The 57671-nt window shown below is 63.5% G+C and carries 59 protein-coding genes and 1 tRNA gene (1 of these 60 only partly in view); 8 read left to right on the top strand and 52 right to left on the bottom strand.

Annotated elements, in window-relative coordinates:
• Positions 1-199 precede the first annotated feature (199 nt).
• The 5 genes from ACT3UE_RS05320 (at position 200) to mscL (ending at position 5900) form a co-directional block, all read left to right on the top strand.
• The gene (locus ACT3UE_RS05320) at positions 200-901 is read left to right on the top strand and encodes a CDP-alcohol phosphatidyltransferase family protein (RefSeq protein WP_444566323.1); all 702 of its coding nucleotides are present in this window, start codon (positions 200-202) and stop codon (positions 899-901) included.
• A complete protein-coding gene (locus ACT3UE_RS05315; protein WP_444566322.1) occupies positions 898-1998 on the top strand; it encodes a glycosyltransferase in 1101 nt (366 codons plus the stop codon). The genes ACT3UE_RS05320 and ACT3UE_RS05315 overlap by 4 nt, the downstream gene beginning before the upstream one ends.
• 711 nt (positions 1999-2709) lie before the next feature.
• The gene (locus ACT3UE_RS05310; RefSeq protein ID WP_444566321.1) at positions 2710-3885 is read left to right on the top strand and encodes a hypothetical protein; all 1176 of its coding nucleotides are present in this window, start codon (positions 2710-2712) and stop codon (positions 3883-3885) included.
• A 55-nt stretch (positions 3886-3940) separates the two neighbouring features.
• Positions 3941-5437: a hypothetical protein gene (locus ACT3UE_RS05305; RefSeq protein WP_444566320.1), complete on the top strand. Its 1497-nt coding sequence runs from the start codon at positions 3941-3943 to the stop codon at positions 5435-5437.
• 73 nt (positions 5438-5510) lie between these two features.
• Positions 5511-5900, top strand: coding sequence for a large conductance mechanosensitive channel protein MscL (gene mscL / locus ACT3UE_RS05300; protein WP_087000355.1), 390 nt, complete (start codon positions 5511-5513; stop codon positions 5898-5900).
• 117 nt (positions 5901-6017) lie between these two features.
• Here the strand turns inward: mscL and glmM are convergent, their stop codons facing one another.
• The 40 genes from glmM to rpoB form a co-directional block, all read right to left on the bottom strand.
• On the bottom strand, positions 6018-7364 hold the full coding sequence (gene glmM, locus ACT3UE_RS05295) for a phosphoglucosamine mutase (protein ID WP_087000353.1): 1347 nt from the start codon (positions 7362-7364) through the stop codon (positions 6018-6020).
• A gap of 156 nt (positions 7365-7520) precedes the next feature.
• Positions 7521-8024, bottom strand: coding sequence for a 30S ribosomal protein S9 (gene rpsI, locus ACT3UE_RS05290; protein ID WP_444566319.1), 504 nt, complete (start codon positions 8022-8024; stop codon positions 7521-7523).
• A gap of 41 nt (positions 8025-8065) precedes the next feature.
• Complete coding sequence (gene rplM / locus ACT3UE_RS05285; protein ID WP_087000349.1) at positions 8066-8509, bottom strand: 50S ribosomal protein L13; 444 nt, start codon at positions 8507-8509, stop codon at positions 8066-8068.
• A 318-nt stretch (positions 8510-8827) separates the two neighbouring features.
• A complete protein-coding gene (locus ACT3UE_RS05280) occupies positions 8828-9766 on the bottom strand; it encodes a tRNA pseudouridine synthase A (protein ID WP_444566318.1) in 939 nt (312 codons plus the stop codon).
• A gap of 133 nt (positions 9767-9899) precedes the next feature.
• Positions 9900-10415, bottom strand: a complete 516-nt coding sequence (rplQ, locus tag ACT3UE_RS05275) for a 50S ribosomal protein L17 (protein WP_444566317.1) — start codon at positions 10413-10415, stop codon at positions 9900-9902.
• Between the two features lie 82 nt (positions 10416-10497).
• A complete protein-coding gene (locus ACT3UE_RS05270; RefSeq protein ID WP_444566316.1) occupies positions 10498-11508 on the bottom strand; it encodes a DNA-directed RNA polymerase subunit alpha in 1011 nt (336 codons plus the stop codon).
• Positions 11509-11679: 171 nt separating this feature from the next.
• The gene (gene rpsK / locus ACT3UE_RS05265) at positions 11680-12081 is read right to left on the bottom strand and encodes a 30S ribosomal protein S11 (protein WP_087000341.1); all 402 of its coding nucleotides are present in this window, start codon (positions 12079-12081) and stop codon (positions 11680-11682) included.
• Between the two features lie 37 nt (positions 12082-12118).
• Positions 12119-12493 (bottom strand): 30S ribosomal protein S13, encoded by a 375-nt coding sequence (gene rpsM / locus ACT3UE_RS05260; protein ID WP_087000339.1) that lies wholly within the window; start codon positions 12491-12493, stop codon positions 12119-12121.
• A 157-nt stretch (positions 12494-12650) separates the two neighbouring features.
• Entirely contained in the window at positions 12651-12764 is a 114-nt protein-coding gene (gene rpmJ, locus ACT3UE_RS05255) for a 50S ribosomal protein L36 (RefSeq protein WP_087000337.1), read from the bottom strand.
• Positions 12765-12843: 79 nt separating this feature from the next.
• Positions 12844-13065: a translation initiation factor IF-1 gene (gene infA / locus ACT3UE_RS05250; RefSeq protein WP_007271050.1), complete on the bottom strand. Its 222-nt coding sequence runs from the start codon at positions 13063-13065 to the stop codon at positions 12844-12846.
• 239 nt (positions 13066-13304) lie between these two features.
• Positions 13305-14135, bottom strand: a complete 831-nt coding sequence (gene map, locus ACT3UE_RS05245; protein ID WP_087000335.1) for a type I methionyl aminopeptidase — start codon at positions 14133-14135, stop codon at positions 13305-13307.
• Positions 14136-14260: 125 nt separating this feature from the next.
• A complete protein-coding gene (locus ACT3UE_RS05240) occupies positions 14261-14836 on the bottom strand; it encodes an adenylate kinase (protein ID WP_444566315.1) in 576 nt (191 codons plus the stop codon).
• Positions 14833-16137 (bottom strand): preprotein translocase subunit SecY, encoded by a 1305-nt coding sequence (gene secY, locus ACT3UE_RS05235; RefSeq protein WP_444561053.1) that lies wholly within the window; start codon positions 16135-16137, stop codon positions 14833-14835. The genes ACT3UE_RS05240 and secY overlap by 4 nt, the downstream gene beginning before the upstream one ends.
• 247 nt (positions 16138-16384) lie before the next feature.
• Positions 16385-16840 carry a 50S ribosomal protein L15 gene (gene rplO / locus ACT3UE_RS05230; RefSeq protein ID WP_444561054.1) on the bottom strand — a complete coding sequence of 152 codons (456 nt, stop codon included), beginning with the start codon at positions 16838-16840 and terminating at the stop codon, positions 16385-16387.
• A 2-nt stretch (positions 16841-16842) separates the two neighbouring features.
• Positions 16843-17049: a 50S ribosomal protein L30 gene (rpmD, locus tag ACT3UE_RS05225; protein ID WP_096223375.1), complete on the bottom strand. Its 207-nt coding sequence runs from the start codon at positions 17047-17049 to the stop codon at positions 16843-16845.
• A gap of 3 nt (positions 17050-17052) precedes the next feature.
• Complete coding sequence (rpsE, locus tag ACT3UE_RS05220) at positions 17053-17763, bottom strand: 30S ribosomal protein S5 (protein ID WP_444561055.1); 711 nt, start codon at positions 17761-17763, stop codon at positions 17053-17055.
• Complete coding sequence (gene rplR / locus ACT3UE_RS05215) at positions 17760-18131, bottom strand: 50S ribosomal protein L18 (RefSeq protein ID WP_444561056.1); 372 nt, start codon at positions 18129-18131, stop codon at positions 17760-17762. The genes rpsE and rplR overlap by 4 nt, the downstream gene beginning before the upstream one ends.
• Positions 18132-18133: 2 nt before the next feature.
• Positions 18134-18670 (bottom strand): 50S ribosomal protein L6, encoded by a 537-nt coding sequence (gene rplF / locus ACT3UE_RS05210; protein WP_444561057.1) that lies wholly within the window; start codon positions 18668-18670, stop codon positions 18134-18136.
• Between the two features lie 18 nt (positions 18671-18688).
• Positions 18689-19087, bottom strand: coding sequence for a 30S ribosomal protein S8 (rpsH, locus tag ACT3UE_RS05205; protein ID WP_087000320.1), 399 nt, complete (start codon positions 19085-19087; stop codon positions 18689-18691).
• 60 nt (positions 19088-19147) lie between these two features.
• Entirely contained in the window at positions 19148-19720 is a 573-nt protein-coding gene (rplE, locus tag ACT3UE_RS05200; RefSeq protein WP_444561058.1) for a 50S ribosomal protein L5, read from the bottom strand.
• On the bottom strand, positions 19720-20082 hold the full coding sequence (rplX, locus tag ACT3UE_RS05195; RefSeq protein WP_444561059.1) for a 50S ribosomal protein L24: 363 nt from the start codon (positions 20080-20082) through the stop codon (positions 19720-19722). The genes rplE and rplX overlap by 1 nt, the downstream gene beginning before the upstream one ends.
• Positions 20083-20084: 2 nt before the next feature.
• Positions 20085-20453 (bottom strand): 50S ribosomal protein L14, encoded by a 369-nt coding sequence (gene rplN, locus ACT3UE_RS05190; RefSeq protein ID WP_087000314.1) that lies wholly within the window; start codon positions 20451-20453, stop codon positions 20085-20087.
• Positions 20454-20850: 397 nt separating this feature from the next.
• Positions 20851-21141, bottom strand: a complete 291-nt coding sequence (rpsQ, locus tag ACT3UE_RS05185; protein ID WP_444561060.1) for a 30S ribosomal protein S17 — start codon at positions 21139-21141, stop codon at positions 20851-20853.
• Positions 21141-21458 (bottom strand): 50S ribosomal protein L29, encoded by a 318-nt coding sequence (gene rpmC, locus ACT3UE_RS05180; protein ID WP_444561061.1) that lies wholly within the window; start codon positions 21456-21458, stop codon positions 21141-21143. Before rpmC ends, rpsQ begins: the two co-directional genes overlap by 1 nt.
• 2 nt (positions 21459-21460) lie before the next feature.
• Positions 21461-21877, bottom strand: coding sequence for a 50S ribosomal protein L16 (gene rplP, locus ACT3UE_RS05175; RefSeq protein ID WP_444553287.1), 417 nt, complete (start codon positions 21875-21877; stop codon positions 21461-21463).
• Positions 21878-22699, bottom strand: coding sequence for a 30S ribosomal protein S3 (rpsC, locus tag ACT3UE_RS05170; RefSeq protein ID WP_444553288.1), 822 nt, complete (start codon positions 22697-22699; stop codon positions 21878-21880). It abuts the gene before it with no gap.
• On the bottom strand, positions 22700-23065 hold the full coding sequence (rplV, locus tag ACT3UE_RS05165) for a 50S ribosomal protein L22 (RefSeq protein WP_087000304.1): 366 nt from the start codon (positions 23063-23065) through the stop codon (positions 22700-22702).
• Positions 23066-23121: 56 nt separating this feature from the next.
• Entirely contained in the window at positions 23122-23403 is a 282-nt protein-coding gene (gene rpsS, locus ACT3UE_RS05160; protein WP_087000303.1) for a 30S ribosomal protein S19, read from the bottom strand.
• Positions 23404-23415: 12 nt separating this feature from the next.
• Positions 23416-24255 carry a 50S ribosomal protein L2 gene (gene rplB / locus ACT3UE_RS05155; protein WP_444553289.1) on the bottom strand — a complete coding sequence of 280 codons (840 nt, stop codon included), beginning with the start codon at positions 24253-24255 and terminating at the stop codon, positions 23416-23418.
• Positions 24256-24284: 29 nt separating this feature from the next.
• Positions 24285-24590 carry a 50S ribosomal protein L23 gene (gene rplW / locus ACT3UE_RS05150; RefSeq protein WP_444553290.1) on the bottom strand — a complete coding sequence of 102 codons (306 nt, stop codon included), beginning with the start codon at positions 24588-24590 and terminating at the stop codon, positions 24285-24287.
• Complete coding sequence (gene rplD / locus ACT3UE_RS05145) at positions 24587-25192, bottom strand: 50S ribosomal protein L4 (RefSeq protein WP_444553291.1); 606 nt, start codon at positions 25190-25192, stop codon at positions 24587-24589. The genes rplW and rplD overlap by 4 nt, the downstream gene beginning before the upstream one ends.
• A 4-nt stretch (positions 25193-25196) precedes the next feature.
• Positions 25197-25847 (bottom strand): 50S ribosomal protein L3, encoded by a 651-nt coding sequence (gene rplC / locus ACT3UE_RS05140; protein ID WP_444553292.1) that lies wholly within the window; start codon positions 25845-25847, stop codon positions 25197-25199.
• Positions 25848-25865: 18 nt separating this feature from the next.
• Positions 25866-26174 carry a 30S ribosomal protein S10 gene (gene rpsJ, locus ACT3UE_RS05135; RefSeq protein ID WP_013349689.1) on the bottom strand — a complete coding sequence of 103 codons (309 nt, stop codon included), beginning with the start codon at positions 26172-26174 and terminating at the stop codon, positions 25866-25868.
• Positions 26175-26541: 367 nt separating this feature from the next.
• Positions 26542-30645: a hypothetical protein gene (locus ACT3UE_RS05130; RefSeq protein WP_444561062.1), complete on the bottom strand. Its 4104-nt coding sequence runs from the start codon at positions 30643-30645 to the stop codon at positions 26542-26544.
• A gap of 182 nt (positions 30646-30827) precedes the next feature.
• On the bottom strand, positions 30828-32018 hold the full coding sequence (gene tuf / locus ACT3UE_RS05125) for an elongation factor Tu (RefSeq protein ID WP_444553294.1): 1191 nt from the start codon (positions 32016-32018) through the stop codon (positions 30828-30830).
• A gap of 233 nt (positions 32019-32251) precedes the next feature.
• On the bottom strand, positions 32252-34366 hold the full coding sequence (gene fusA / locus ACT3UE_RS05120) for an elongation factor G (protein ID WP_444553295.1): 2115 nt from the start codon (positions 34364-34366) through the stop codon (positions 32252-32254).
• Between the two features lie 83 nt (positions 34367-34449).
• A complete protein-coding gene (gene rpsG, locus ACT3UE_RS05115) occupies positions 34450-34920 on the bottom strand; it encodes a 30S ribosomal protein S7 (RefSeq protein ID WP_444553296.1) in 471 nt (156 codons plus the stop codon).
• The gene (rpsL, locus tag ACT3UE_RS05110) at positions 34920-35294 is read right to left on the bottom strand and encodes a 30S ribosomal protein S12 (protein ID WP_087000631.1); all 375 of its coding nucleotides are present in this window, start codon (positions 35292-35294) and stop codon (positions 34920-34922) included. The genes rpsG and rpsL overlap by 1 nt, the downstream gene beginning before the upstream one ends.
• 516 nt (positions 35295-35810) lie before the next feature.
• Complete coding sequence (locus ACT3UE_RS05105) at positions 35811-39701, bottom strand: DNA-directed RNA polymerase subunit beta' (RefSeq protein WP_444553297.1); 3891 nt, start codon at positions 39699-39701, stop codon at positions 35811-35813.
• Between the two features lie 132 nt (positions 39702-39833).
• Positions 39834-43340 carry a DNA-directed RNA polymerase subunit beta gene (gene rpoB, locus ACT3UE_RS05100; RefSeq protein ID WP_444553298.1) on the bottom strand — a complete coding sequence of 1169 codons (3507 nt, stop codon included), beginning with the start codon at positions 43338-43340 and terminating at the stop codon, positions 39834-39836.
• Between the two features lie 333 nt (positions 43341-43673).
• Here rpoB and ACT3UE_RS05095 point away from each other — a divergent pair, with 333 nt between their 5' ends.
• The gene (locus ACT3UE_RS05095) at positions 43674-44867 is read left to right on the top strand and encodes an acetyl-CoA C-acetyltransferase (protein WP_444553299.1); all 1194 of its coding nucleotides are present in this window, start codon (positions 43674-43676) and stop codon (positions 44865-44867) included.
• Between the two features lie 134 nt (positions 44868-45001).
• Here the strand turns inward: ACT3UE_RS05095 and ACT3UE_RS05090 are convergent, their stop codons facing one another.
• The 10 genes from ACT3UE_RS05090 to ACT3UE_RS05045 all read right to left on the bottom strand — a co-directional run bounded on the left by ACT3UE_RS05090 (position 45002) and on the right by ACT3UE_RS05045 (position 53445).
• Positions 45002-46279, bottom strand: coding sequence for an acyltransferase family protein (locus tag ACT3UE_RS05090; protein WP_444553300.1), 1278 nt, complete (start codon positions 46277-46279; stop codon positions 45002-45004).
• A 186-nt stretch (positions 46280-46465) separates the two neighbouring features.
• On the bottom strand, positions 46466-46840 hold the full coding sequence (rplL, locus tag ACT3UE_RS05085; protein WP_444553301.1) for a 50S ribosomal protein L7/L12: 375 nt from the start codon (positions 46838-46840) through the stop codon (positions 46466-46468).
• A gap of 68 nt (positions 46841-46908) precedes the next feature.
• Entirely contained in the window at positions 46909-47475 is a 567-nt protein-coding gene (rplJ, locus tag ACT3UE_RS05080) for a 50S ribosomal protein L10 (protein WP_444553302.1), read from the bottom strand.
• Between the two features lie 308 nt (positions 47476-47783).
• The gene (locus tag ACT3UE_RS05075) at positions 47784-49073 is read right to left on the bottom strand and encodes an aromatic amino acid transport family protein (protein ID WP_444561063.1); all 1290 of its coding nucleotides are present in this window, start codon (positions 49071-49073) and stop codon (positions 47784-47786) included.
• A gap of 196 nt (positions 49074-49269) precedes the next feature.
• Complete coding sequence (locus ACT3UE_RS05070; RefSeq protein WP_444553304.1) at positions 49270-50439, bottom strand: GNAT family N-acetyltransferase; 1170 nt, start codon at positions 50437-50439, stop codon at positions 49270-49272.
• Positions 50440-50608: 169 nt separating this feature from the next.
• On the bottom strand, positions 50609-51316 hold the full coding sequence (gene rplA / locus ACT3UE_RS05065) for a 50S ribosomal protein L1 (protein ID WP_444553305.1): 708 nt from the start codon (positions 51314-51316) through the stop codon (positions 50609-50611).
• Between the two features lie 153 nt (positions 51317-51469).
• Entirely contained in the window at positions 51470-51904 is a 435-nt protein-coding gene (gene rplK, locus ACT3UE_RS05060; RefSeq protein ID WP_444553306.1) for a 50S ribosomal protein L11, read from the bottom strand.
• Positions 51905-52040: 136 nt separating this feature from the next.
• A complete protein-coding gene (gene nusG, locus ACT3UE_RS05055; protein WP_444553307.1) occupies positions 52041-52883 on the bottom strand; it encodes a transcription termination/antitermination protein NusG in 843 nt (280 codons plus the stop codon).
• 98 nt (positions 52884-52981) lie between these two features.
• Complete coding sequence (gene secE / locus ACT3UE_RS05050) at positions 52982-53248, bottom strand: preprotein translocase subunit SecE (RefSeq protein WP_087000260.1); 267 nt, start codon at positions 53246-53248, stop codon at positions 52982-52984.
• Between the two features lie 124 nt (positions 53249-53372).
• A tRNA-Trp gene (locus ACT3UE_RS05045) sits at positions 53373-53445 on the bottom strand.
• A gap of 239 nt (positions 53446-53684) precedes the next feature.
• Here ACT3UE_RS05045 and ACT3UE_RS05040 point away from each other — a divergent pair.
• Complete coding sequence (locus ACT3UE_RS05040; protein ID WP_444553308.1) at positions 53685-54884, top strand: pyridoxal phosphate-dependent aminotransferase; 1200 nt, start codon at positions 53685-53687, stop codon at positions 54882-54884.
• 36 nt (positions 54885-54920) lie between these two features.
• On the opposite strand, the gene ACT3UE_RS05035 is transcribed toward ACT3UE_RS05040, so the two are convergent.
• A complete protein-coding gene (locus ACT3UE_RS05035; RefSeq protein ID WP_444553309.1) occupies positions 54921-55595 on the bottom strand; it encodes a LuxR C-terminal-related transcriptional regulator in 675 nt (224 codons plus the stop codon).
• Positions 55592-56914, bottom strand: coding sequence for an ATP-binding protein (locus ACT3UE_RS05030; RefSeq protein ID WP_444553310.1), 1323 nt, complete (start codon positions 56912-56914; stop codon positions 55592-55594). The genes ACT3UE_RS05035 and ACT3UE_RS05030 overlap by 4 nt, the downstream gene beginning before the upstream one ends.
• Positions 56915-57038: 124 nt before the next feature.
• Here ACT3UE_RS05030 and ACT3UE_RS05025 point away from each other — a divergent pair, with 124 nt between their 5' ends.
• Positions 57039-57671 carry the 5' end (the start) of a PspC domain-containing protein gene (locus ACT3UE_RS05025; RefSeq protein WP_444553311.1) on the top strand. Its footprint extends 642 nt past the window's final position, so the window shows 633 of its 1275 coding nt (coding positions 1-633); the start codon lies at positions 57039-57041; the stop codon falls past the right edge of the window.

The following is a 57671-nucleotide window of genomic DNA, read 5'->3' as shown; positions in this document are numbered from 1 at the left end:
ACCACACCTGCCATCAGGACTTCTTCGGAAGCTCAGCCTCCGATTTGGCTTGATTGCAAGCAAATCGGGACCCTCGGGATAGTTCAGTCGGTAGTCGAGAAAAAACGAGTGTTTTATTCGTCATGATTCCGGGCCATACTTCTGGGAGGTGTACTTCGACGAAGTGGAAGGAACCAAGCGAACTTCTGGGGGATGAGACGTGAACGTTTACCAAACGGCCTTAGGGACACTTGCCGCGAAGCAAAAGTCTCCACGCGGCGTTTCCTTTTACTCACTGTGGGTAAACCGCCCGGCCGGCCGACGCCTAGCCGCGATGGCTTATGTGCTGGGAATGTCGCCCAACCAAGTCAGTCTGTCCAGCGGTGCCGTGACGGCAGGTGGAATCATCATCGTGGCGACGGCGGCACCGACTTGGATTGCTGGGTTGGCAGCATGGTTCATGCTGACGTTGGGTTTCATGCTTGACGCTGCAGACGGTCAATTAGCACGACTTCAGGGGTGCAGTTCACCCGCCGGAGAGTGGTTGGATCATGTCCTTGACGCCGGGAAGATGGTCGCCGTTCATACAGCAGTGCTGATCAGCTGGGCTCGTTTCTTCGATCTATCGCTGCCCATGCTGCTTGTACCGCTCGTGTTTCAATTCGCAGCGGTAGTTACTTTCACCGGTGGGACGCTGGCAGGCCTCCTCAAAAGACCGGAGGCACAGGGACGCCCGCTTCGCCAACACTCTAAAACTCGCTCTTTCTTGCTACTCTCGGTCGACTACGGGATCTTCTGTACTGTTTTCTTGGCTTTCGGGTCTCCTTCCGCCTTCGTTTTCATCTACACCGTCTTGGCCGTCATTCGTCTAGCTTGGACGGTTGCTTTTTCCTTCAAGTGGTTTAAGGAGCTCGCCCAATGAAAATCTGCCAGCTAGTTGCCTACGTGAGCAAGGATGGTGCCTACGGGGGGCCGACGGCTGTTGCTTTTGCCCAGTGTCACGCCCTCTCACAGAATCACGACGTGACGCTCGCAGCTGGCGTAGATCACGCAAGAACCTCTCATAGACGCGCACCCTACAAGACACAGTTCAAGCGGGCGTACAGACCGCTACGCTCGTTCGGTAGCTTGATTAGTCCAGCTCTGCTCTACTGGTTCGCGCGCAACGCGAGGACGTTTGATATCGTACATATACATTTGGCGCGTGACTTCCTAGTCATGCCGGCTGCTGTGCTCTGTCGACTGATGCGTGTTCCGTATGTCGTCCAGACACACGGAATGATCAAGCCGGCACGTGGTGTGGCCGAGCGTTTATACGATATGGCTTTGACGCGGACCGCACTTATGGGAGCCGCTCGGCTTTTTTTTCTCACGAGTGTAGAGTCAGCAAATCTCACAGCGCTGCGGGGCCCAGACCGACTGCAGGAGTTGCACAATGCGGTACTTGTCCCCGCGCATGTGGCACCGCGCCGTACTCCCCCAACACCCTTCACCGTGCTCGTCTGCTCTCGCCTACACAAGCGCAAAAGGCCCGAGTTGTTTATTGCGGCAGCCCATGAACTCGAACGACGCTACCCCGGACGCTATCAATTTCGGCTCGTCGGGCCCGATGGCGGTCAGCTCCGAAGTATCCTGGACGCTTCAGCGGCTTTCCCCGATGGTAATTTCTCCTACGAAGGGGCCGTAGCACCTTCCGACGTCTCCGCGGTGCTTGCGAAATCCGATGTTCTAGTACTTCCCAGTATCAACGAGCCTTTTCCGATGATAGTCCTCGAAGCATTATCCAATGGTGTTCCTGCCGTCATCGACGAAACGTGCGGCTTGGCACCCTTGGTCAATGGCCGTCCGGGTGTTCGCGTGGTCAACAGCAACGCGTCCTCATTGGCAGATGCCGTTGATTCGGTGCTTTCAAACTACGCTGAGGAATCTACTGGCGCACGCCAAGTAGCTTCGAAGACCTTTTCGCTTGAGTCGCTGGGCCTCCAACTACAGACCGTATACCAGGATTCGGCGGCATGAGCTCCGCCCCCCGAAATCCGCAACCTACCCATCCGCGAGTACGGGTCATCAAACTTCGCGACGTTCCTAGTTCGGGTATCGGCACTGGTGCCACACGCGCGAAAGAGGCTGTCTGGCGCCTCGTTGAATACGTTTTGGTGACCAACAGTCTGCAACCAAGTTCGCGCCTAAGAGTGATGGCTCTTCGTGCTTTCGGAGCCAGCATCGGTTCGGGCGTCATCATACGGCCGAGAACACGAGTCCGCTTTCCATGGAACCTTTCAGTGGGAGACGACTGCTGGGTCGGGGAAGGCGTGTGGATCAGCAATCGCGAAAAAATCACTGTGGAATCCGACGTAGTTATATCGCAAGACGTCTTCATCACCACAGGATCGCACGCAGCTTCGACGGATATGCGAGTCACGGCGGCATCCATACTTATCGAAAGCGGCTCCTGGATCACGTCACGCTGCGTTATTCTGGGTGGCGTTCGAATGGGGCGTTCCGCTCTGATCACTCCGGGAACCGTAGTATCTGGAACTATTCCAGCCGGCGTTGTATTCGGGCAAAGGAAGCCGGAAGTGCTTCGAGATCGATTTCCAAATGAAAGTTCGTAGGCACCTCGGGGGTAGGGCTGGAAGTCCTACTGGAGACGGAGTAACGCAGACTCGCGGCGCGGTAGGTACCGACGACGTACCGAAGGTCCGAGCCCCCTTCCGCCTGAGTAAATTCATGCGTTTGGGCGACCAAGGTCTGTCGAGCGCTTCAAGTATCCTTGTTGTGCTGGTGATTGCCCGCGTCTATCCCGCTGCTGATTTCGGGCATTTTGCGATCGCGTATTCAGTGCTGGCTATGTCGCTAGCTTTGTGTCGCGCGTATCTGGGCACCCAGATATCCATGACCGTATCCGCAGGAGATGCTCGTGCGCTCGGAGCAAACTTCATGGGCGCAATGCTGATACTCGGACTACCTCTCGCTGGCAGCGTCTTCTTGGCTTCTCTAGTTCTGACTGGTGGTGGTACAGGTATTCTCGTCACCGTCTCGCTGGCTGCACCCATGACATGCTTACAGGATTTAGTGCGTTTCGTTTCCATCGCTTCTAACCAACCCGTCGCGGCGCTTGTGTCCGACTTTACCTGGTTCACCATGATGACGGTGGTCTTCTTTCTTCCACTCCAGCCGGGACCGACACTGCTCATCCTGTGGATTGGCACTGTCATCCTTTCTTTCACCGTTGGATTGGCCGTCGCACGGCTAAGGCCAGTTTTCAAGGGGAGCCTTCGCCGGCTAATGCGCTGGGACTCGATATCAGCCTCAATGGCGTGGGGAGCAGGACTGGCCCAAGGCTCACAGGTAGTCGTGACCACGGCCGCTGCCGTGATCGTCGGCCCGCAGGCCGCCGCCGCTCTGCGTGGAGCAAGCACTCTCATTGGGCCCTTGAACGTCATTTTCGCTTACGTCAACATTGCCGTGACCCCGGTTGTCCTGCGCCGCCCCCGAAATTCCCATTTTAGTTCAGCGCGGCGCGTTACCGTCACGATTACGTTGACCGCACTCGGCTGGGGACTCGTCTTGGCGTTCTTGCCCAACGGGTTGGGAGAAGCAGCACTTGGTGCTTCGTGGTCCATCACCAAGTCCATAATCCTGCTCACGGCTTCACAGTACGTCTTTTTGGCGATTGCTTCCGGGCCCACCTTGATACTCAAAATACGGCGCAAAGCGAAGATCCTAGCGTGGCAAAAACTTATTGTTGCCGCCGCTGGTGTCACCCTAAGCATCCTCGGATGCGTGCTCCTGGAGAGCGTCGCCGGAGCCGCTTTGGGGCTGGCAATATCCGGGTTCGTGAGCGCAGTACTCAGCTGGTCATCGTTGCTCCGAATATTGAGGGATCCGAATGCGCAGACATAGGAGTTGCCAAAAGGACTGGCCCGCCACTTCCAATTCCTTGCCCCCGCCTCATCCAATGGGCATTCACAAACGGCTGAGCAAACTGATATGGCTTGCCGAAGCAGCGATCCTGCTAGCCGCGGTGCTCCCTACACTCGTGATCCTGAACGTGCCAGACAATGGACGAAGTTCCGCATGGATGCTAACCATAGCGATCATGGCGTGGTCGGGTTTGAAGCTAAGCCTTATCATAGCCAGCGGCAAACCCCGCGTTTTCGAGTTCATGTTCTTCTTGTTCGTCTACATCTTCATGGGCCTCGCCCCGACGGTTCAAATCAGGTCCGCGTCCATCGCATCGACGACAAAGGATATGCCCGCAAATATCGACTGGCCCACCGCGTTGATCGTCGCGCTGGCCTTGGGGGTCTATGAACTTGGAAGACTGGCGCCCGCTCGACGCATCGATGCTCCCACGGCGAGGTCTCAGCGAGCCATCAACTCACGAGCTCTTTGGGTGTTATTCTTCATCGGGCTCGCAGCGATGCTCTACTATGTACAGTCGGTCGGCCTAGACGTTTTGCTACAGGACCGGCATTCCCGACAGGCAGCCCGCGACAGTAGCTTCGACGATGGCTCACTAGCTGCCATCGTCGCAGCCATGGCTTGGATCCCTCTGATGGCCTCCAGCGGAGGCTTCATGCTCGTGCGCCGGCGCTTACGACAGCAAGGTGAACCGACAGGACCGTACGGCTACGTTGCTTTGCTCGCAGCAGTGGGCGTCTTGCTGGTCGTCAATCCGATTAGTGGTGCTCGCTATACCTCGGGAACTGTCTTGTTCGCTCTCCTGTGCTCCACCGGGATACTCACCAGTAGATGGCTTCGGCCGTTTTTGGCCTTAATTCTGGCGGCTTTCCTTTTCCTGTTCCCTATTGCCGATGCCTTTCGACGTGCCAGCGTCGATGCCAGCCGCTCGGGGTTTTTCGCAGAGTACGCCGGAAACGGCGACTACGATGCTTTCTGGCAAATATCAAATTCGCTGCTCTTCATTGAGCAACAAGGAATCACTTGGGGCAATCAAGCGTTGGGCGTTCTACTGTTTTGGATACCTCGAAACATATGGCCCCAAAAGCCAACTGGAACAGGAGTATTGCTAGCCCAGTATCGCGGCTATGCATTCGAAAATCTCTCAGCCCCGCTGTGGGCCGAGGCACTTGTTAATGGTGGTGTGGTGCTGATGATTTTAACCTTCGTCGGACTCGGAGTTCTCCTTGTTCGGCTCGACGGAAGACTACCACGCTCTCTGGCGAGCAACAGCGTGCTGGCCCTCGCTGGCATGATCCTACCGGCCTACATGATCATCTTGCTACGTGGTTCTCTGCTACAGGCAACCGGCTCACTCGTGGTCATGCTGGCTTCACTAGTCGCCACGACGATCGGTGGTGCTCGGGATTCATCACCACCTGAGTCGGAGATAGCCGACATTGCGATCGAGTCCAGTGCACCGCTTCGGCGACATCGACGGGCACGCCAGCGCACCCCCAAGGAACGAAGGATGCGACTGCGCAAAATCTGACCAAAAGGTCATCAATAAAAACATCGGATCTAAATCCCCACGCCCCCGGGCAGACATCTGTATAGTTGTTCGCATGTTACAGGGATTCAAGGAATTCATCATGAAGGGCAACGTCGTTGACCTTGCCGTCGCCGTCGTCATTGGTGGCGCCTTCGCCACTGTGATCGATGCGTTAGTCAACAGCGTTCTGATGCCGTTGATCTCGGTGCTCGTCGGCACCCCGAACTTCGATAACTTCCTGGCCGTCGGCCCGGAGCACGCGATCAAGATCGGCGTCCTGCTCACCGCAGTCGTCAACTTCTTGCTCGTCGCTGCGGCAATCTACTTCGTCGTGGTCATGCCCATGAACAAGATGATTGAACGCCGCAACGCCCGTCTGGGCATTCTTCCCGAAGAGGAGGAAATCGATCCACAAGTCCTCCTGCTCACCGAAATCCGCGACTCCCTCCAGCCGCGTACTTAGTCTTCTTTGAAGGACCGGCTGCTACCTGCAACCGGATAAACCCAGCGGGCCCCGTCTCACGACGGGGCCCGCTTGATTTTCATGGCTAGGCTCTGTTCGACCTGCCGGCCTCTGTGGTCAGAGCGCCAATTCGTTCTTGACGACACCGGCCAACCGGCTGGCCACATCGTCGGCGACGAGGTGGTCGGTCGCCTCGACCATCACCCGGACGACCGGCTCGGTACCGGAGGGACGCAGCAATACCCGTCCGGCACCGCCTAATTCGTTTTCCGCGCCCTGGACGGCCAATGAGACCGCTGCGTTGGAGTGCGCGGCGTGCTTGTCCACGCCCTTCACGTTGATCAGCACCTGTGGAAGGACCTCCATGACGGCCGCCAATTCCTTCAGGGTCTTCCCCGTGGCTGCCACGCGCGCGGCGATTTGCAAACCGGTCAGGACGCCATCACCGGTGGTGGCGAAGTCGGAGAAGATCACGTGCCCTGACTGTTCACCACCGAGGGTGAACCCGCCGTCGCGCATGCCCTCCAGAACGTAGCGGTCCCCCACCCCTGTTTCGGCGATGGTGATACCCGCGGCTTCCATGGCCATCTTCAAACCCAGGTTACTCATGACCGTGGCCACGAGCGTGTCATCCTTGAGCTTGCCGGCTTCCTTGAACGCCACGGCCATGATGGCCATGATCTGGTCCCCGTCCACGACGCTGCCTTCGTTGTCAACGGCCAGGCACCGGTCGGCGTCCCCGTCGTGGGCAATACCCAGGTCGGCCCCCTCGGACAGGACCTTCGCCTGAAGCATCTCCAAATGGGTCGAGCCGCAACCGTCGTTGATGTTGTTTCCATCGGGATTCGCCCCGATCACCACCACCTCTGCCCCAGCGGCGGCGAAGGCATCCGGTGAGCAACCGCTAGCCGCGCCATGGGCACAATCCAAGACGATCTTCAGCCCTTCAAGACGGTGCGGCATGGTCTTGAGCAGATGGACCACATAGCGGTCCTCCGCATCCGCGAAGCGTTGAATCCGGCCCACGTCCGCGCCGAGCGGCCGGGGGGACTCCCGATCCAGCTCGGCTTCGATGGCATCTTCTTGAGCGTCGGAGAGCTTCTGGCCTCCGCGGGCCAGGAATTTGATGCCATTATCGGGTGCCGGGTTATGGGAAGCGGAGATCACAACACCGAAGTCCGCTTCGATATCGGCGATGAGGTAGGCGGCCGCCGGGGTCGGCAGGACGCCGGCATCGAAGACGTCGACCCCCACGGAGGCGAAACCAGCTTCGATGGCTGCGGAAATGAAATCACCACTGATTCGAGGGTCACGTGCGATCACGGCCACCGGGCGGGTTCCCTCGGCAACAGTTCGCAGACCAAGCACCACTGCTGCTGCCTGCGCCAAGTTCATGGCGAGTGCCGGGGTGATCAGTTCGTTTGCTTTTCCACGCACACCATCGGTGCCAAATAATCTAGCCATCCCGCCCATCTTATCGCCCGGAAACGATAAAAATGTGGCGGCTGGCAACGATCCAGCCACACTTTCGCCCTCGCACGGCCCCATTAAGCGGCCGAGGGCCCCACGGCATATGCCGTGGGGCCCTCGGTGGGAACCCTGCGGTTCCAGGGAAGCAGATTAACGCTTCGAGTACTGCGAGGCCTTGCGTGCCTTCTTGAGGCCAGCCTTCTTGCGCTCGATGACGCGGGCGTCACGAGTCAGGAAGCCGGCCTTCTTCAGGGCCGGACGGTTGTTCTCGCGGTCCATCTCGTTCAATGAGCGAGCAACACCCAGGCGCAGTGCGCCGGACTGGCCGGAAGGCCCGCCACCGTGGATGTTGGCGATCACATCATACGCACCGTCGAGCTCCAGGAGCTTGAACGGATCGTTGACTTCCTGCTGGTGCAGCTTATTCGGGAAGTACTCCTCCAGCGTGCGACCGTTGACGGTCCACTGGCCGGTGCCCGGGGACAACCGAACGCGGGCGATAGCCTGCTTGCGACGGCCAACGGCGGAGCCACCGACAGTCAGTGCCGGACGTTCCTTGACGACGGTCTCTTCGGCCGCCGGGGACGACTCGGAGGTGTAGGCGGACGGAGCCGCACCCTCGGTTTCATTCAGCTCTTCAGTGTTCTGAGCCACGATTCTCCTTGAAAACTAGTCTCTTGTTTCGGGGCCCAGCGCTACTGCGCGACCTGGGTGATTTCGAAGGTCTTGGGCTGCTGGGCAGCATGCGGGTGCTCGGCTCCGCGGTAGACCTTGAGCTTGCCCAGCTGCTGAGCAGCCAGGGAGTTCTTGGGAAGCATGCCCCTGATGGCCTTCTCAACTGCCTGAACCGGGTTCTTTTCCAACAGTTCGGCGTAGCTGACGGACCTCAGACCACCCGGGAAACCGGAGTGGCGGTAGGCGCGCTTCTTTTCGAGCTTGGCGCCGGTGAGGGCAACCTTCTCGGCGTTGATGATGACGACGAAGTCACCCATGTCCATATGAGCTGCATAGGTGGCCTTGTGCTTGCCGCGCAGCAGGGTTGCGGTCTGGCTGGCGAGTCGGCCCAGCACGATGTCAGTGGCGTCGATGACGTGCCACTGGCGATCTGCGTCGCCGGGCTTCGGAGTGTACGTACGCACGTTTATTGCCTTCGTTTCCTTGGATACTGGTCAAGCGTTCCACCTGCGGCAGCTGTGAGATCCACCAGCAGGGAAGAGCACTGTGTTATCGATGCGCTGTACCAGTTCTTCAGGTGAGGTCTGAATCTAACCGGCCATCCATCAGCTGCCTGCAGTCTCCACAGACCAGGGCCCTGCAACTGGGCCGTCACGCGGAAAAAGTTGTGTCAGGCATAGGACATGCACAACAGCAGCCTACTTTACCGTATGCGCGGCCCGGCACCAAAAGCCGCGATACCGGGCCTTTACTGCTCCCCCTGTTCTGGGCCCCAGGGCGCCTCAGGATCGTTGCAGGTCTTCGGGACGACGCCGCGCGCGGGTGGTTTCGGCACGCAGGCCCAGCTGGTCGTCTTCCGGGTAGGCCACCTGTTCCAACACCAGCGGATGCGGTGCAGCCATGCGGGTCCGATGGTCTCGGATCGGCTCCGCGATCCGACGTTCCACCCATCCCGGAGCTTCCTCCCCATCGCCGACCCGCAGGACCGCGCCGATGAGGGTGCGCACCATGTTGTGGCAGAACGCGTCGGCTTGGAGGCTGGCCACTAATGTGCCGTCCTCGGCCCGGGTAAAGGTAAATGCTTCCAAGGTCCGAATGGTGGTGGCGAAGTTCTTGGGCCGGCAATAGGACAGGAAATCATGTCGGCCGAGGGCAACCTGTGCCTCGGTGTTCAGGAGGCCCGGGTCCAGCTCCCGCGGATGCCATAACGTCATGGACCGGGTGAGTGGGTCCCACCGATGCTGCCCGTCGGCGATGCGGTAGCTGTATCGGCGCCACAGTGCGGAGAATCGGGCGTCGAACCCCACCGCCGCCGCCCGGGCCTCGTGGACGAACACCTCTCCCCCGATACGTGAGGTCACCCCACGGAGCCGCCGCAGCAACGCCTCGTCCTCGCTCAGGTTCTTTCCCCGGGGCAGGGCCCGGTATTCGGCCTCGGTGAGATCAAAATGGGCGACTTGTCCTCTGGCATGGACTCCCGCATCGGTTCGACCCGCGACCGTGGTGCGTACCGGCCGCCGGAAGAGCAGCCCCAGGGCCTCCTCAAGGCTTCCCTGCACCGTGCGCCGCCCTGGCTGGGTGGCCCAGCCGGAGAATCCGGAGCCGTCATAGGCCAGTCTCAGGAGGATGCGTACCGTAGCCGGTTCGCTCGTGTTGGCCCCGTCCGCGGTTGAACCGGCGCCGGGCGCACGGCCGCCGGGGCCGTCGAAGGGGAAGTCCATGCCTCGAGTCTAGAAGCGAGGTACCCGGTGACACCATTCCCCGGGGTCCACCACCAACGACGAAGGGGCCGGGACCATCCATCTGGATGGTCCCGGCCCCTTCATGGCTCGGAGTCGGCCCTAGGGCCGGCCCTTACTTCTCGTCGGCTGTCTCGGTGGCTTCCGCCGGAGCCTCGGTCTCAGCGACCTCCGGCTCGGCAACCTCGGGCTCGGCAACCGGAGCGGACGTCTCGGCAGCCTTGGTGGCTTCCTTGACGACGGCCTGCTTCGGGGACACGGGCTCGAGCACCAGTTCGATGACAGCCATCGGGGCGTTGTCGCCCTTGCGGTTGCCGATCTTGGTGATGCGGGTGTAGCCACCTTCACGCTCGGCCATGGCCGGGGCGATGTTGGTGAACAGCTCGTGCACCACGGACTTGTTGGTCCGGTTGCGCGAGGCAATAGCCGCCTGGACGCGACGACGCGAGGACAGGTCTCCGCGCTTCGCGAAGGTGATCAGGCGCTCGGCGTAGGGACGCAGGCGCTTGGCCTTCGTCACCGTCGTCGTGACCGACTTGTGCTCGAAGAGCTGGGTCGACAGGTTCGCCAGCATGAGGCGCTCGTGGGCTGCTCCGCCTCCGAGGCGCTTTCCCTTGGTTGGGGTAGGCATTGTTTTTTTCTCCTAGATGGAGCCCGCCGCCCCGCGCAACGGCGCGGGCCTTGGGGCAAAGTACATTACTTTGAAGGGGGCCTTAGGCCTCTTCGTCACCGAATTCGGCGTCGTCCTCATCACTGGCGGCAGCACGCGCGGCCAGATCAAACCCTGGAGGTGAATCCTTCAGGGACAGACCCAGCTCGATCAGCTTGGCCTTGACCTCGTCGATGGACTTGGCACCGAAGTTCCGGATGTCCATGAGGTCGGCCTCGGAGCGAGCAACCAGCTCGCCTACCGTGTGGATGCCCTCGCGCTTAAGGCAGTTGTACGACCGGACGGTCAGCTCGAGATCTTCGATCGGCAGTGCCATGTCGGCGGCGAGTGCGGCGTCCGTCGGGGACGGGCCGATCTCGATGCCTTCGGCGGCCGAGTTCAGCTCGCGGGCCAGTCCGAACAGTTCAACCAGGGTCGTGCCTGCCGAAGCGACGGCGTCGCGGGGCAGGATGGAGTCCTTGGTCTCGACGTCGACAATGAGCTTGTCGAAGTCGGTGCGCTGCTCGACACGAGTGGCCTCCACACGGAAGGTCACCTTCAGAACGGGTGAGTAGATGGAGTCGACCGGAATACGGCCGATCTCGGCATCAAGGCTCTTGTTCTGCGCCGCTGAGACGTACCCGCGGCCACGCTCGATCGTGAGTTCCATATCGAACTTGCCCTTCGCGTTCAACGTCGCGATGTGCAGATCCGGGTTGTGGAACTCGACGCCGGCCGGCGGGGTGATATCCGCGGCCGTGACGACGCCGGGGCCCTGCTTGCGCAGGTAGGCGACGACTGGCTCGTCATGCTCTGAGGACACAGCAAGGTTCTTGATGTTCAGGATCAGTTCGGTGACGTCTTCCTTCACACCCTGAACGGTGGTGAACTCGTGCAGCACGCCGTCGATGCGAACACTGGTGACAGCTGCACCAGGGATCGAGGACAGCAGCGTACGGCGCAGCGAGTTGCCCAGGGTGTAGCCGAAACCCGGCTCCAAGGGCTCAATCGTGAACCGTGAACGGTTCGGGGCAACTACTTCTTCGGTAAGGGTGGGGCGCTGTGCAATAAGCACTTACATTTCCTTTCAGCGAGCATCCGCTATATGACGCAACACATGTGGGTGGAAACGACGTCTGCCGTCAGGCGTCCGTCTAGATCGGGCGAATGATCCGCAGTTGGCGCGCGCCGCCGTCGTCCCCGGAATACGGAGACGACGGCGGCACAGGCCTATAACTGGGTCAAACTAGACGCGGCGGCGCTTCGACGGGCGGCAACCGTTATGGGCGCTCGGGGAAACATCCTGGATGGATCCCACTTCGAGGCCGGTGGCCTGCAGTGAGCGGATGGCGGTTTCGCGACCCGAACCCGGTCCCTTAACGAACACGTCGACCTTCTTCATGCCGTGTTCCTGGGCACGCTTGGCGGCCGACTCGGCTGCCATCTGCGCGGCGTACGGGGTCGACTTGCGTGAACCCTTGAATCCGACCTCGCCGGCCGAGGCCCACGAGATGACGGCACCGGTCGGGTCCGTGATGGACACGATGGTGTTGTTGAAGGTGCTCTTGATGTGCGCCTGACCAAGCGCGATGTTCTTCTTGTCCTTGCGACGCGGCTTGCGGACCGCTCCACGAGTCTTTGGGGGCATTGCTAACTCCTACGAAGTATTTGGCTGGGACCGCTGTTTAGCGGGTCTTCTTCTTACCGGCGACGGTGCGCTTCGGGCCCTTGCGGGTGCGAGCGTTGGTCTTGGTGCGCTGTCCGCGGACCGGCAGGCCCTTGCGGTGGCGAATGCCCTCGTAGGAGCCGATCTCTACCTTGCGGCGGATGTCGGCCGAAACTTCGCGGCGGAGATCGCCCTCGACCTTGAAGTTGCCCTCAACGTAGTCGCGCAGCTGCAACAGCTGGTCGTCACTGAGGTCCTTCACACGAGTTTCCGGGGTGATCCCGGTCTCGGCAATAGTTTGTTCTGCACGGGTTCTACCCACGCCGTAGATGTATGTCAGCGCAATGACAACACGCTTTTCGCGCGGGATGTCTACGCCTGCAAGACGAGCCATATTGGTGTCTTCCTTACATGATTTTCGGAGGTCTGGAGGCAGCACATCCCGTTTCCAGGTCCCCGGCCTCCGTGCCCGGGGGTATGCGTCCCGCGTAATGGACGCCGTACTGCCGATATTCGATTACTACGCGCAGGTTGAGATTCCCGAAGGAGACTTAGCCCTGACGCTGCTTGTGGCGTGGATTTGCGCAGATCACCATGACCCGCCCATTACGGCGAATCACCTTGCACTGCTCGCAGATCGGCTTCACGCTAGGGTGAACCTTCACGGTATTTCCTTTGCGGTTGCGGTTTCAGTGGAACGATAACGACCTTCGCTCCCCCGGAAGACCGGGAGGACGGAAGTCCCTACTTGTAGCGGTAGACGATGCGTCCGCGATTGAGGTCGTACGGGCTGAGTTCCACCACTACGCGATCCTCAGGAAGGATTCGAATGTAGTGCTGACGCATCTTTCCCGAGATAGTGGCAAGTACCACGTGTCCATTCGGCAGCTCAACGCGGAACATCGCGTTGGGCAGTGCTTCTGACACGGCGCCTTCTACCTCGATGACACCCTCTTTCTTGGCCATATCCTCCGCTAACGTTTGTGCCGGTCGCTGACGCTTCCGACGTGTATGTTCGTGGCTGACGAGCGCCCGTGCCCGACAGCAGCATAAGACCGCGTGTTTTTTGGGCACAAACGTAGAGACAACCAACAAATAATCCTACGCTCTGGAACCCAATATGCGAAATCCCCGGTTTGATCACTGCGCACCTGCCGGAAGAGTGGTAATGCTCCTCGACGGGGACCTTTCTTCTGCCGCGGCACCTAGTCCTGGAGCGGTGCCGGGGTGATCCCGAACGGTGCCAGGCCGGCCGCACCGCCGTCGTGCGCTGACAGTACCCAGATCCCTCCGAGGTGTACCGCCACCGAATGTTCCCACTGCGAGGCTCTCGACCCGTCGGTGGTCACGACCGTCCAGTCATCATCCAACGTGCGGGTTTCGATGCCCCCGCGGACCAACATCGGCTCAATGGCCAGGCACATGCCCGGCTTTACCCGTGCGCCGCGGTCCCCGGACCGGTAGTTGAGCACGTCCGGGGCCTGGTGCATCTCCGTGCCAATGCCGTGGCCGACATAATCCTCCAGAATCCCCAACGGCTCACCTTCGACGGAACTGACGTAGTCGTCGATGGCTTCTCCGATGGCGCCAACGAATCGTGCGTTGGCCAGGGCGGCGATTCCCCGCCACATGGCTTGCTCGGTGACATCGGAGAGCCGCTGGTCGGCGGGGTCAGGAGTACCCACCAAAATGGTCCGCGCGGAGTCTGAATGCCAGCCATCGATGATGGCCCCACCATCAATTTTCAGAACGTCCCCATCGGCGAGTACGTAGTCGGAGGGGAACCCGTGAACGACCTGATCGTTCACCGAAGCGCAGATCGTGGCAGGGAACCCATAGTAGCCCTTGAAGTTCGAGGTGGCCCCGTGACGTTCCAGCACCCCTTCGAAGAGCGCATCGAGTTCTGCCGTCGTGGTCCCGATACGTGCGGCGTCAACCACGGTGTCCAACGCTTCGGCCAGCACCAGTCCGGCTTCTCTCATTTTGCGGATCTGTGCGTTGGACTTGTACTCGATCTTGGGCTGGCCGAATGCCATGCGGTGTTCCTTTGTTTCGTTGTTCATCTGCGGGGTGCTTCTCGGTAAACACCCCTGAAATGCCGCGACGGCCGCCCCACGCGAGAGAGATCACGTGGAGCGGCCGTCGGTTCAGGCGGGTGACGTTAGGACGCGTCGCCTTCGAGGGCGCTCATCACACGGTTGGTGACCTCGTCGATGTCGCCCAGCCCGTCGACGTGGCGGACGATACCCCGTTCGAGGTAACGGTCGACCACGACCTGGGTCTGCTTCTCGTAGACGTCCAGGCGGTGGCGGATCACGTCCTCGGAGTCATCCGCCCGGCCTTCGACCTCGGCCCGCTTGAGCAGCCGGGCCACGAGCTCCTCGGAATCGGCGGTCAGCTGGAGCACGACATCGAGCGCGGTGTTGTTTTCCTGCAGGATCGCGTCGAGCTCGTCCACCTGGGCCGCGGTGCGCGGGTAGCCATCCAGGAGGAAGCCCTCGGCGACATCATCCTGCTGGAGCCGGTCGCGCACCATGCGGTTGGTGACCGAATCGGGGACGTAGTCGCCGGCATCCATGTACTGCTTGGCTTCGAGACCCAGGGGGGTCCCGCCCTTGACGTTGGCACGGAAGATGTCGCCCGTGGAGATCGCGACGATCCCCAACTGCTCCGTGATCCGTGCTGCCTGCGTTCCTTTGCCCGAACCTGGCGGGCCAATGATCAAGAGTCTGGTCATCGCAGTAGTCCTTCGTAGTGTCGCTGTTGCATCTGGGCGTTGATTTGCTTAACCGTTTCCAGTCCCACACCAACCATGATGAGGACCGAGACGCCACCGAACGGGAAGTTCTGATCGGCCTTGATCAGGACGAAGGCAATCAGTGGGGTCAAGGCGATCAGGCCAAGATAGATGGCTCCGGGGAAGGTGATGCGGCTGAGCACGTAGGACAGGTAGTCCGCCGTGGGCTTGCCGGCGCGGATCCCCGGAATGAATCCACCGTACTTCTTCATGTTGTCGGAGACCTCGATCGGGTTGAACGTGATCGCGACATAGAAGTAGGTGAAGAATATGGTCAGAAGCAGGTAGACCAGCATGTACAGCGGGCTGCTGCCGCTGAAGTTGGCTTGGATCCAGGCCGCCCAGCCCGGCAGTGAACCGTCGGGGTTCATGTTGAACTGGATGAGCATCTGCGGCAGTGCCAACATTGACGAGGAGAAGATCACCGGGATCACGCCGGCCATGTTGACCTTGATCGGAATGTACGTCGAGCTGCCACCGACGGTGCGTCGACCGACCATGCGTTTGGCGTACTGCACCGGAACACGGCGCTGGGACAACTCGACGAAGACCACCAGGGCCACGACGCAGAGCCCGATGATGATGACGCCGGTGAAGACGCCCCAGCCCTGGGTGGCGGCGATGGAGCCCATCGAGGAGGGGAAGCCCGAGGCGATCGACACGAAGATCAGGATGGACATGCCGTTGCCGACGCCCTTTTCGGTCACCAGTTCGCCGAGCCACATGATCATGCCCGTACCGGCGGTCAGCACGATGACCATGAGCAGGATGTGCACGATGCTCTGATCGGGGACGATCGGCAGCTGACACCCCTGGAAGAGGTTCCCGCTGCGGGCCAGTGACACCAGTGTCGTCGCCTGCAACAGCCCCAGGGCGATCGTGAGGTAACGGGTGTACTGGGTCAGCGTCGCCTGGCCGGCAGCACCTTCCTTATGGAGGTCCTCGAAGCGGGGAATGACCACCCGCAGCAGCTGCACGATGATGGAGGCCGTGATGTAGGGCATGATCCCGAGGGCGAAGATCGACACCTGCAACAGGGCGCCGCCACTGAAGAGGTTCACGAACTGGTAGAGCCCCCCGGACGTATCGCCCATTTCAAGGCATTGTTGGACGTTGCCGTAGTCGACCCCTGGCGCGGGAATGTAGACGCCGAGACGGTAGATGGCAATGATGCTGAGCGTGAACAGCAACTTACGTCGCAGGTCAGGCGTCCGGAAGACCCGGGCAATGGCGCTGAGCAAGCGTCCTCCTGAAAGGTGTGGTTTCGGCCTGATGCCGTAATGGACTTCTGAGAGTCTACCGGTTGTCGGGACTGTTCGAAGCAGTGGGACTGCCGGTTCCACCGTGAGGTGGCCCCGGAACTAGGTGCCCGGCAGGTGGTGGGGTTCTCCCATCATTCCGTGGGGCGGGATGCGAAAGGTCCCCAGCGCGCCGGGACCTGCCCGGGCGTTGGGGACCTTTCAGCTGTGCCGTGCTTGCATCGGGACCTTAGAGCGAGGCCACCGAGCCGCCGGCGGCAGCGATCTTATCCGCGGCTGATGCCGAGAAGGCATCGGCCTTGACGTTCACCTTCACGGTGATGTCGCCCGAGCCCAGGACCTTGACGGGCTGGTTCTTGCGCACCGCGCCCTTCTCGACCAGGTTCTCGACGGTGACGTCGCCGCCTTCGGGGAACAGCTCCGAGATCTTGTCCAGGTTCACGACCTGGTACTCGACCCGGAACGGGTTCTTGAAGCCGCGCAGCTTCGGCAGGCGCATGTGCAGCGGAAGCTGCCCGCCTGCGAAGCCTGCCTTGACCTGGTAGCGGGCCTTGGTGCCCTTCATGCCACGGCCTGCGGTCTTGCCCTTGGACGCCTCACCGCGACCCACACGGGTCTTGGTGGTCTTGGCGCCTTCGGCCGGACGCAGGTGGTGTACCTTCAGTGACTTTTCGTTACTGGCCATGATTACTTCGCCTCCTCAACCTTCACGAGGTGCTGAACCTTGTTGACCATGCCTACGGTCACGGCATCCGCGTCGCGGACCACGGTGTGGTGCATACGCTTCAGTCCGAGTGACCGCAAGGTGTCACGCTGGTTCTGCTTGCCGCCGATGACGGACTTGGTCTGGGTGATTACCAGCTTCGCGTTGCTCGCGACAATGTTCTTCGCCACAGCTTACGCACCTGCCTTCTGGTTGAGCGTGCGCAGCATCTGGGCCGGCACGACTTCGTCCATCGGCAGTCCACGACGCGCAGCAACTGCGGCCGGCTCCTCCAGGGCCTTCAACGCCGCGACGGTGCCGCGGACGATGTTGATCTGGTTGGCGGAGCCCATGGACTTCGACAGAACATCATGGATACCAGCGCACTCGAGCACGGCACGCACCGGACCACCGGCGATAACACCGGTACCCGGAGCAGCCGGACGCAGGAGCACGACGCCGGCGGCGGCTTCACCCAGCACCAGGTGCGGGATGGTGGTGCCGACGCGGGGAACGCGGAAGAAGGACTTCTTGGCTTCTTCAACGCCCTTGGCGATGGCCGCGGGAACTTCCTTGGCCTTGCCGTATCCGACGCCGACCATGCCGTTGCCGTCGCCCACCACAACGAGTGCGGTGAAGCTGAAGCGGCGGCCGCCCTTGACGACCTTGGACACGCGGTTGATAGCTACCACGCGCTCAAGGAACTTGTCCTTGTCATCGTTGCGGCTGTCCCGGGAATCGCGGCCTCGGCCACGTCCCTCGCCACGGCCACGGCCTTCGCCACGACCGCCCTTTTCGCCGCTCTTTTCGTTGCGACGTCCGGCGGAGGTGTTCTCCGTCGTGGTCGCAGCTGCCTCAGTGGTTTCCGACACCTGAGTTTCCTTCTCGTTAGTAGCTTCGCTCACAGTGCCAGCCCACCTTCCCGCGCGCCGTCCGCTACCGCGGCCACACGGCCGTGGTACCTATTGCCTCCGCGGTCAAAGACCACGGTATCGATGCCTGCGGCCTTGGCACGCTCGGCGATCAGTTCACCAACGCGCTTGGCCTTGGCGGTCTTGTCACCGTCGAAGGAGCGCAGATCCGCTTCCATCGTCGACCCGGATGCCATCGTGATGCCCTGGGTGTCATCGACGACCTGGACGAATACGTGGCGGGCCGAACGGTTGACCACCAGACGCGGGCGCAGGCCCGATCCGGAGACGCGCTTGCGCACGCGCAGGTGGCGACGGCTGCGCGCTGCAGCCTTGCTCTTACCCTTGATTGAAAGAGCCATGTTTACTTACCAGCCTTTCCGACCTTGCGGCGGATAACTTCGCCTTCATAGCGGATGCCCTTGCCCTTATAGGGATCCGGCCGACGGAGCTTGCGGATGTTGGCTGCAACTTCGCCAACCTGCTGCTTGTTGATACCGGAGACAATCACCTTGTTGTTGCCCTCGACGGCGAGCGTGATGCCCTCCGGAGCTTCAACGGGGACCGGGTGGGAGAAACCCAGAGCGAACTCCAGGTTGTCGCCCTTGGCCAGCACGCGGTAACCGGTGCCGTGGATTTCCAGCTTCTTGGAGTAGCCGTCGGTGACCCCGGTGATCAGGTTGGAGATCATCGTGCGGGTCAAGCCGTGCAACGAACGCGATTCGCGCTCGTCGTCCGGACGGGACACCGTGAGGACGTTGTCCTCGAGGGCGACCGTGATCGGGGAGACAACGGTGAAGTTGAGCTCTCCCTTGGTGCCCTTGACGGAGATCTCGGAACCGTTGACCTTCAGGTCGACGCCGGCAGGGATAGTGATTGGAAGTCGTCCAATACGTGACATGGTGCTTCTTCCTTCCCGTTACCAGACGTAGGCGAGGACTTCCCCACCTACACCCTTCTTGGCTGCCTGGCGGTCCGTCAGAAGACCCGAGGACGTGGACAGGATGGCAATGCCGAGTCCACCAAGGACATGCGGCAAGTTGGTGGACTTCGCGTAAACGCGGAGGCCCGGCTTGGAAATGCGGCGGACGCCAGCGATGGAACGCTCACGGCTCGGACCGAACTTCAGGTTGATGGTCAGGTTTTTGCCTACCTCGGCGGCCTCTTCGACGAAGTCGCCGATGTAGCCTTCCGCCTTGAGGATCTGGGCAACGCGCACCTTCAGCTTGGAAGACGGCATCGACACGGTGTCGTGGTATGCCGAGTTCGCGTTGCGCAGACGAGTCAGCATGTCTGCGACAGGATCTGTCATTGTCATTTGGGCTGAGGCCCTTCCTCGCTACGGTTTCCGCTCCCGCGGACCTGCAACGTAGTTGATCTAGTTATCGTCGGTCCTGAACGGGAAGCCCAGCGCCTTGAGCAGCGCGCGGCCTTCTTCGTCGGTCTTGGCGGTGGTCACCACGGTGATGTCCATGCCACGGACGCGGTCAACCTTGTCCTGGTCGATTTCGTGGAACATTGCCTGTTCCGTGAGACCGAAGGTGTAGTTGCCGTTTCCGTCGAACTGCTTGCCGTTCAGACCGCGGAAGTCGCGGATACGGGGCAGGGAGAGCGTCACCAGGCGGTCGACGAATTCCCACATGCGATCGTTGCGCAGCGTGGCGTGGGTGCCGATCGGCATTCCCTCGCGCAGCTTGAACTGTGCGATCGACTTGCGGGCTTTGGTCACGAGCGGCTTCTGGCCGGTGATGGCCGTCAGGTCGCGCACGGCGCCTTCGATGATCTTGGAATCCTTGGCTGCCTCGCCGACACCCATGTTCACGACGACCTTGACCAGGTTCGGGACCTGCATCACGTTCGTGTAGCTGAACTCGGTCTGCAGTGCTTCGCGGACCTCGGAGCGGTACTTCGCCTTCAGGCGCGGCTGAACCTTCACTGCTGTTTCAGTCATTAGAGTGCCTTTCCGGAAGCCTTGGCGTAACGAACACGCACGGTCTTCTTCACGCCATTCTTTTCCACGGTTTCTTCGCGGAAGCCAACGCGGGTCGGCTTCTTCGATTCGGGGTCGATGACCGCGACGTTTGAAACGTGGAGGGGAGCCTCGACGACCTCGATGCCGCCGGTGGAGGCGCCACTTTCGGTCTGGCCGGCACGGGTGTGCTTGGTGACACGGTTGATGCCCTCGACGAGCACGCGGTTCGCCTCGGGGAACACCTTCAGTACCTTGCCCTGCTTGCCGCGGTCTCCACCGCGATCGGCCTTGGCGCCGGTGATGACCTGAACCAGGTCACCCTTCTTGATTTTTGCGCCCATGGTTACAGCACCTCCGGAGCCAGCGAAACGATCTTCATGAACTTCTTGTCGCGAAGTTCACGCCCGACGGGACCGAAGATACGGGTACCCCGCGGCTCGGTGTCCGCCTTGAGGATGACCGCTGCGTTCTCGTCGAACTTGATGTACGAACCGTCGACGCGGCGACGTTCCTTCTTCGTGCGGACGATGACGGCCTTGACCACATCGCCCTTCTTGACGTTGCCGCCAGGGATTGCATCCTTGACGGTGGCGACGATGGTGTCGCCGATGCCTGCGTAGCGACGTCCGGATCCACCGAGAACACGGATGGTAAGGATTTCCTTAGCACCGGTGTTGTCAGCCACCTTGAGTCGCGACTCCTGCTGAATCACTTTCAACTCCTGTCGTCTCGCCGGTTCTCCTCGGGAGCCTTGCGGAACGGATATGGTCCATCTGCGACGCTCGCTTACCCCCATCTCCAACACAGGCGGGATCCACGAGGAATCCGATGCTGCTGGGGAAATCGGGCCGAGGCGAAATGCCGCAGAGCCGTGCCGCGCACCGGGCCCGGAACAGACCGGGCCGCACACGAATGCCTGCCATGAAGGTGGATAGTCCTCGCAACAGAGCGCACAGACTGACGAGTCTACGCCAGAGATGCACTGAGGACCAAACCCGTGATATGGGGGGCAGGGGATGCCCCATGACAAAAGCACGACGCCGGCCCGCTCCCCTGTTCGGGGTGCCGGCCGGCGTCGTGCTTTCAGATCCCTGTGGATCGGAAGGAGGCTACTTGGCCTTCTCCACGATCTCGACCAGGCGCCAGTTCTTGTCCTTGGACAAGGGACGGGTCTCGGCGATGATGACCAAGTCGCCGATACCGGCGGTGTTGGCCTCGTCATGCACCTTGATCTTCTTGTTGCGACGCATCACCTTGCCGTACAAGGCGTGCTTCACACGGTCCTCGACGTCAACGACGATGGTCTTCTGCATCTTGTCGGAAACCACGTACCCGCGGAGGGTTTTGCGGTAACCGCGAGCTTCTGCTGCTTCAGCCACTGCGTTCTCCTTCTCGCTCATTACTTGGCTTCCTCAGGTGCATCAGCCGGCTCGGCAGTCTTCGCCGACTTCTTGGCCTTCTTATCGGCCTTGACTTCTTCGACGGGGGCCGAAACCTCCGCACGAATGCCCAACTCACGCTCACGCATCACGGTGTAGATGCGGGCGATGTCGCGCTTGACCGACTTCAGGCGGCCGTGCGACTCGAGCTGACCGGTGGCGGACTGGAAACGAAGGTTGAACAACTCTTCCTTCGCCTTTTTCAGTTCCTCGACCAGACGGGCGTTATCGTAGCCATCCAGCTGTTCGGTGGCGAGATCCTTGGATCCGATTGCCATACCTATTCACCACCCTCACGACGCACGATGCGTGCCTTCAGCGGCAGCTTGTGGATCGCCAGGCGCAGGGCCTCGCGAGCTACCTCATCGGTAACACCGGAGAGTTCGAAGAGAACCCGTCCCGGCTTGACGTTTGCAACCCACCACTCAGGTGAACCCTTACCGGAACCCATGCGGGTTTCGGCCGGCTTCTTGGTCAGCGGGCGGTCCGGATAAATGTTGATCCAGACCTTGCCGCCACGCTTGATGTGACGGGTCATGGCAATACGGGCGGCTTCGATCTGACGGTTGGTCACGTAGCCCGGTGTCAGGGCCTGGATTCCGTAGTCACCGAAGGAGACCGTGGTGCCTCCGCTAGCCATGCCCGTACGATCCGGGCGGTGCTGCTTGCGGAACTTTACTCGGCGTGGGATAAGCATTTAAGCCTGTCCTCCTTCTGCGGACGCCGGAGCCTGAGCCGCCGGAGCAGCTTCGGTTGCCGGAGCGCCGGTGTTGCGGTCGTTACGACGACGGCGGTCTCCACCCGGTCCACCCGGACGTCCGCCACCACGCTCGCCACGGCCACGGGCCGGGGCAGCAGCGTTCTGTGCAGCAAGTTCCTTGCTGGTCAGGTCGCCCTTGTAGATCCAGACCTTCACGCCGATGCGGCCGAAGGTGGTCTTCGCTTCGAACTTGCCGTAGTCGATGTTCGCGCGCAGGGTGTGCAGCGGCACACGACCTTCGCGGTAGAACTCCTTGCGGGACATTTCCGCACCGCCGAGGCGACCGGAGCACTGGACACGGATGCCCTTGGCGCCCGAGCGCATGGCGGACTGCATGGCCTTCTTCATCGCACGGCGGAAGGCCACGCGTGAAGCAAGCTGTTCGGCGATGCCCTGGGCAACCAGCTGGGCTTCGATCTCCGGGTTCTTGACCTCGAGGATGTTCAGCTGAACCTGCTTGCCGGTGAGCTTCTCCAGCTCGCCGCGGATGCGATCGGCTTCGGCGCCGCGGCGGCCGATGACGATGCCCGGACGGGCGGTGTGGATGTCAACGCGGACACGATCGCGGGTGCGCTCGATCTCCACCTTGGCGATGCCTGCACGGTCCATGCCCGTGGTCATGAGCTCGCGGATCTTGACGTCCTCGCGGACGAAGTCCTTGTAGCGCTGCCCCGGCTTGTTGCCGTCGGCGAACCAGTGAGACACGTGGTCCGTGGTGATGCCGAGACGGAACCCGTTTGGGTTGATCTTCTGTCCCATTTACTTTTCCCCACCCTTCTCCGGGCTTGAAACAACCACGGTGATGTGGCTGGTGCGCTTGTTGATGCGGTAGGCGCGGCCCTGGGCCCGCGGCTGGAACCGCTTCATCGTCGCACCTTCGTCAACGAAGGCTTCGCTGATAAACAGCTCGTCCTCGTTGAACGCAACACCATCACGGTCGGCGGCGACACGGGCGTTTGCCACGGCCGACGCAACTACCTTGAGTACCGGCTCCGAAGCACCCTGCTGGGCAAACTTCAGAATCGCCAGAGCCTCATTCGCCTGCTTGCCACGAACAAGGTCGACGACGCGCCGGGCCTTCATAGGCGTTACGCGGATATGGCGCGCAATTGCCTTGGCTTCCATTGCTTTCCTTCTCTCGTCTATCAAAGGGATGCTCAGCGCTCAATAACCCTTGCGGGTTAGCGGCGCTTACCCTTCCTGTCGTCCTTTACGTGGCTGCGGAATGTCCGCGTCGAGGCGAATTCGCCGAGCTTGTGCCCGACCATCGACTCAGTGACAAACACGGGAATGTGCTTGCGTCCGTCGTGTACGGCGATCGTGTGCCCGAGCATGTCGGGGATGATCATCGAACGGCGGGACCACGTCTTGATGACGTTCTTGGTGCCCTTTTCGTTCTCAGCAGCCACCTTCACAAAAAGGTGCTGATCGACGAAGGGGCCTTTCTTCAGGCTGCGTGGCATGTTTCCAGGCTCCTATCGCTTGTTCTTGCCAGTACGACGACGACGCACAATGAGCTTGTCGCTTTCCTTGTTCGGACGGCGGGTACGGCCTTCCGGCTTGCCGTTCGGGTTGACCGGGTGACGACCGCCACTGGTCTTGCCCTCGCCACCACCATGCGGGTGGTCGATCGGGTTCATGACCACACCACGCACGGTCGGGCGGACGCCCTTCCAGCGCATGCGGCCGGCCTTGCCCCAGTTGATGTTCGACTGTTCGGCGTTGCCGACGTAGCCGACCGTCGCACGGCAGCGGACGTCAACGTTCCGGATTTCACCGGAAGGCAGGCGGAGCTGTGCGTGGCGGCCCTCGCGAGCCACCAGCTGGACCGAAGCGCCTGCCGAGCGAGCCATCTTGGCTCCCCCGCCGGGACGCAACTCCACTGCGTGGAGCACGGTACCGACCGGAACGTTGCGCAGCGGCAGGTTGTTGCCCGGCTTGATGTCGGCGTTCGGGCCGGCTTCAACCGAGTCTCCCTGGGAGAGCTTGTTCGGAGCGATGATGTACCGCTTGGTGCCATCGATGTAGTGCAGCAGCGCAATGCGGGCGGTGCGGTTCGGGTCGTACTCGATGTGAGCGACCTTGGCCGGCACGCCGTCCTTGTCATGACGACGGAAGTCGATCAGACGGTATTGGCGCTTATGTCCACCACCCTTGTGACGGGTAGTGATCTTGCCGGAGCTGTTGCGTCCACCAGTCTTGGAGAGCGGGCGGAGCAGCGACTTTTCCGGGGTAGTCCGGGTAATTTCTGCGAAGTCGGCCACGCTCGAGCCACGCTGGCCCGGGGTAGTCGGCTTGTACTTACGGATTGCCATGTTTTATTCCTCGTTAAAGTGGTCTCCGCTTATGAAAGCGGACCGCCGAAGATGTCGATCGTGCCTTCTTTAAGGGAGATGATCGCTCGCTTGGTAGTCTTGCGGGCTCCCCATCCGAAGCGGGTGCGCTTGCGCTTACCTGCACGGTTGATGGTGTTGACGGAGTCAACCTTGACGGAGAAGATGCTCTCCACCGCCAGCTTGATTTCCGTCTTGTTCGAGCGCGGGTCGACCAGGAAGGTGTATTTGCCTTCGTCGATCAGGCCGTAGCTCTTTTCCGAAACGACCGGCGCCAGGATGACGTCGTGCGGGGACTTGGAGAAGGTGGCGCTCACTTGGCGTCCTCCTTGTTGACCAGGGCATCGAATGCGGCCTTGGTGAACACCACGTCATCGGCGACCAGAACATCGTACGTGTTCAGCTGGTCGGCGTAGAGGGCGTGGACGTCCACGAGGTTGCGCACGGAAAGTGCGGCAACATCATTGGCGCGGTCGATGACGACGAGCAGGTTCTTGCGCTCGGTGAGAGCGCGCAGGGTGGCCAGTGCTTCCTTGGTGGACGGCGTGGTGCCGGCTACCAGGTTCTCGATCACGTGAACGCGATCGTGACGGGCACGGTCCGAAAGGGCTCCGCGCAGTGCGGCGGCCTTCATCTTCTTGGGGGTGCGCTGCGAGTAATCGCGGGGCGTCGGTCCGTGGACGATGCCACCACCGGTCATCTGAGGAGCGCGGATGGAGCCCTGACGAGCCCGGCCGGTGCCCTTCTGCTTGAACGGCTTGCGACCTGCGCCCGAGACCTCGGCGCGGGTCTTGGTCTTGTGCGTACCCTGACGGGCGGCAGCAAGCTGACCCATGACGACCTGGTGCAGCAGCGGAATGTTGGTCTGGACATCGAAGATCTCGCCCGGAAGCTCGACCTTGAGTGCTGTGTTAGCCATTTGCTTATGCTCCCTTCACGGCGGTGCGCACGAGGACGACCCGGCCGCGGGCGCCGGGAACGGCACCCTTGATCAACAGGAGGTTCTTCTCGGCGTCGACTCCGTGAACCGTGAGGTTCATCGTGGTCACGCGCTCGTTGCCCATGCGGCCAGCCATGCGCTGTCCCTGGAAAACGCGGCCTGGGGTGGAAGCCCCACCGATGGAACCGGGCTTGCGGTGGTTCTTATGTGCACCGTGCGAGGCGTTGGCGCCGCCGAAGCCGTGACGCTTCATGACGCCGGCAAAGCCCTTGCCCTTGGAGGTGCCCATGACGTCGACCTTCTGGCCGGACTCAAAGACATCCACGGCCAGTTCCTGGCCCAGGCTGTACGTATCGGCATCCGCGGTGCGCAGCTCGACGACGTGGCGGCGCGGGGTGACCCCTGCTGCCTCGAAGTGGCCGGCCAGCGGCTTGGTGACCTTGCGCGGGTCGATCTGGCCGTAGCCGATCTGAACCGCCGAGTAGCCATCCCGATCCGCATTGCGGAGCTGGGTGACGACATTGGAATCTACCTGCACGACAGTGACGGGGACGAGGTTGTGGTTCTCGTCCCAGACCTGGGTCATGCCGAGCTTCGTGCCCAGCAGGCCCTTTACATTACGGGTTGCGGTCATAGTTTCTCAGCACCTCCCCTAAAGCTTGATTTCGATGTTGACGTCCGCCGGCAGGTCGAGACGCATCAGCGAATCAACAGCCTTCGGGGTCGGGTCGACGATGTCGATCAGACGCTTGTGCGTGCGCATTTCGAAGTGCTCACGGCTGTCCTTGTACTTGTGGGGCGAACGGATCACGCAGTACACGTTCTTCTCCGTCGGCAGCGGCACTGGGCCGACTACGGTTGCGCCTGCGCGCGTGACCGTCTCAACGATCTTCCGGGCAGAAACGTCAATGACCTCGTGGTCATACGACTTCAGCCGGATGCGGATTTTTTGTCCCGCCATGGCGTCATGCCTCTTTCTAAGTAGCACTCTCTGTACAGTTACTGTGCACTAACGGGCCCTTACGGACCGGCACACCTCGCACGAGCTGAATCCGGGCAATCCCGGGTTCCTCACCTCGCCGAAGCTCCGACCCCCGCGGTCGGGCGTGTCGCCTAGATTCGGCTTCACGCTCCACAGGAATGGGGGCGGGTCATATTTGGTCCTCGATGTCTCCGTCGTATCCGCCCCTGCCCCGGGCATTATCCCGGGCGGGACGCAATCTCGGTCGAAACCGGCCTTGGCCCCGGTATCGGCGAGCCGATCAGCAGGCACAAGGCACAAAGAGGCGCTTGAACAACTTATCCAGTGTGTCAGAAGATCGCTGGATTTACCAATCAGACGATGTTGCCTGCCTCCCACCGTCCGCCGGCTCCTCCCCCTCACGACGCCCAGGGGCCGACAGGTCGGTTTCGTGGGCGGCCCTCGACGCAGGAGGTGCTGCATCCGGCCCTTCGGGGACCGGGCGCGCAGCCTCAGCCGCGTCCTTATCCTTCCCCAGCCGTTGGAGCCGCCAGATGGCCAGCGCGATCAACCCGGCGGCCAGGACCGCCAGGAGGAGGATCGTGAATCCCCGCAGGAACCACAGGACCAGCAGGGCGGCGGCGATGGTTCCCCACACTACGTACAGCCGCCGGTTGAGCAGCAGACCAGCCGACAGTAGGAGGACATGTCCCAGCAGCAGCCAGCCCTGGCCCCACTCCTGCTCCACCGCCAGGCCGAAGGGCGCCGAAACGGATAGCAGTACCGCCGAGGCGATCAGCGGGTAATCGGCATCCTTGCGTCGACCGGCCTTGAGTTCGTAGGCAGCCAGGAGAGCCAAAACAACGACCCAGTATTGGGTCATCCAGAACAGGCCCGGCTGGCCGTTTGCCAGATGCCAGGCGTGCTGGGCTCCTCCGGCAACGACCAGGGCGGCGGCTTCGCTGCATCGTTCGCGGTACCTGCGCGGAACCTCCGCGACGGTCGCGACCGCGGCCACCACGATCATGGCCGTCCCGAGATAGGCCAGTATCGTCGCCGACCTCGAGTTTGGCTCCCCGGACTGCATCACGTTGGCCTCGAAGCCGTCGATGAAGATCAGCAGGACGGCGCCGGCACTCAGGATGCGGGCATGGAGCCATGACCAGCTCCGCGGCGTGGTGATCGGCCCCGGGGCCCCTCCCCTTCGTGGTCGGCGGAACCATCCGGCGGCATAAAGCAGGATCGCCGATCCCAGCGCCGAGGCCATATACAACGCGGACAGCTCCATCGCGCTTCCGGCTCGTCCGGCCCACTGGACCAGGGCCACGAATACCGCCCAGGGGAGGAACACGACGGCCCCGATCAACAACAGCGGCAATCCCGTCGTCACCCCGAACACCGCGCACCCGGCGGCAGCAGCCAATAAGGTGGCCGCGAGCCAGGCATCGCCACCGGGAACCGGGGCACCGGTGGCGGCCCCGGACGTGCCTCCGGCCCCGAGAACGACTGCCGCGGCGACCCCGAGATAGCTGGCGACGGTGATGCCCCGCGCCATCGGATGGGCGCCACCCTCCGGACCGGATCCCGGGTGGACCAACCGGGCCCGGCCTTCCTCACCGGCCAACACCCCGGTCATGCGGAGGCGGAGAGAGGTTTCGGGTCCCAACGCTTCGAAGACCATCACCAGCAAGGCGGTGACCAGCAGCAGGATCAGGAGCACGGTCGAGTTCCACCACGGTTCCGGCAGCCAGCCAGCCTGGCGTACGGACATCACGCCCGAGGGGATGAACATCATCCAGGCCAAGGCGTAGGCGACCACGAGGATCTGCATCCTGGCCACGATCCGCCACGGGATCGAAGCGGTGGCAGCGGCCGTCAGATCGACACGCCACTTCAGCAGGCCGACGACCAGCAGGCAGACGAACTGCACCAGCAGCGAGGCCATGTCCACCCCGGCACCGGGCCCCGAACCACCATGGAGCCCGACGTACACCAGGGGCGTGAGGAACAGCAGTGCGAGGCTCGCCTGGGCGACCCTGGGGCCGTAGGCGGTCGGTGTTGCCCCCTGTCCGCGCCCCCGTAGCCGGAACCGTGCCGACTGGCCCATGGCCAGGCTGATGGCAAACAACGCCCACCGCGCGTGGGCGTCGGCTTGTAGCTGGTGGGACAGCTCGAGGACCGAGAGGGAGAAGAACAACTGCGCAGCCACGGCATAGGCCAAGCGTTCCAGCGGTCCTCGGGCCGCGGCCAGGCGCCAGGCTGCGTGGCCCAGCCCGGTCAGGCAGACGGTGAATACCAGCCACGGGCTGTCGATCCCGAAGCTGGCCCCCCAGGTCGCGACGACCGCCACGGGTGCCACCGCATGGGCCATCGCTGTCTTGCGTCGTGCGGTCCTGCCCCGCCCACGGCCGAGCGTGGCCAGGAGGGCGTTGGATCCGACGGCAGCCAGCACCAGGGTGGAAACCGCAACCGCTGTCGTCCATGGGGTTCCCCCCGATTCCAGCGAACCCAGGCGGACTTCGGCAGCCACCACCACGGCGATGCCTGCCAGCATGAAACCGGACTCCAGTTTCCAGGCCGCCAGCGCTGCGGCGGCCATCCAGCACATCACGAAGACCAGTCCTGCGATGAGCATGACCACCCGCGGGTCCGTCCCCCCGTCGGCCCACTGGCCGGGGTCCCCGGAGATCCAGGCTCCGAGGCCGGGACCGGCTGCTGATCTCGTGATGAGGAACCCGCCGGCGGCCCACGCGGCGATCGCCGCGAGCGTGGTGGGCAGGACGGCGACGATTCCCCGACGCAGCCACAGGAGTTGACGTCCAACGGCGTGACGCAGGCCGGGGACCATGCAGGCCAGCCCCACCGCCAGGAATGCCACCTGACGCCAGGGGGAAAGCACCGCCCCTGGTTCCAGCATGGCCGCCACACCGGTCCCCAGGGCAATCCACGGAGGCAGCTTCCTGCCCCGTGTGCTCAGCCCCGCAGCGGTAAGGGCCACCAAGGGGAGCAGGAAGTTCACCGGGGTCCACCCGGTATCGGTCCCCATGTCCAGCATCGCCTTCGGGATGCGCAGGGACACGACGAGTGTTTCGTTCATCACCAGTGCCAATCCCGCGACGGCGAGGAGCAGGCCTTGGACTTCACGATCCACCAGCCTACGGACCTGCGGGGCAACGAAACGACGATAACGTTCCCCCGCACGATGCACCGCCAGTGACTGGAGGAGCAGGACGATCCCCAGACCGCGTGCCATGCCCACGGCACCGGCGCCGAACACATGGGCGAGCAGGACGATGGCCGCGGTGCCGCAGAGCCGTGCCGCGATTAGATTCGCGGCACGTTCGGTCGTCGGGCCGAAGACGGTCACCGCCACGTAGTAGATGAAGCCGGCGATCAGGAGCAGGCTCACGTCTTCGGCACCGAGCGCCTGTCCTACGAGGACCGCGATCAGAAGTGTCGCCGGAGCGAGGAACCGGTGAGTCTCGGCGAAGGCCCTGAGATAGATGTTCCCCAGCCAGCGCGGACGTCCGTAGGCCAGCGCCGTTCCGGCCGCGGCCAGCACCATGGAGAACATGAAGTACCAGAACAGTCCCCGGTTCAGCACCGCTCCCCCGGCCCATGCCGAGGAGACCAGGAAAGTCAGACTGAGGTAGGCGACGACACGGCTGTTCAGTCTGTCGGCGGCATGGACGAACGCCACGGTCCCCACGAGCGAGGTGATCCACCAGGCCATCACCGGGTCGTGCACCACCAACGCCGACAGCGCCAGCCCACTGACGGGGATCAGCGCCAGGCCGGTCCCGGCAAAGGCGATCCCTGCCGGCCGGAGTCGTTCGCTGAACGCATGGATCAGCAGCCCCCCGGCATAGAACAGGGTAGTCACCACGACCAGCCCACCGAACTTCGCCAGCGGCGGCACAGCCAACCCGATGAACAACGAGGCGGCAGCCACCAACAGCAGCGAGGCTGCGTAGAGGGTGATGTTGATATTGCGCAGCGTTGCCTTCTCGCGTTCCTGGGCGCTGCGCGGGGAAGGTGTCTTCCCCGCAGCCGGATGGGGAACGTCGGGGGCGCGGTGGGCCATGGCCGCCTCTTCAAGTGCAGGCGTCGACGCCAGGAACTCGCTGGGTTCGTCCACGGAACGTCCGGCGCCGCGTTCGGCGTCCACGGCGCGCGGGACGACGGAGCGTATGTCGTCCTCGTCGACCCTGAGCGGATTCGCCGGAGGCTGGAACGGCTCCGGTGGCGCCGGGGCCGTCGTTGGCCCACCGGGTGCCCCGGTGGCCGGCGCTGACGATGAGGCGGGATCCGTCAGGCTGCGCCCGGCGTGAAATCCTTCCTGCCATGCCTGGGCCAACGCGGAGGGAACGGTTCCCCTGCCGGAGCTCTTCGCCCGGGCACTTCGTGCACCCAGCTGCCATCCGACGACGACACACAGCACCAGCGCCATCACGACAAAAATGAACCCCACGCAGACTCCCAGGCCATCGAAGATAGTTATTCACGAGACTAGTGGAACCCTACCGTGGTTCTTCGGCTTTACCCGCCCGCGGCCGGCCCGGCGCGGGACCGGAATGCATCAGGACGCGAAAAGGCCCCGCTGTCGTAACAGCGGGGCCTTTTCCGACCAACGGTCAGATCATCAGGTAGTGACTACTTGGTGATCTTCGTGACGCGGCCTGAGCCAACGGTGCGGCCACCCTCACGGATGGCGAAGCCGAGGCCGTCTTCCATGGCGATGGGCTGGATCAGCACAACGCTCATTTCGGTGTTGTCGCCCGGCATGACCATTTCCGTGCCCTCGGGCAGGGTGATGACACCGGTGACGTCCGTGGTGCGGAAGTAGAACTGCGGACGGTAGTTCGAGTAGAACGGGTTGTGACGCCCGCCTTCATCCTTGGACAGGATGTAGACGTTGGCCTCGAACTCCGTGTGGGGAGTGATCGAGCCCGGCTTCACGACAACCTGGCCACGCTCGACATCGTCGCGCTTGATGCCGCGGAGCAGCAGGCCACAGTTCTCGCCGGCCCATGCCTCGTCGAGCTGCTTGTGGAACATCTCGATACCGGTGACCGTCGTCTTCTGGATCGGACGGATACCAACGATCTCGATGTCGGAGTTGATCTTCAGCGTGCCGCGCTCGGCGCGACCGGTGACGACCGTGCCGCGACCGGTGATGGTGAAGACGTCTTCAACCGGCATCAGGAACGGCTTGTCGCGGTCACGAACCGGGTCCGGAATGAAGTCGTCGACTGCTTCCATCAGGTCCTCGACGGACTTGACCCACTGGGGGTCGCCTTCGAGTGCCTTCAGTGCGGAGACACGCAGGACCGGGGCGTTGTCGCCGTCGAACTCCTGCGAGGACAGAAGTTCGCGAACTTCCATCTCCACGAGGTCCAGCAGCTCCTCGTCCTCGACCATGTCGGACTTGTTCAGTGCGACCAGCAGGGTGGGGACGCCAACCTGGCGGGCCAGCAGAACGTGCTCGCGGGTCTGGGCCATCGGGCCGTCGGTTGCTGCAACCACGAGGATCGCACCATCCATCTGGGCGGCACCGGTGATCATGTTCTTGATGTAGTCAGCGTGACCCGGCGCATCGACGTGCGCGTAGTGGCGCTTATCCGTCTGGTATTCGATGTGCGAGATGTTGATCGTGATGCCGCGCTGGCGCTCTTCCGGGGCGGAGTCAATCGCCGTGAAATCACGCTGGTCGTTGAGATCGGGGTACTTGTCAGCAAGCACCTTCGAAATGGCAGCCGTCAACGTCGTCTTACCGTGGTCAACGTGACCAATGGTGCCGATGTTAACGTGCGGCTTAGTCCGCTCGAACTTTGCCTTCGCCACAGGTTCCTCCTAGAACGTTTTTCAGAAGACTTACCCCGCCTGCGCGGTTCGCAGGCGAAACTTAATAAAGTCTACTGTGGGCTTGTTTACTTTTTGAAATTGCGGTTTCCGTCCGGCCCCGGTATGGGAACCCTTCGTTCGCCTTGGGGAGGCCGGCCGGACAATGCTGCCCGGCCGGCAAACCCGATGTCGCTCACCTTGCGGTCCGCGACCAGTTTAGATCCCTGGGGTGATTACTCGCCGCGGGACTTCTGGATGATCTCCTCGGCCACTGCCTTGGGGACCTCGGCGTAGCTGTCGAACGTCATCGAGTACACGGCACGACCCTGGGTCTTGGACCGCAGGTCGCCAATGTAGCCGAACATCTCCGAGAGCGGAACGCCGGCCTTGATGACCTTCACGCCCGACGCGTCTTCCATCGACTGGATGGAACCACGACGTGAGTTCAGGTCGCCGATGACATCGCCCATGTACTCCTCGGGAGTACGGACCTCCACGGCCATCAGCGGTTCCAGGATGATCGGGGAAGCGCGACGTGCGCCTTCCTTGAAGACCTGTGAACCGGCGATCTTGAACGCCATCTCCGAGGAGTCGACGTCGTGGAAGGCACCATCAAGAAGCGTTGCCTTCACACCGACCATCGGGTAGCCGGCCAGGATGCCGAACTGCATGGCGTCCTGGATGCCCGCGTCGACCGAAGGGATGTATTCGCGCGGAATACGTCCACCGGTGACGGAGTTCTTGAACTCGTAGAACGTCCCGTCGCTGGTGTCCAACGGCTCGAAGGACATCTGGACCTTGGCGAACTGGCCGGAGCCACCCGTCTGCTTCTTGTGGGTGAAGTCGACCTTCGCCACCGAGGACTTGATCGTTTCGCGGTAGGCGACCTGGGGCTTGCCCACGTTCGCTTCCACACGGAATTCGCGCTTCATGCGGTCCACCAGGATGTCCAGGTGGAGTTCACCCATGCCGCCGATTTCGGTCTGTCCGGTGTCCTCGTTCAACGAAACGGTGAACGTGGGGTCCTCGGCCGAGAGCTTCTGGATGGCCGTGGAGAGCTTCTCCTGGTCACCCTTGGTCTTCGGCTCGATGGCCACGAAGATCACCGGATCCGGGAAGGACATCGATTCAAGCACGATCGGTGCGTCCAGTGCCGCCAAGGTGTCACCGGTCGTGGTGTCCTTGAGGCCGATGGCCGCGTAGATGTGCCCGGCGTGTGCTTCCTCGACCGGGTTCTCCTTGTTGGCGTGCATCTGGAACAGCTTGCCGATGCGCTCCTTCTTGCCCTTGGTGGTGTTGATCACCTGGACGCCCGGGGAGGCCTTGCCTGAATAGACGCGGATGAACGTCAGCTGCCCGAAGAACGGGTGGGCTGCGATCTTGAAAGCCAGAGCCGAGAACGGCTCGGTCTCGCTGGGCTTACGCGTCATCGGGATGTCCTCGTTGCGCGGATCGTGCCCGACCATCGGAGGGCAGTCCAGCGGCGACGGGAGGTAGGCGATCACGGCATCGAGCATCGGCTGCACGCCACGGTTCTTGAAGGCCGAACCACAGAAGACCGGGTAGGCCTCCGAGTTCACGGTCATCTTACGGATGCCGGCCACGAGTTCCTCGTTGGTGATTTCCACACCTTCGAGGTACTTCTCCATCAGCTCGTCGGAGGACTCGGAAACGTCCTCGATCAGCTTGGCGCGGTATTCCTCGGCGCGCTCCTTCAGATCCTCGGGGATCTCGCGAGTCTCATAGGCGGCGCCCATGGTGACATCGCCCTTGGAGTCGCCTTCCCAGACGAGGGCCTTCATCTTGATCAGGTCGACGACGCCGACGAAATCGCTTTCGGAGCCGATCGGCAGCTGCATGACCAGCGGCTTGGCGCCTAGGCGGTCGATGATCGTGTCCACCGTGTAGTAGAAGTCGGCACCCAGCTTGTCCATCTTGTTGACGAAGCAAATGCGGGGAACGACGTACTTATCAGCCTGACGCCAGACGGTCTCCGACTGCGGCTCGACGCCTTCCTTGCCATCGAAAACGGCAACGGCGCCATCGAGCACGCGCAGGGCACGCTCGACCTCGACCGTGAAGTCAACGTGGCCCGGGGTGTCGATGATGTTGATCTGGTTGTCTTCCCAGAAGGAGGTCACGGCGGCGGACGTGATCGTGATGCCGCGTTCCTTCTCCTGCTCCATCCAGTCAGTCGTCGAGGCACCATCGTGCGTTTCGCCGATCTTGTGGTTCACACCCGTGTAGTAAAGGATGCGTTCCGTAGTGGTGGTCTTACCGGCATCGATGTGGGCCATGATGCCGATGTTGCGGACCTTCGTGAGGTCGGTGAGCACGTCCTGTGCCACGTTGTCTCCCTTTGTCTATGGTTTCGAGTCACACGGCGGCGAGACACCCAGGTGTCTCGCCCCGCCGTCGTACAAGAGGCGATTTACCAGCGGTAGTGGGCGAATGCCTTGTTGGATTCAGCCATCTTGTGAGTGTCTTCGCGGCGCTTAACAGCGGCACCGAGACCATTCGAAGCGTCCAGGATCTCATTCATGAGACGCTCGACCATCGTCTTTTCGCGGCGGGCCTTGGAGTAGCCAACGAGCCAGCGCAGAGCCAGGGCCGTTGCACGGCCCGGCTTGACCTCGATCGGAACCTGGTAGGTTGCGCCACCAACACGCCGGGACTTGACCTCGATCGAAGGACGGACGTTGTCCATGGCCTTCTTGAGGGCGACCACCGGGTCGGCGTTGGTCTTGGCGCGCACGCCTTCCAGCGCGCCGTAGACGATGCGCTCGGCGGTGGACTTCTTGCCATCGACCAGGACCTTGTTGATCAGCTGGGTGACGAGCGGTGATCCGTGGACGGGATCGGAAACGAGGGGGCGCTTGAACGCCGGACCCTTACGAGGCATTACTTCTTCTCCTTCTTGGCGCCGTAGCGGGAACGAGCCTGCTGACGGTTCTTCACGCCCTGCGTGTCGAGTGCGCCGCGGACGATCTTGTAACGGACACCCGGGAGGTCCTTCACGCGGCCGCCGCGGACGAGCACGATGGAGTGCTCTTGCAGGTTGTGGCCGACACCCGGAATGTACGCGCTGACTTCCACGCCGCCGGCCAGGCGCACACGGGCAACCTTACGCAGTGCGGAGTTCGGCTTCTTCGGGGTGGTGGTGTACACGCGGGTGCACACGCCACGACGCATCGGGTTGCCCTTCAGGGCAGGGGCCTTGGTCTTGTTGACCTTCGGCGAGCGGCCCTTGCGGACCAGCTGCTGAATAGTAGGCACTTTCGTGTCCTCCGGTTTCTTGGTTCTGCTGCGTCCGGGCCCACAAACGGCATTCCGGACACTGCGCTTTTGGTCGTTTCATCGCAGCGCTTGCGGAGTCGACCGTAGGCGTGCAAAAGTGTGGCATTTGTTGCGCAAGTTCCCCGCAACCCGGACCGTGTCCATTTGCCACACATAAAAACAATTAGTCATAGCTTAGCACGCCGTCAAGCCCGATCGTAACCACCTCCCGCGAGGCCCCGGTCACCTCCCCCTCCTCTCCGGGCACCAGGAACCCCCGCCCCGGCCGCCGGCAGATAATCGTGAGACATATCTACCAGTCGACAAGTCCACCTTGATTGCTGGTTCCGGGCTGCTCCCCCAGAGGCGACCGCCTCGGCACGCCGCCCGGGGCCGGTGTCCACCAGTTCGACCGGGGGGACCCAGGCGTGCTTCCCGTCCCAGTCAGAGGATGACAATGGCCGGCATCCCGCGAGGGATGCCGGCCATTGGGCGGATCAAACGATCAGCTGGTGACTACCGGAAATCGTTTCCGAGGTCGTAGTCATCCATCGGGATGGCGTGGAACTCGGGGCTCATGCCCGGCTCCACTCCTTCGTAATCGAAGCCGGTGAAGGCGCTCGGACCCGTGAAGAGGTTGGCCTTGGCTTCCTCCGTCGGTTCCACCGAGACCTGCGTGTAGCGCTCCAAGCCGGTGCCGGCCGGGATCAGCTTACCGATGATCACGTTCTCCTTCAGGCCCAGCAGCGGGTCGCTCTTGCCTTCCATCGCCGCCTGCGTCAGGACACGCGTGGTCTCCTGGAAGGATGCCGCCGAGAGCCATGAATCCGTGGCCAACGACGCCTTGGTGATGCCCATGAGCTCGTCACGTCCCGAAGCCGGCGTCTTCCCCTCGGAAACCGCCTTGCGGTTTTCGCTGGTGAAGCGGGCCCGGTCAGCCAGTTCGCCCGGCAGGAGCCCGGTGTCGCCGGATTCGATGACCGTGATGCGGCGAAGCATCTGGCGGACAATGACTTCCACGTGCTTGTCGTGGATGCCCACACCCTGGGACTGGTAGACCTCCTGGACTTCGCGGACCAGGAACTTCTGGGCCTCGCGGGGTCCGAGGACACGCAGCACCTGCTTCGGGTCGATGGCACCGGCGACCAACTGCTGGCCCACCGCCACCGAATCGCCGTCGGCGACGAGCATCCGTGAACGCCGGAGCACCGGGTAGGCGCTCTCCTCGGAACCGTCATCGGGGGTGATGACGATGCGCAGCTGCTTCTCCGCATCCTCGATGGTGACGCGTCCGGCCACTTCGGCGATCGGCGCGACACCCTTGGGGGTACGTGCTTCGAAGAGCTCCTGAATACGGGGCAGACCCTGCGTGATGTCATCCGCGGAGGCGACACCACCGGTGTGGAAGGTACGCATGGTCAGCTGGGTACCCGGCTCACCAATCGACTGGGCGGCGATGATGCCCACCGCTTCGCCGATGTCCACCGTCTTGCCGGTGGCCAGCGACCGTCCGTAGCACAGGGCACAGGTGCCGACGGCGGACTCGCAGGTCAGGACCGAACGGACCTTGATCTCCTGGATGCCTGCCGCAAAGAGCTCGTCGATGAGGACGTCGCCCACATCCGAACCGGCAGCCGCCAGGACCTTGCCGGCGTCGTCGACGACGTCGACGGCCATGGTGCGGGTGTAGGCCGAGTTCTCCACGGTCTCGTGCTTGCGCACGGTCCCGATCTCGTCGACGTAGGCGATCGGCACGTTCAGGCCGCGCTCGGTTCCGCAGTCGGCTTCGCGGACGATAACATCCTGCGAGACGTCCACCAGACGACGGGTCAGGTAACCCGAGTTGGCGGTCTTCAACGCGGTATCCGCCAGGCCCTTACGGGCACCGTGCGTCGCGATGAAGTACTCGAGAACCGACAGTCCCTCACGGTAGGAGGACTTGATCGGCCGCGGGATGATCTCACCCTTCGGGTTCGACACCAGGCCACGAATACCCGCGATCTGGCGCAGCTGCAGCCAGTTACCACGAGCCTTCGACGTCACCATCCGGTTGATGGTGTTCAACTCCTCCATGCCAGCCTGCATGGCCTCGGCGACCTCGTCGGTGGCCTTGCCCCAGACGTCGATCAGTTCCGAACGACGCTCGTCATCGGAGATCAGGCCCTTGTCGTACTGCGACTGGACCTTCAGCGCCTGCTCCTCGTACGGAGCGAGGATGGCCTTCTTGTCCATGTTGGAGGTGATGTCCGAGATGGCCACGGTGATGCCCGAGCGCGTCGCCCAGTTGAAGCCGGAGTCCTTGAGGTTGTCCAGGGTCTCGGCCGTGACGTTCTTCGGGTAGCGCTCCGCCAGGTCGTTGACGATCTCCGAGAGCACGTCCTTGCCGGTGACCTGGGCGACCCAGGGGTAGTCGGCCGGGAGCGTCTCGTTGAACAGGACCTGCCCGAGGGAGGTCTCGATCAGCGCCGGGGTGCCTTCTTCCCATCCTTCCGGGGCAGCCTGCTCGTCGGAGGGCACGAAGCCGTCCACGCGCATCTTCACCAGGGAGTTCAGGTGCAGGTCGCCACGGTCCATGGCCATGATCGCTTCGGCGACCGAGGAGAAGGCATGGCCTTCGCCGGCTTCCCCCGGACGCTTGGTGGTCAGGTGGTGCAGCCCGATGATCATGTCCTGCGACGGCAGTGCCACGGGGCGTCCGTCGGAGGGCTTGAGGATGTTGTTGCTGGAGAGCATCAGGATGCGCGCCTCGGCCTGGGCTTCGGGGCTCAGCGGCAGGTGGACTGCCATCTGGTCACCGTCGAAGTCGGCGTTGAACGCGGCACAGACCAGCGGGTGCAGCTGCAGGGCCTTGCCCTCCACCAGCATCGGCTCGAACGCCTGGATGCCCAGACGGTGCAGGGTCGGTGCACGGTTGAGCAGCACCGGGTGTTCGGTGATGATCTCCTCGAGCACATCCCAGACCTGTGGACGGTACCGCTCGACCATGCGCTTGGCGCTCTTGATGTTCTGGGCGTGGTTCAGATCCACCAGACGCTTCATGACGAACGGCTTGAACAGCTCCAGGGCCATCTGCTTGGGCAGACCACACTGGTGCAGCTTCAGCTGCGGGCCCACCACGATGACCGAACGGCCCGAGTAGTCCACGCGCTTGCCGAGCAGGTTCTGGCGGAAACGCCCCTGCTTGCCCTTGAGCATGTCGGAGAGCGACTTCAGCGGGCGGTTGCCCGGCCCGGTGACCGGACGGCCGCGACGGCCGTTGTCAAACAGCGAGTCAACGGCTTCCTGGAGCATGCGCTTTTCGTTGTTCACGATGATCTCGGGAGCCCCGAGATCGAGCAGGCGCTTCAGGCGGTTGTTGCGGTTGATCACGCGACGGTAGAGGTCGTTCAGGTCGGAGGTCGCGAAACGGCCACCGTCCAGCTGGACCATCGGGCGCAGCTCCGGCGGGATCACCGGAACGGCGTCCAGCACCATGCCCATGGGGCTGTTGGTGGTGGTCAGGAACGCGTTGACGACCTTCAGCCGCTTCAGGGCACGGGTCTTGCGCTGGCCCTTGCCGTTCTTGATGACATCGCGCAGCAGCTCGGCTTCGGCATCCATGTCGAAGGAGGCCAGACGCTTCTGGATCGCCTCGGCGCCCATGCAGCCTTCGAAGAACAATCCGTACTTCTCGCGCAGGACGCGGAAGAGTCCTTCATCACCTTCGAGGTCGGCGACCTTCAGGTTCTTGAAGCGGTCCCAGACCTGTTCCAGACGCTCGATCTCGGCGTCGGCGCGCTTACGCACCTGGGCCATCGTCTTGTCGGCGAGGTCGCGGACCTTCTTCTTCTCGGCGGCCTTGGCCCCCTCCGTCTCGAGACGGGCGAGGTCGTTCTCCAGATCCCGGGCGATGGCCGCGATGTCGGAGTCACGGTTGTCGACGAGCTGCTTGCGCTCGACGTCGTGCTGGGCCTGCAGGTTCGGCAGCTCCGCGTGGCGGCGCTCCTCGTCGACCGAGGTGATCATGTAGGCAGCGAAGTAGATGATCTTCTCGAGATCCTTCGGTGCCAGGTCCAACAGGTAGCCCAGGCGTGAGGGCACGCCCTTGAAGTACCAGATGTGGGTGACCGGGGCGGCGAGCCCGATGTGGCCCATCCGTTCACGGCGCACCTTGGCACGCGTGACTTCGACGCCGCAGCGTTCACAGATGATGCCCTTGAAACGCACACGCTTGTACTTGCCGCACGAGCATTCCCAGTCGCGGGAAGGACCGAAGATCTTTTCGCAGAAAAGACCGTCCTTTTCCGGCTTCAGGGTGCGGTAGTTGATGGTTTCCGGCTTCTTGACCTCGCCGTAGCTCCAATCGCGGATCTCTTCCGCGGTGGCCAGGCCAATGCGCATATTTCCGAATGAGGATTCGCTGGACATATGGTCCCTGTCTCTCTCTTGTTCTGAAGAAGTCTAATGTTCTGCGGCGGGCACCAGGCCCGCTGGGGTGGGGAAAAGGAACGTGTACGACGGCGGACGCCCGGCAGGGGTGCCGGGCCTCCGCCCGCCGTGCTATACCTCGTCGACGGAGCTTGGCTCGGCCCGGGAAAGGTCGATGCCCAGCTCTTCCGCAGCCCGGAACACTTCTTCGTCCGAGTCCCGCATCTCAATGGGATTGCCATCGGTGGAGAGGACCTCCACGTTGAGGCAGAGTGACTGCATTTCCTTGATGAGCACCTTGAAGGACTCCGGAACACCCGGTTCCGGGATGTTCTCGCCCTTCACGATGGCCTCGTAGACCTTCACGCGGCCATGGATGTCATCGGATTTGATGGTCAGCAGTTCCTGCAGCGTGTACGCCGCGCCGTAGGCCTCGAGGGCCCAGACTTCCATCTCACCGAAGCGCTGGCCACCGAACTGCGCCTTACCACCCAGCGGCTGCTGCGTGATCATGGAGTACGGTCCGGTCGAACGGGCGTGGATCTTGTCGTCGACCAGGTGGTGCAGCTTCAGGATGTACATGTAGCCCACGGACACCTGGTCCGGGAAGGGCTGTCCGGAACGGCCATCGAACAGATGGGCCTTGCCGGAGTTGCCGATCAGGCGATTGCCGTCCCGGGTGGCGTTGGTGTGATCCAGCAATCCGCGGATCTCGTCCTCCTCGGCACCGTCGAACACCGGGGTGGCGACGGTCGTGGGACCGGATTCACGGGGCAGGTTGGGCAGTTCCTTCACCCAGTCCGGTTCGCCCTCGATCTTCCAGCCTTGCTTCGCGGCCCAGCCGAGGTGGATTTCCAACACCTGTCCGACGTTCATGCGGCCGGGGACACCCAACGGGTTCAAGACGATGTCGACCGGGGTGCCGTCCTCCATGAACGGCATGTCCTCGACCGGCAGGATCTTGGAGATGACGCCCTTGTTGCCGTGGCGTCCGGCCAGCTTGTCACCGTCGGCGATCTTGCGCTTCTGGGCCACGTAGACGCGGACCAGCTGGTTCACGCCCGGGGGCAGCTCGTCGTCGTTGTCGCGTTCGAAGATCCGGACACCGATGACGGTGCCTGATTCACCGTGGGGAACCTTCAGGGAGGTGTCACGCACTTCGCGGGACTTCTCGCCGAAGATGGCCCGCAGCAAACGCTCCTCCGGGGTCAGTTCCGTTTCGCCCTTGGGGGTGACACGGCCGACCAGGATGTCGCCGGCCTCGACCTCGGCACCGATGTGGATGATGCCGCGTTCGTCGAGCTGGCCCAGGATCTCCTCGGAGACGTTCGGGATATCGCGCGTGACTTCCTCGGCACCAAGCTTGGTGTCGCGGGCATCGACCTCGTGCTCCTCGATGTGGATGGAGGTCATCACGTCTTCGGAAACCATGCGCTGGGACATGATGATGGCGTCCTCGAAGTTATGTCCTTCCCAGGACATGAAGGCCACCAGCAGGTTCTTGCCCAAGGCCAGCTCACCGTTGTCGGTGGACGGCCCGTCGGCAATGATCGACTGGTATTCCAGACGCTCACCCTCGGAGACCCGCACCCGCTGGTTGTAGGCGTTGCCGTGGTTTGACCGGGCGAACTTCATGATCGGGTAGGCCGAGTCGGTGCCGTCGTCGTTCATGACGGTGACCAGATCCGCGGACACCTCGGTGACCACACCCGGCTTGGCAGCGGTGATGGAGTCGCCGGCGTCGACCGCCACGTACTTCTCCATGCCGGTACCGACCAACGGGGCTTCCGAAGCCAGCAGCGGCACGGCCTGGCGCTGCATGTTCGCGCCCATGAGGGCACGGTTGGCGTCGTCGTGCTCCAGGAACGGGATCAGCGCGGTGGCCGCGGAGACCATCTGGCGCGGAGAAACGTCCATGTAGTCGATTTCGGCCGGCTCCACGAGCACGGGCTCGCCGCCGCCGCCACGCTCACGGCAGAGGACCAGGTCCTCGGCGAAGCGCAGGTCATCGGTCATCGGGGCATTCGCCTGCGCGATGATGCTTTCGAGTTCCTCGTCGGCGGTCAGGTAGTCGACCTGATCGGTGACCTGGCCGTTGACGACCTTGCGGTACGGGGACTCGATGAAACCGAAGTTGTTGATGCGGGCGTACGTCGCCAGCGAACCGATGAGGCCGATGTTCGGGCCTTCAGGGGTTTCGATGGGGCACATGCGGCCGTAGTGCGAGGGGTGGACGTCACGGACTTCCATGCCGGCACGGTCACGGGACAGACCACCCGGGCCCAGCGCGGACAGGCGACGCTTGTGCGTCAGTCCGGCGAGCGGGTTGTTCTGGTCCATGAACTGCGAGAGCTGGGAGGTTCCGAAGAACTCCTTGATCGCTGCGACCACGGGCCGGATGTTGATCAGCGTCTGCGGCGTGATGGCCTCGACGTCCTGCGTGGTCATCCGTTCACGGACGACGCGCTCCATGCGGGAGAGCCCGGTGCGGACCTGGTTCTCGATGAGCTCACCGACGGCGCGGATACGACGGTTGCCGAAGTGGTCGATGTCATCGACCTCGACGCGGACGTCGACGTTGGCACCCTTGCGAACGCCCGGGACGGTCGCTTCACCGGCGTGCAGCGCAACGAGGAACTTGATCATCGCGACGATGTCATCGTTGTTCAGCACCGATGCGTCGGGGGCGTCCAGCGGGGTCTCGACTCCGAGCTTGTGGTTGATCTTGTAGCGGCCGACCTTGGCCAGATCGTAGCGCTTGGAGTTGAAGTAGAGGTTGTCGAGCAGCGCTTCGGCGGCATCGACCGTCGGCGGCTCGCCCGGGCGCAGCTTGCGGTAGATGTCCAGCAGCGCCTCCTCCTTGGTTTCCGTCGCGTCCTTCTCCAGGGTCGTGCGGATGGAGTCGTACTGGCCGAACTCCTCGAGGATGCGCCCTTCGGTCCAGCCGAGGGCCTTGAGCAGCACGGTCACGGACTGCTTGCGCTTGCGGTCCAGCCGGACGCCGACCTGGTCGCGCTTGTCGATTTCGAGCTCGAACCAGGCACCACGGGACGGGATGATCTTCGCCGTGAAGATGTCCTTGTCACTGGTCTTGTCCGGGGTGCGCTCGAAGTAGGCGCCCGGGGAACGAACCAGCTGGGAGACCACGACACGCTCGGTGCCGTTGATGATGAAGGTGCCCTTGCCGGTCATCAGCGGGAAGTCGCCCATGAACACGGTCTGCTGCTTGATCTCACCCGTGTTGTTGTTCATGAACTCGGCCTTGACGTACAGCGGCGCGGCGAACGTGGCATCGCGGTCCTTGCACTCGGCTTCGGTGTACTTCGGGTCCGCGAACTCCGGCTCCGAGAAACTCAGGGACATGGTGCCCTGGAAGTCCTCGATCGGGGAGATTTCTTCGAAGATCTCTGCCAGGCCCGACGTGTCGGCGACACTGGTGATGCCTTCGGCACGCGCCGTCTCCAGACGGGTCTTCCAGTTGTCGTTGCCGACGAGCCAATCAAAGCTCTCCACCTGCAATGCCAGCAGGTTCGGCACATCCAGTGGTTCGTGGATCTTTGCGAATGAAATTCGGCCGGCCGCTTCCGCGGTACGGGCCGAACTAGCGGTTTGATGATTTGAGGTGCTCGAGGCGACCAAGAGGGATCCTTCCACAGACCGTCAGGTTTCCGGCGCCAACCCCGCCCGGGATGAGGAACCCGGAACACCACCGAACATCGGGCCCACCGCTATATGAAGGCCGATTGGAAAGAGGGAAGACGCAAAGATCCACAGTACACGCCCACGGAGAATCTGTCTACCATACTAGATGCGCGGAGAAAATGCCCGTAGGCGGGAAAAAAATTTCCCTTCCCCCGCCACCGACGTTCGAGCCCTCCGGCCCCGTGGACCGGCACGGCCCGCTTTGGTCTTTATGCTCCACGTCACGATAATTGAACATGAAGTAGTCCCCCAGCGAAAGCGAGCACCACCATGTCCGATCCCCGTGAGGCCGTCCTCGTTTCAGGAGCACGGACCCCCTTTGCCCGGCTCAAGGGCCAGCTTGCGGGCTTCACTGCCGTGGAGCTTGGTGCCGCCGCCATCACCGGAGCCCTGGAGAAGGCCGGCGTCCCGGCCGCCGATGTGCAGTCGGTGATCATGGGACATGTCGTCCAGGCCGGCTGTGGACAGAACCCTGCGCGCCAGTCCTCGATCAAGGCGGGTATCGGCTGGGATGTTCCGACCGTGACCATCAACAAGGTCTGCCTTTCGGGCCTGGCCGCCATCACCGATGCCGCCCGCCTGGTGCGTCTGGGCGAAGCCGACGTCGTCATCGCCGGCGGGCAGGAATCGATGACCAATGCCCCGCACATCCTGCCGGGCAGCCGCAAGGGATGGAATTACGGCAGTTTCACAGCCATCGACTCCGTCGACCACGACGGCCTGACCGATGCCTTCGACGGGCAGTCCATGGGGGTGAGTACCGAAACCAGGAACGGCGAACTCGGGATCGACCGCGCCTCACAGGACGAGGTCGCTGCCGCCTCACACACCCGGGCGGCAGCGGCACGCGAGGCCGGGGTCTTCGATGAGGAGATCCTGTCGCTCTCCGTACCGCAGCGCAAGGGCGATCCACTGACGGTCGATGCCGATGAGGGAATTCGCCCGGACACCACGGCCCAGAAGCTCGGGGGCCTGCGCTCCGCGTTCGCGAAGGAGGGCACCATCACCGCAGGGAACTCCTCCCCGCTCTCCGACGGGGCCGCGGCCGTCGTCGTGACTTCGCGCGAATACGCCCAAAGCCACGGGCTGCAGGTCCTGGCGGTCATCGGCGCGCCGGGGCAGGTGGCAGGTCCCGACACCTCACTGCATTCGCAGCCGTCGAATGCCATCAAGTCCGCACTGGGCACGGCAGGCTGGGCGGTATCGGATCTGGACTTCATTGAAATCAACGAGGCCTTCGGTTCGGTCGCCTGCCAGTCGCTGAAGGACCTGGACTACCCCTTGGAGAAGACCAACCTCCACGGTGGCGCCATCGCCCTGGGCCATCCCATCGGCGCTTCGGGGGCCCGTCTGGCCTTGCATGCGGCCCTGGAGCTGCAACGTCGGGGCTCCGGCAAGGCTGCGGTCAGCCTCTGTGGCGGCGGGGGCCAGGGCGAGGCCCTCCTGCTCTTCCGCGAGGGCTGATCCGGCAGGGGCACCGCCCGAACGAGGCGGAAGTGAGCGGTCCGCGGCTGGTGGCCGCGGACCGCTCCTTGGTTTCCGCCCACTGCCCCGACGTGGCCCGCCGCCGGCCGGATCATGGCGCACGGCCCCGGCGGCTAGAGTCCCCGGGTGATGCCTCCCTGGTTATGGGGAACCGCCCGGGCGGCCGGCCGCCTGCGGTCATCGACTCGACTGACGCGTTCGGCGAACCCGCGGCCCCTCCGCCCTAGGGAGGTCAAGGTATCGACCCCGCTGGTGACCGCCCGACCGAGGCGGCGGCCCAGGGTCTGCTCGACGAAGCGGTAGACCAGGTAGGCGCCGGCCGCGGCGGCGCCGATGGCGATCATCAGCACCACGGGCCGGGGCAGGTGGCCGCTGAGCTGGTCGATGATCCACCACCCCCAGATCTCATGGAGGAGGTAGATCGGATAGGTCAGCGCCCCGGCCAACGCAAGGCCCGGAAGGTTGACCCTGCTCAAGGGCGTGAGGGTCAGCAAGGCAATCACGACGAAGATTCCGACGACAATGCCCCAATAGGCCTGTTCCGGGATGGCGTAACCGACCAGGCTGGTGGCTTCCTCGGTCCCCTTCTTCCCGGTCCATGCAGCGGCCTGGACCACGTTCAGCCCCAGGGCCGCCCACCGCCACGGGGTATGCCCGAAACGGTAGATCAGGAACAGGCAGATGCCGCCGGCGAAGAGGGCAGCGTGTTCGGGGATCAGTGCCTGCCGGACGAAGTTGCTGGGAATCAGTGGCGCCAAAAACCCGAGTAGCGGCCAGACGACGGCGAAGGCCAGGATCCGCCGGCAGGTCACCCACCCCAGCATCATCAATAGCAGGACCAGCCCATAGAAGCGCATCTCGGCCCAGAGCGTCCAATAGACGCCGTCGACGTAGGGGACGTTGAAGCCGCGCTGCATCATCGTCAGGTTCACGGCCCAGTCGGAGAACGTCAGTCGCTTGCCCATCACGGGCCAGATGAAGAAGATCAACACCCCGGTGGCAAGCACGGCCACCCAGTAGGCAGGAAAGAGCCGGCCGACGCGTGAACCGATGAATTGTGCCGGTCGCTTGCCGTAGGCGGAGAGCAGGATGACGAAACCGCTGATGACGAAGAACAGCTGGACGCCCATGTTCCCGAACACCGTGAGGCGGGACAGGTATGGCCAGGCGGCTTTGGCCGGTTCGACGCCCCAGTACCCGTGGTGCCATGCGGTGTAGTGGTAGAGGATGACCCCCACCGCGGCAACCAGGCGCAACCCGTCCAGCAGGGCCATGCGCCCTTTTCCGCGCGGAGGGCGGGATGGGGTGGCCGTGGAAGCGGAGGTCCCGGACGCCGTGGTGTCCGTCCCCGCAGGGGCAGGCTGCTGGAGTGTCGTCGTGCCGTGTTCCATGCCATGCACTCCCGTCATCGCTTGCCTGCGTTATCAAGTCGTTACCTGACACGCTAGCAAAGCGAGGACTTTCGCATTCAAGAATGTGATCGGCATCACAGTGGTGGCCCGTCGTGCCCACCGGTTAAACAGCGCGGCCCCGCCCACCTGATCGGTGGACGGGGCCGCGCCCGTGTTGCCTGTCTGCTACTTGAGCGTGACGGCAGCGCCGGCGGCCTCGAGGGCCTCCTTGGCCTTGTCGGCAACATCCTTGGATGCGCCTTCCAGGACGGCCTTCGGGGCGCCGTCGACGAGGTCCTTGGCTTCCTTCAGACCCAGTGAGGTCAGTGCGCGGACCTCCTTGATGACTGCGATCTTCTTGTCGCCGGGGCCTTCGAGGATGACGTCGAATTCGGTCTGCTCCTCGGCAGCCTCTTCGGCACCGCCGGCCGGACCGGCAACGGCAACGGCCGCGGCGGTGACGTCGAAGGTCTCTTCGAAGGTCTTAACGAACTCGGAGAGCTCGACGATGGTCATTTCCTTGAAGGCCTCAAGGAGCTCTTCAGTGCTGAGCTTCGCCATGATGTGGCGTCCTTTCAGTGGGGCGGCACGCTGGGGTGCCACGAGATTTTCGGTGGTTTGAAGGGCCCTTAGGCTTCTTCGGTGGCAGCGTCGGCAGCAGGTGCTTCCTCGGCCTCGGCGGCAGGAGCTTCGGCCGGAGCCGAGGCTGCACCACCTTCTTCATGCTTGGCGCGCAGGGCGTCGATGGTGCGGACTGCGGCCGAAGCCGGCGCCTGCAGGACACCGGCGATGCGGGCCAGCTGGTGTTCGCGGGACTGGAGCGCACCGAATGCGACCACCTGGGCCGCGTCCATGGACGCACCTTCGAAGTAGCCGGACTTGACGACCAGCTTCTCGTTGGACTTCGCGAAATCCGTCAGACTCTTGGTCGCGGCCACTGCATCGCCCTTGATGAAGGCGATGGCGGTCGGGCCGGCAAGCTGGCCATCGAACGAATCGATGCCTGCTTCCTTGGCTGCGATGCCCGTCAGGGTGTTCTTCACAACCGAGAACTTGGTGTCTTCACCAAGCGCACGGCGCAACTCCTGGAGCTGTGCAACGCTGAGCCCACGGTATTCGGTCAGGACAGCGGCACTCGACTCCTTGAAGTCGTTGATGATTTCCTGAACAGCTGAAATCTTGATTTGCGTTGCCATAACCCTCCTTCCGGGGATTGTTTACGAGTCGGTCTGACCGGTCCACGAGCCCGGAAGGGCTGGCATAAAAAACGCCCCGCGCAGATGCACGGGGCTTCAACTTCCTGACGACGGGTCGAGCGGGAAGGAAAGTCTTCGTTCACCTGCGTAGGCCGCCCATTAGCTGGGACTTTCGGATGGTTTCCCATGCTGGCACGGGGCACCACCGACCGACGGTCTTTGGTTCCCTTAGTTTATCCGCAGACGGGCCGCAGTTCCAAATCGACTCCGGGGACGCCTTCGAGATCACGAAGGCGCCCCCGGAGGGATCAGCGCAGCAGACTGATGAGGATTCCGCCGACGGCCACGATGCCGGCGATGACCACGAAGACGTTGGAGGCCCTCCCCCGGAACCGGGCCAGGGCCGGAACCCTATGAATTGCATACATCGGCATCAGGTAGAGCACCGCGGCGATCACGGGGCCGGCCAACGACTCGATCAATGCCAGAATGCTCGGATTGAGGATTCCCGCCACCCAGGTGGTCACGATGAGGAAGACACTCACCCCGATCTTCAGGGTCCGGTCACTGAGGCGTTTCTCGGCCGGGTCCACCATGGTCCTCACGATCGCGGTGGCCCCTTCCGCGGCGCCCAGCCAGTGCCCGAAGAAGGAGGAGGCGATGGCGGCAATGGCCACTGCGGGGCCCAGCCAGGCAATGATGGGCATGTCCATGACATTGGCCAGGTGCGAGAGCACGGGCAGGTTCGCGTCCTTGGCGTCCTGCAGCCCCTCGGGGCCCAGCGCCAGGACGCAGGACCAGACGAAGCCCATCGTGAAGACGACCAGGAGGGTGGCGACCACGCGGAGGATCGATGAGGCCTTGTCCACCGACCCCGCCCCGTAGCGCTCCCGCAGCGAGACGGAGAACTGTGAGATCGCCGGGGAATGGTTGAACGAGAAGACCAGGACCGGGATCATCAGCCACAGCGACATGGCGAAGTCGCCGGCTGCGGGGAAGGCACCGAATCCTTCGAAGGACCAGGAGGGAATGAGCAGGAGGGTGACCACCAACAGCACGGCGATCAACGGATAGACCAGCCACTGGGTGACGACCAGCATGACCTTCTTCCCGGCCACCATGACCGAGGACATCAACAGGATCAGCACCCCGGCCAGGACCCAGCGGGGCCACGGCTCCAGGCCGAGTTGATGGACCATCAGGCTTTCCACCGTATTGGTGATGCCCACCCCGTAGATCAGCACGATGGGATAGATCGCCAGGAAGTACAGGATCGTCACCACGCGCCCGGCGTTCTCTCCGAAGTAGTTCCGCACCACCCCGGTGATGTCCTGGCCGGGGTTCGGTGAGGCGCAGACGATGCGTGAGAGCGCCCGGTGGGAGAAGTAGGTCATCGGCCAGATCAACAACGTGGCGATGAGCAGCGGCCACAGCCCTCCCAGACCTGCGTTCATCGGCAGGAAGAGGATCCCGGCACCCACTGCCGTGCCAAAGAGTCCGAGGGTCCAGCTGGTGTCGAACCGGTTCCACGCCGGGAGGGCCCCCTGTCTGGTGGAGGTCGATTCCCCGGATGGCAGGGGTGGTTGGCTCGATGGCATGGCAGGCTCCTCCATTGGGGCTCTTCGGCGTCTGGCTTGGAGCCCCGGGGACCAGCAGTCCCCGTGCCGCACGGTCACCAGGGGTGTTGGTCAAGGAACTCCGCCCAGGGGCCAGGGGGTTTTCCCCATCCGGCGCCGTGGGACTACGGGACCCCGACGATGCTGCTGTGCTGATCCACCGAGGACTCCGATTCCATCATCCCCCAGGGCGGGTCCCGAGCGCCATTCGGTCGTTCGGCCATGCCGGGTCCCCGGTCCTGGCCCATTCGCCTTCCATCATGGACGGCGAGAACCCCAGGGCCTCGTTGACCCGGAGCATGTAGGAATTCTCCGCGGCGTTCCAGGTGTAGATGCGGTCGACCCGCGGCAGGGCCTGCAGCAGCCGCCGGTGGTTGGATGCCTTGATCCGCAGGCCGAGCCGGTGGCCCCGATGCTCCGGAAGCACCAGCGTCCCCTCCTGGAAAGCGAGGTGGTCCTGGCCGTTGAACACCACCAGTTCGGTATAGGCGACCAGGTGTCCACTGGCGAGTTCACGGGCCACGGTGACCACCGAGGTGGTCCCCTGGTTCCGTCGCCGGGCCTCCATGGTGCGCAGTCGCGGGCCATCCCACCGTGAGGGTTCGAAGCTCAGCCCGCCGGCCGGAGGGTCGGTATCCATGCGCTCGATGATCCGGCAGTAGTCGGCCACGTCGTCGTCCGGCACCGGCCCCGTCCACGATTCGAGGACATAGCCGGTCCCGGAGGCGGAGGCCCGCTCCTCCAGGGACGCCAGGGCCGCGTCATCATCGATTCCGATCCCGGCCCTGCTGCCACGGTCCACCAGTCCCAGGGTGAAGCCGTGTCGATGGGCGAAGGCGGGCCCGGGCGCGTCCAGGCTGATCCATCCGGCCCCGGAGTCAGGTCGCAGCACCCCCTCCACGGGCCGATCCGCTGCTTCTTCACCACCATGGTCCAGCGAGACGCCGGTATAGAGGTTCAGTACGGTGCGCCCCCGTTCCAGACACCGGTCGGCCACCCGACGGAGCAGCCGGCTGCCCACCCCTTGGCGCCGCCACCGCGTGGCCACGACCAGGTCGACGTCGGCCGACTGCCGGTTTTCGGCCGAGGGCAGGAAGACCACGGCCGCGCCGATGATCTCCGCTTCCGGGCCCTGCCCCCGGCGGGCCACCTGAATCAGGTGCCGGCCGTAGGCACTGGGTTGGATCCGGGCGATTTCCACGGAATCGCCGGTCACGAGGTCATCATGTCCGAGCTCTTCGATCCCGGCCTGCCGAAAGAGCCCCCGGATGGTGGAGAACGCCGCCCCGCCGGGGCCGTCCAGGGTGGTCGGGATGGCTAGTTCCTGCAGCGTGGTTGGTTCTGGCATGGCGGCCTTCCGCTGGCGCTCCGTGTGGCAGACACCTGCGTCGAACCACTGATTGGTACTTGTCAATCAATAGTCTAGCCATCCATGGTCCCCCGGGTAAAGACAAGGAACCCCCGCACCCTTCGGTGCGGGGGTTCCTTGTTTCCCCTGCAGGGGAGGCCTCTGCCGTTTAGGCGTCGGCGATGACCTTGGTCACGTTCGGGTCCACCGGGATGCCGGGGCCGAAGGTGGTGGCCACGGTCGCCTTCGAGATGTACCGGCCCTTGGAAGCCGAGGGCTTCAGGCGCAGGACCTCATCGAGGGCTGCTGCGTAGTTCTCCGCCAGCTTCTCGGCGTCGAAGGACACCTTGCCGATGATGAAGTGCAGGTTGGAGTGCTTGTCGACGCGGAAGTCGATCTTGCCGCCCTTGATGTCGGTGACGGCCTTGGCGACATCCATGGTCACGGTGCCGGTCTTCGGGTTCGGCATCAGGTTACGCGGGCCCAGGACCTTGCCCAGACGTCCGACCTTGCCCATCAGGTCAGGGGTTGCCACGGCGGCATCGAAGTCGGTCCAACCGCCCTGGATCTTTTCGATCAGGTCGTCGGAGCCCACGAAGTCGGCGCCGGCGGCAATGGCTGCTTCAGCCTTGTCGCCGTTGGCGAAGACCAGCACGCGGGCGGTCTTGCCGGTGCCGTGCGGCAGGTTGACGGTGCCGCGGACCATCTGGTCGGCCTTGCGGGGATCGACGCCCAGGCGGAAGGCGACCTCCACGGTCGAGTCCGTCTTGGGTGAGCCGGTCTCCTTGGCCAGGGCGATGGCCTCGATCGGGGAGTACAGGTTGTCGCCATCGATCTTGGCGGCGGCCGCCTGGAATGCTTTGCTGCGCTTTGCCATCTGCTTGTTCTCCTTATGCAGTCGTGGTCATTCGTGGATCGCGCTGGACCCTGCCACTACGACGCCGGTGGCTGCCACCGGAGGGGGCTTCCGACGTCGTTCTTTGATGTTTGGTGGGTGTTGCCGCCGGGAGGCGGAAACGGTCGGGCGGTCTTAGCCCTCGACGGTGATGCCCATGGAGCGGGCGGTTCCGGCGACGATCTTGGCGGCGGCCTGAATGTTGTTGGCGTTCAGGTCCTCCATCTTGGTGTTGGCGATCTCGTCGACCTGTGCGGCGGAGAGCTTGCCCACCTTGTCGATGTGCGGGGTGGACGAGCCCTTGGCGACGCCCGCAGCCTTCTTGATGAGCTCGGCAGCCGGCGGCGTCTTGGTGATGAAGGTGAAGGAACGGTCTTCATAGACCGTGATCTCCACCGGGATGACGTTGCCGCGCTGGGATTCCGTGGCGGCGTTGTACGCCTTGCAGAACTCCATGATGTTCACGCCGTGCTGACCAAGTGCCGGACCGATCGGCGGGGCCGGGTTGGCGGCACCTGCCTGGATCTGCAGCTTGATGAGGCCGGAAACCTTTTTCTTCTTCGGGGCCATATCGGGACCTTCTTCTCATTGCGTTTCCCGCGGAACACAGGAGCGTGTCCCGGGGTGGTGGCCGCCGTGGCGCGGCGGCCTGGTCGTTTCCAGCGGCGGAAAGCGGCCGCACTGGGAACGAAGTCTTCGGTGATCCCTACTGGATCTTGGTGACCTGGCTGAACGACAGCGTCACCGGGGTCTCGCGTTCGAAGATCGACACGAGGACCACGAGTTGCTGGGACTCGAGCTTGATCTCGCTGATCGTCGCCGGCAGGGTCTCGAACGGCCCGTCGTTGACGGTCACCGACTCCCCGACGGTGAAATCGACGTTGACCTCGGTGAACGGGGCGCGTCCCGGCTTCGAGGAGCCGCCTTCCTGGGCAGGTTCCTCGCTCACGATGGTGTGCTCGAGCATCGAGAACACCTCGTCCAGGCTCAACGGCGTCGGATCATGGGCGTTGCCCACGAAACCGGTGACGCCGGGGGTGTGGCGCACGGTGCCCCACGATTCGTCGGTCAGTTCCATGCGCACCAGCACGTAGCCGGGGATGCGCACGCGGCGGACGATCTTGCGGGTCGTGTTCTTGATCTCCACGACTTCTTCCATGGGGACCTGGATCTCGTAGATGAAATCCTCCATGCCCAGGGTCTGGGCGCGGGTCTCCAGGTTCACCTTCACGCGGTTCTCGTAGCCGGCGTAGGAATGGATGACATACCAGTCACCGGGCTGGCGGCGCAGCTTGGTCCGGTACTCCTCCTTGGCGGCCGCGACGGCCTCCTCGGGGGTCAACTCGGGAGCCTCAGCTTCCGCCTCGTCCTCGTCCGGGGTGGTGGCTTCGTCGGCGGTGGAGGCGTCGTCCGCGGTTTCCTCGGACGCCTCGGCGGCCGGGGTCTGTTCCGAAACGACGGAATCGACCGGCGCCTCTACGGCGTCGGCCTCGGTTGCCTGCTCAACGGCGTCGTCGTTGGCCTGCGGTTCGAGTTCCTGCTCGGACACTGCGGTTCCTGCTTTCTTTGACTGGTAAACCAGAACATTTCATCGTGGCTGGGCCGAGGGATGCCGACGTCGCCCTTATTCAAGGATGTCGGCAGCCGCTACTGCTCCGGTGGGTTGGTGAAGACCAGGATCGCGCCGTTTCCGAACAACAGGTCCAGCCCGCTGACGATCAGCATCACCAGGATCACGAAGCCCAGAACGGTCAGCGTGTAGTTCACCAACTCGCTACGGGTCGGGGTGACGACCTTCTTCAGCTCGGAAATGACCTGGCGGAAGAACAAGGCGATACGCGCAAAGAAACCGCCCTTGGCGGGCTTGCCGCCTCGGGGGGAGCCCGTGGAGCGTCCCGTTGTTGCTTCGGTCACTGTGCCTCGATTCGAGTTCTTCGCATCTTGAAACGATCACGGTGCACCGCGGCCTGTCGGCCGCAACACACCGTGACGTGGATTTCGCCGAGCCCCCACATGAACCATGTGGGTTGCCACTGCGCAGGGCAGACAGGACTCGAACCTGCAACCTGCGGTTTTGGAGACCGCTGCGCTACCAATTGCGCCACTACCCTTCGGATTGGTCGTCCGTCCCGCCGTGGTGGCCCTTCAAGCACACCGCGTCGAGGCGTATTCCAACACCGAGGGAACAGTCTACGCATTCACCACCCACAAGTCGAACCGGATTTGTGCCGCGGACCCGCCGGATTGGCCTGCTTCCGTAGGCCTGCCGACGCATTCTGTGCTGCCCGGCGGAGCGCGGCTAAGCTGGAATCAGCTAGGCCCCACGCCCCCGACCCCAGGAAGCGAACCCATGTCACGCATTTCCCGACGCATCGGATCGATTGCCGAATCAGCCACGCTCGCCGTGGACGCCAAGGCCAAGGCGCTCAAGGCCGCCGGACGTCCCGTGATCGGATTCGGTGCCGGCGAACCCGACTTCCCGACCCCCGACTATGTCGTGGAGGCCGCGGTCACCGCCGCACGCAACCCACGATTCCACCGCTACTCCCCCGCTTCGGGACTGCCCGAGTTGAAGTCCGCCATCGCCGCGAAGACCCTGCGGGATTCCGGCTACGCCGTGGAGGACTCCCAGGTGCTGGTCACCAATGGCGGCAAGCAGGCGGTCTACAACACCTTCGCGACCCTGCTGGATCCGGGGGACGAGGTCATCGTCCCCACCCCCTATTGGACGACCTACCCCGAAGCGATCCGCCTGGCCGGCGGCGTTCCGGTGGAGGTCTTCGCCGGCCCCGAGCAGGGCTACCTGGTCACGACAGAGCAGCTCGAGGCCGCCGTGACCGAACGCACCAAGATCCTGGTGTTCGTCTCCCCCTCCAACCCGACCGGTGCCGTCTACCCGCCGGAAATGGTCGCCGAGATCGGCCGGTGGGCCGCCGAGAAGGGCCTGTGGGTCGTCACCGACGAGATCTACGAACATCTGACCTACGACGATGCGAAGTTCACCTCGATCGCCACGGCGGCCCCGGAACTAGGCGACCGGGTCGTCATCCTCAACGGCGTGGCCAAGACCTACGCGATGACCGGCTGGCGGGTCGGCTGGATGATCGGCCCGACGGACGTCATCAAGGCGGCCACCAACCTGCAGTCCCATGCGACGTCGAATGTCGCCAACGTCCCGCAGATGGCCGCCCTGGCTGCCGTATCCGGCCCGTTGGACGCCGTCGATGAGATGCGCACCGCCTTCGACCGTCGACGCAAGGCCATCGTCGCGGGGCTCAATGCCATCGACGGGGTGGAATGCCCCACCCCGAAGGGCGCCTTCTACGTCTACGCCGACGTCCGTGCCCTCCTGGGCCGGGAGATCGACGGGGTCCGCCCGCAGACGTCGGCCGAACTCGCGGCACTGATCCTGGAAAAGGCAGAAGTGGCGGTGGTCCCCGGTGAGGCCTTCGGACCTTCGGGCTTCCTGCGTCTGTCCTACGCGCTCGGTGATGAGGACCTCGCCGAAGGCATCGGCCGGATCGCCGAGCTGCTGGGCCGGGCTTCCTAGAAGCCGTGACCACCCGGTGGGGCGCCGGGCCGTGGGTCAGAGGATCCGGCGGTCCACGGCCCATCGGGTGAGTTCATGCCGGTTGGACAGCTGCAGCTTGCGCAGGACCTTGGAGACATGGGTTTCAACGGTCTTCACCGAGATGAACAGCTCCTTGGCCACTTCCTTATAGGTGTAGCCGCGGGCGATGAGGCGCATGACCTCCAATTCCCGGGCGGACAGCAGGTCCAGCTCGTCCTCGGCGCTGACCCCGGCCTGGGTCCCGAAGGCGTCCAGGACGAAACCCGCCAGCCGCGGGGAGAACACCGCGTCCCCTGCCGACACCCGGATCACGGCATCGGAGATCTCGGCCCCCGAAATGGATTTGGTCACGTAGCCGCGCGCCCCGGCCCGGATGACGGTCACCACGTCCTCGGCCGCATCCGAGACGCTCAGCGCCAGGAAGCGCACGTCGGCCAATAATGCGGTGCATCCGGCCAACACCTCGGCACCGCCGCCGCCACGGCCTCCTGGCAGGTGCACATCAAGCAGGACGACGTCGGGGCGTTGTGCGGTGACGATCCTGATGGCTTCTTCCACGGTGGCGGCCTCCCCGACCACCTGGAGCCGATCGTCCAGATCGGATTTCAGTCCGGAACGGAAGATTGCGTGGTCATCGACCACCACGACCCTGGTCCGCCGCGCTGCCGCGGCCGGTTCGAGCGTATTCACCGGTTCGACTCCTCGTTTGGTTCATGCTTCATGGACAGGTGCACCTCGGTGCCCCCGGTATTGCTGGAAATGGTGGCGGTCCCGCCGTTGCGCTGCATGCGCCCGATGATCGATTCGCGGACCCCCAGGCGGTCCTGCTCCAGGGCCTCCGGATCAAACCCCGTTCCGCGATCGCGGATGAAGACATCGATTCCTTCCGGGGAGGCTTCCACGTAGACGGCCACGGTCCCGCCGGCATGCTTGGCCGCATTGAGCATGGCTTCACGGGCGGCCTGCACCACGGCGTCGTGCCCTTCAAGGCCCTCGAGGTCCCCGACGGCGACCACCTCGATCACCGCGTCATGGGACTCCTCAAGCCGGGCCGCTTCAGCCCGGATGTCCGCGCAGATGCCCCCTGCCGCCGCCGGGGCCTCCCGGTAGAGCCATTGACGTAGTTCCCGTTCCTGGGCCCTGGCCAGGCGAAGCACCTGGGCCTCGTCACCGGCGCGCATCTGGATCAGGGCCAGGGTCTGCAGGACCGAATCGTGCAGGTGCGCGGCGATCTCTGCCCGTTCCCCCACCCGAACCCTATTCGCCCGCTCGGATTCGTAGTCCCGCCAGAACCTGAGCCCCCACGGGGCGAGGACCAGCAGGATCCCGGCCAGGACGATGACGGCGACGAAAACCCCGTTCCACAGCGACTCAAGACTCACCGCCCCCGAGACCAGGAAGATCAGCCCCAGGACGACCAGTGCGACGCCTCCCACCAGACGCACCATTCCGGCGGCGCGTTCGGCCCCGGCGGCCTTGCGCAGCCCACGCCGCCGGCCCGCGTCGAGCTGCAACCAGGCCAGGACGGCACCGGCGATGATCAGCACGGCCGGCCAGATCAGCCCCCAGGCCACGGCCAGGCCCTGCATCTGGGCGAAGAGCAACACGCTCAGCAGCAGCAGGCCCGCGCCGGCGAGGACCTGGCGCCCTGCCAGGCCCCCCAGCCGCAGGGACCACCGGCCCCCCGCCCCCGAGGTCGAGGCGGCGCCCGGAGCCGCGGGCCCCTGCCGCTGCGTTCCGGGGACAGCCCCGGCATCGGCGGCCAGGGCGATGGGGCCTCCGGCGCGGGAACGCTCGGCCTCCTCCAGGGCGTCTTCACGGGACGGGACCATGACCCACAGCCAGCCGTACAGCACGATCCCGGCCCCGGCGAACACGGTCAGCAGGACCATCCCGATGCGGATGTTGCGCACGGGGTGGTTCAGGTGGACCGCCAATCCGGCGCAGACTCCTCCCAGGACGCGCGGTTCGGCACGCACCAGGGGTGGGCGGCTGCGCGTTTCGGTCATGACCCCATACAAACATGCCCGGACCCGTTCACCACTCCCGCTCAGGGGAATGGGGGGAAGGATCAGGGGGCGTTCAGGGCAGACCCCGATGGTGGCGGGAGCCCCGACGGGCAAGGATGGAAGCATGAATCACGCACCTGTAGAAAATTCCTTCTTCCGCTGGCTCCGGGGGCTGGGCGTCGAGCGCGGTGAACACCACTGGATCGGTGGTGTCTCCTCCGGGCTGGGACGACGCTTCGGCATCGACCCCGCACTGTCCCGCGGCCTGTTGTTGATCGTCGTCGTCTTCTCCGGCGTCGGGCTCCTGCTCTACGGGCTGGCCTGGGCCCTGCTGCCCGACTCCGAGGGGCGCATCCACCTCCAGCAGGCAGGACGCGGCCACTGGAGCAGCGGGATGACCGGGTCGCTGATCTTCGTGGTCATCGGGGTCGTCAACGGGCCCTCCTTCCTGGGCGGCTGGCGATTCGACCCCGGCAACTCCTGGTGGAGCAGCCTCATCTGGACCGCCATCTGGGTGGGCGCCATCATCTGGTTCTTCTCCACCCGGTCCACCCGTCGGGAGAACCGCCTCAACCGGCAAGGCCCCCCGGCCGGCCACGGGCCGGAGGGGACCACCCTTGACCCGGAAGCCCCGCGGGCTTCCTCCATGCCTCCCGCAGGCCCGGACACCCCGGGTTCTGCCGCCCCGTCAATGGCTGCGGGTCCCGCCCAGCCCGGAAAGGCTCCCATGACCACCACACCCCCACCCCGCCCGGTC

It is taken from the genome of Arthrobacter sp. 179 (genome assembly GCF_052379645.1).
GTDB lineage: Bacteria > Actinomycetota > Actinomycetes > Actinomycetales > Micrococcaceae > Arthrobacter_H.
The sequence above is the reverse complement of the archived record's forward strand: the minus strand, read 5'-3'. Positions and strand labels throughout refer to the sequence as shown.

Bases quoted from the DNA above. Each gene is read 5' to 3' on its own strand.
- ACT3UE_RS05315 (WP_444566322.1), top strand. From the start codon at position 898: ATGAAAATCTGCCAGCTAGTTGCCTACGTGAGCAAGGATGGTGCCTAC.
- ACT3UE_RS05310 (WP_444566321.1), top strand. From the start codon at position 2,710: ATGCGTTTGGGCGACCAAGGTCTGTCGAGCGCTTCAAGTATCCTTGTT.
- ACT3UE_RS05305 (WP_444566320.1), top strand. From the start codon at position 3,941: ATGGGCATTCACAAACGGCTGAGCAAACTGATATGGCTTGCCGAAGCA.
- mscL (WP_087000355.1), top strand. From the start codon at position 5,511: ATGTTACAGGGATTCAAGGAATTCATCATGAAGGGCAACGTCGTTGAC.
- glmM (WP_087000353.1), bottom strand. From the start codon at position 7,364: ATGGCTAGATTATTTGGCACCGATGGTGTGCGTGGAAAAGCAAACGAA.
- ACT3UE_RS05280 (WP_444566318.1), bottom strand. From the start codon at position 9,766: ATGGACTTCCCCTTCGACGGCCCCGGCGGCCGTGCGCCCGGCGCCGGT.
- rplQ (WP_444566317.1), bottom strand. From the start codon at position 10,415: ATGCCTACCCCAACCAAGGGAAAGCGCCTCGGAGGCGGAGCAGCCCAC.
- rpsK (WP_087000341.1), bottom strand. From the start codon at position 12,081: ATGCCCCCAAAGACTCGTGGAGCGGTCCGCAAGCCGCGTCGCAAGGAC.
- rpsM (WP_087000339.1), bottom strand. From the start codon at position 12,493: ATGGCTCGTCTTGCAGGCGTAGACATCCCGCGCGAAAAGCGTGTTGTC.
- infA (WP_007271050.1), bottom strand. From the start codon at position 13,065: ATGGCCAAGAAAGAGGGTGTCATCGAGGTAGAAGGCGCCGTGTCAGAA.
- map (WP_087000335.1), bottom strand. From the start codon at position 14,135: ATGGCATTCGGCCAGCCCAAGATCGAGTACAAGTCCAACGCACAGATC.
- ACT3UE_RS05240 (WP_444566315.1), bottom strand. From the start codon at position 14,836: ATGACCAGACTCTTGATCATTGGCCCGCCAGGTTCGGGCAAAGGAACG.
- rplO (WP_444561054.1), bottom strand. From the start codon at position 16,840: ATGGCCAGTAACGAAAAGTCACTGAAGGTACACCACCTGCGTCCGGCC.
- rplR (WP_444561056.1), bottom strand. From the start codon at position 18,131: ATGGCTCTTTCAATCAAGGGTAAGAGCAAGGCTGCAGCGCGCAGCCGT.
- rplF (WP_444561057.1), bottom strand. From the start codon at position 18,670: ATGTCACGTATTGGACGACTTCCAATCACTATCCCTGCCGGCGTCGAC.
- rpsH (WP_087000320.1), bottom strand. From the start codon at position 19,087: ATGACAATGACAGATCCTGTCGCAGACATGCTGACTCGTCTGCGCAAC.
- rplE (WP_444561058.1), bottom strand. From the start codon at position 19,720: ATGACTGAAACAGCAGTGAAGGTTCAGCCGCGCCTGAAGGCGAAGTAC.
- rplX (WP_444561059.1), bottom strand. From the start codon at position 20,082: ATGGGCGCAAAAATCAAGAAGGGTGACCTGGTTCAGGTCATCACCGGC.
- rpsQ (WP_444561060.1), bottom strand. From the start codon at position 21,141: ATGAGCGAGAAGGAGAACGCAGTGGCTGAAGCAGCAGAAGCTCGCGGT.
- rpmC (WP_444561061.1), bottom strand. From the start codon at position 21,458: ATGGCAATCGGATCCAAGGATCTCGCCACCGAACAGCTGGATGGCTAC.
- rplP (WP_444553287.1), bottom strand. From the start codon at position 21,877: ATGCTTATCCCACGCCGAGTAAAGTTCCGCAAGCAGCACCGCCCGGAT.
- rpsC (WP_444553288.1), bottom strand. From the start codon at position 22,699: ATGGGACAGAAGATCAACCCAAACGGGTTCCGTCTCGGCATCACCACG.
- rplV (WP_087000304.1), bottom strand. From the start codon at position 23,065: ATGGAAGCCAAGGCAATTGCGCGCCATATCCGCGTAACGCCTATGAAG.
- rpsS (WP_087000303.1), bottom strand. From the start codon at position 23,403: ATGCCACGCAGCCTGAAGAAAGGCCCCTTCGTCGATCAGCACCTTTTT.
- rplB (WP_444553289.1), bottom strand. From the start codon at position 24,255: ATGGCAATCCGTAAGTACAAGCCGACTACCCCGGGCCAGCGTGGCTCG.
- rplD (WP_444553291.1), bottom strand. From the start codon at position 25,192: ATGGCTAACACAGCACTCAAGGTCGAGCTTCCGGGCGAGATCTTCGAT.
- rplC (WP_444553292.1), bottom strand. From the start codon at position 25,847: ATGACCGCAACCCGTAATGTAAAGGGCCTGCTGGGCACGAAGCTCGGC.
- rpsJ (WP_013349689.1), bottom strand. From the start codon at position 26,174: ATGGCGGGACAAAAAATCCGCATCCGGCTGAAGTCGTATGACCACGAG.
- rpsG (WP_444553296.1), bottom strand. From the start codon at position 34,920: ATGCCTCGTAAGGGTCCGGCGTTCAAGCGCCCCCTCGTTTCCGATCCC.
- ACT3UE_RS05105 (WP_444553297.1), bottom strand. From the start codon at position 39,701: ATGTCCAGCGAATCCTCATTCGGAAATATGCGCATTGGCCTGGCCACC.
- ACT3UE_RS05095 (WP_444553299.1), top strand. From the start codon at position 43,674: ATGTCCGATCCCCGTGAGGCCGTCCTCGTTTCAGGAGCACGGACCCCC.
- ACT3UE_RS05090 (WP_444553300.1), bottom strand. From the start codon at position 46,279: ATGGAACACGGCACGACGACACTCCAGCAGCCTGCCCCTGCGGGGACG.
- rplL (WP_444553301.1), bottom strand. From the start codon at position 46,840: ATGGCGAAGCTCAGCACTGAAGAGCTCCTTGAGGCCTTCAAGGAAATG.
- rplJ (WP_444553302.1), bottom strand. From the start codon at position 47,475: ATGGCAACGCAAATCAAGATTTCAGCTGTTCAGGAAATCATCAACGAC.
- ACT3UE_RS05075 (WP_444561063.1), bottom strand. From the start codon at position 49,073: ATGCCATCGAGCCAACCACCCCTGCCATCCGGGGAATCGACCTCCACC.
- ACT3UE_RS05070 (WP_444553304.1), bottom strand. From the start codon at position 50,439: ATGCCAGAACCAACCACGCTGCAGGAACTAGCCATCCCGACCACCCTG.
- rplA (WP_444553305.1), bottom strand. From the start codon at position 51,316: ATGGCAAAGCGCAGCAAAGCATTCCAGGCGGCCGCCGCCAAGATCGAT.
- rplK (WP_444553306.1), bottom strand. From the start codon at position 51,904: ATGGCCCCGAAGAAGAAAAAGGTTTCCGGCCTCATCAAGCTGCAGATC.
- ACT3UE_RS05040 (WP_444553308.1), top strand. From the start codon at position 53,685: ATGTCACGCATTTCCCGACGCATCGGATCGATTGCCGAATCAGCCACG.
- ACT3UE_RS05030 (WP_444553310.1), bottom strand. From the start codon at position 56,914: ATGACCGAAACGCGCAGCCGCCCACCCCTGGTGCGTGCCGAACCGCGC.